General features: G+C 62.0%; 49 protein-coding genes and 2 pseudogenes (1 of these 51 cut by a window edge). 28 read left to right on the top strand and 23 right to left on the bottom strand.

Translation table 11 applies throughout. The features are described from left to right. The 12 genes from AC0IW7_RS23740 to nuoN all read left to right on the top strand — a co-directional run. On the top strand, positions 1-306 hold the end of the coding sequence (locus AC0IW7_RS23740; RefSeq protein WP_122498037.1) for an NADH-quinone oxidoreductase subunit B. The gene continues 369 nt to the left of window position 1, outside the view; the window shows 306 of its 675 coding nt (coding positions 370-675); its start codon lies beyond the left edge, outside the window; the stop codon is at positions 304-306. A 68-nt stretch (positions 307-374) separates the two neighbouring features. After that, entirely contained in the window at positions 375-2,156 is a 1,782-nt protein-coding gene (gene nuoC, locus AC0IW7_RS23735; protein WP_122498035.1) for an NADH-quinone oxidoreductase subunit C/D, read from the top strand. 2 nt (positions 2,157-2,158) lie between these two features. After that, on the top strand, positions 2,159-2,659 hold the full coding sequence (nuoE, locus tag AC0IW7_RS23730) for an NADH-quinone oxidoreductase subunit NuoE (protein WP_471821226.1): 501 nt from the start codon (positions 2,159-2,161) through the stop codon (positions 2,657-2,659). Next, positions 2,656-4,020: an NADH-quinone oxidoreductase subunit NuoF gene (nuoF, locus tag AC0IW7_RS23725; protein ID WP_471821225.1), complete on the top strand. Its 1,365-nt coding sequence runs from the start codon at positions 2,656-2,658 to the stop codon at positions 4,018-4,020. The genes nuoE and nuoF overlap by 4 nt, the downstream gene beginning before the upstream one ends. Positions 4,021-4,174: 154 nt before the next feature. Next, the gene (gene nuoG / locus AC0IW7_RS23720; RefSeq protein ID WP_471821223.1) at positions 4,175-6,892 is read left to right on the top strand and encodes an NADH-quinone oxidoreductase subunit NuoG; all 2,718 of its coding nucleotides are present in this window, start codon (positions 4,175-4,177) and stop codon (positions 6,890-6,892) included. Beyond that, positions 6,889-7,896, top strand: coding sequence for an NADH-quinone oxidoreductase subunit NuoH (nuoH, locus tag AC0IW7_RS23715; protein ID WP_122498029.1), 1,008 nt, complete (start codon positions 6,889-6,891; stop codon positions 7,894-7,896). The genes nuoG and nuoH overlap by 4 nt, the downstream gene beginning before the upstream one ends. 12 nt (positions 7,897-7,908) lie before the next feature. Continuing rightward, positions 7,909-8,457, top strand: a complete 549-nt coding sequence (gene nuoI / locus AC0IW7_RS23710) for an NADH-quinone oxidoreductase subunit NuoI (RefSeq protein ID WP_122498027.1) — start codon at positions 7,909-7,911, stop codon at positions 8,455-8,457. A 70-nt stretch (positions 8,458-8,527) separates the two neighbouring features. After that, on the top strand, positions 8,528-9,034 hold the full coding sequence (gene nuoJ / locus AC0IW7_RS23705; protein WP_122498025.1) for an NADH-quinone oxidoreductase subunit J: 507 nt from the start codon (positions 8,528-8,530) through the stop codon (positions 9,032-9,034). Then, positions 9,034-9,342 (top strand): NADH-quinone oxidoreductase subunit NuoK, encoded by a 309-nt coding sequence (gene nuoK / locus AC0IW7_RS23700; RefSeq protein ID WP_122453234.1) that lies wholly within the window; start codon positions 9,034-9,036, stop codon positions 9,340-9,342. Before nuoJ ends, nuoK begins: the two co-directional genes overlap by 1 nt. Further along, positions 9,339-11,189: an NADH-quinone oxidoreductase subunit L gene (gene nuoL / locus AC0IW7_RS23695; protein WP_471821221.1), complete on the top strand. Its 1,851-nt coding sequence runs from the start codon at positions 9,339-9,341 to the stop codon at positions 11,187-11,189. The genes nuoK and nuoL overlap by 4 nt, the downstream gene beginning before the upstream one ends. Positions 11,190-11,204: 15 nt before the next feature. Next, positions 11,205-12,734: an NADH-quinone oxidoreductase subunit M gene (nuoM, locus tag AC0IW7_RS23690; RefSeq protein WP_122498021.1), complete on the top strand. Its 1,530-nt coding sequence runs from the start codon at positions 11,205-11,207 to the stop codon at positions 12,732-12,734. Positions 12,735-12,755: 21 nt separating this feature from the next. After that, positions 12,756-14,225 carry an NADH-quinone oxidoreductase subunit NuoN gene (gene nuoN / locus AC0IW7_RS23685; protein ID WP_122498019.1) on the top strand — a complete coding sequence of 490 codons (1,470 nt, stop codon included), beginning with the start codon at positions 12,756-12,758 and terminating at the stop codon, positions 14,223-14,225. A 162-nt stretch (positions 14,226-14,387) separates the two neighbouring features. Here nuoN and AC0IW7_RS23680 read toward each other — a convergent pair whose 3' ends face one another. From AC0IW7_RS23680 to lpdA, 3 genes are all read right to left on the bottom strand, one after another. After that, complete coding sequence (locus tag AC0IW7_RS23680; protein WP_471821219.1) at positions 14,388-15,257, bottom strand: glycosyltransferase family 2 protein; 870 nt, start codon at positions 15,255-15,257, stop codon at positions 14,388-14,390. A gap of 290 nt (positions 15,258-15,547) precedes the next feature. Next, positions 15,548-16,612 carry an AI-2E family transporter gene (locus AC0IW7_RS23675; protein ID WP_471821218.1) on the bottom strand — a complete coding sequence of 355 codons (1,065 nt, stop codon included), beginning with the start codon at positions 16,610-16,612 and terminating at the stop codon, positions 15,548-15,550. Positions 16,613-16,707: 95 nt separating this feature from the next. Then, positions 16,708-18,108, bottom strand: a complete 1,401-nt coding sequence (gene lpdA / locus AC0IW7_RS23670) for a dihydrolipoyl dehydrogenase (protein ID WP_471821216.1) — start codon at positions 18,106-18,108, stop codon at positions 16,708-16,710. Between the two features lie 246 nt (positions 18,109-18,354). Between lpdA and AC0IW7_RS23665 the strand changes: the two genes are divergently transcribed. The 3 genes from AC0IW7_RS23665 to AC0IW7_RS23655 all read left to right on the top strand — a co-directional run bounded on the left by AC0IW7_RS23665 (position 18,355) and on the right by AC0IW7_RS23655 (position 20,686). Next, positions 18,355-18,891, top strand: a complete 537-nt coding sequence (locus AC0IW7_RS23665; protein WP_471821214.1) for a PaaI family thioesterase — start codon at positions 18,355-18,357, stop codon at positions 18,889-18,891. 23 nt (positions 18,892-18,914) lie between these two features. Beyond that, positions 18,915-20,045 (top strand): thiolase family protein, encoded by a 1,131-nt coding sequence (locus AC0IW7_RS23660; protein WP_471821212.1) that lies wholly within the window; start codon positions 18,915-18,917, stop codon positions 20,043-20,045. Between the two features lie 62 nt (positions 20,046-20,107). Continuing rightward, the gene (locus tag AC0IW7_RS23655; RefSeq protein ID WP_471821211.1) at positions 20,108-20,686 is read left to right on the top strand and encodes a TetR/AcrR family transcriptional regulator; all 579 of its coding nucleotides are present in this window, start codon (positions 20,108-20,110) and stop codon (positions 20,684-20,686) included. A gap of 2 nt (positions 20,687-20,688) precedes the next feature. On the opposite strand, the pseudogene ligD reads toward AC0IW7_RS23655, so the two are convergent. The 3 genes and pseudogenes from ligD to AC0IW7_RS23640 all read right to left on the bottom strand — a co-directional run. Continuing rightward, a pseudogene (gene ligD / locus AC0IW7_RS23650) lies at positions 20,689-21,567 on the bottom strand (non-homologous end-joining DNA ligase); the annotation flags it as partial. A gap of 159 nt (positions 21,568-21,726) precedes the next feature. Then, positions 21,727-22,677: a non-homologous end joining protein Ku gene (gene ku, locus AC0IW7_RS23645; RefSeq protein WP_471821209.1), complete on the bottom strand. Its 951-nt coding sequence runs from the start codon at positions 22,675-22,677 to the stop codon at positions 21,727-21,729. Positions 22,678-22,734: 57 nt separating this feature from the next. Next, positions 22,735-22,977, bottom strand: a complete 243-nt coding sequence (locus AC0IW7_RS23640) for a hypothetical protein (RefSeq protein WP_122498001.1) — start codon at positions 22,975-22,977, stop codon at positions 22,735-22,737. Between the two features lie 252 nt (positions 22,978-23,229). On the opposite strand from AC0IW7_RS23640, the gene AC0IW7_RS23635 reads away from it, so the two are divergent. Both AC0IW7_RS23635 and AC0IW7_RS23630 read left to right on the top strand, forming a co-directional pair. Then, positions 23,230-24,180 (top strand): GlxA family transcriptional regulator, encoded by a 951-nt coding sequence (locus AC0IW7_RS23635; protein ID WP_463382477.1) that lies wholly within the window; start codon positions 23,230-23,232, stop codon positions 24,178-24,180. Positions 24,181-24,305: 125 nt separating this feature from the next. Continuing rightward, complete coding sequence (locus AC0IW7_RS23630) at positions 24,306-24,725, top strand: helix-turn-helix domain-containing protein (protein WP_471821207.1); 420 nt, start codon at positions 24,306-24,308, stop codon at positions 24,723-24,725. Between the two features lie 41 nt (positions 24,726-24,766). Here AC0IW7_RS23630 and AC0IW7_RS23625 read toward each other — a convergent pair. Further along, positions 24,767-24,922: pseudogene (locus AC0IW7_RS23625) on the bottom strand (helix-turn-helix domain-containing protein); the annotation flags it as partial. A 277-nt stretch (positions 24,923-25,199) separates the two neighbouring features. On the opposite strand from AC0IW7_RS23625, the gene AC0IW7_RS23620 reads away from it, so the two are divergent. The 3 genes from AC0IW7_RS23620 (at position 25,200) to AC0IW7_RS23610 (ending at position 29,561) form a co-directional block, all read left to right on the top strand. Then, on the top strand, positions 25,200-27,074 hold the full coding sequence (locus tag AC0IW7_RS23620) for a di-heme-cytochrome C peroxidase (RefSeq protein ID WP_471821205.1): 1,875 nt from the start codon (positions 25,200-25,202) through the stop codon (positions 27,072-27,074). A gap of 36 nt (positions 27,075-27,110) precedes the next feature. Then, positions 27,111-28,247 (top strand): catalase family protein, encoded by a 1,137-nt coding sequence (locus tag AC0IW7_RS23615; RefSeq protein WP_471821203.1) that lies wholly within the window; start codon positions 27,111-27,113, stop codon positions 28,245-28,247. Between the two features lie 129 nt (positions 28,248-28,376). Next, positions 28,377-29,561, top strand: coding sequence for an MFS transporter (locus tag AC0IW7_RS23610; protein ID WP_471821202.1), 1,185 nt, complete (start codon positions 28,377-28,379; stop codon positions 29,559-29,561). A gap of 2 nt (positions 29,562-29,563) precedes the next feature. Here AC0IW7_RS23610 and AC0IW7_RS23605 read toward each other — a convergent pair whose 3' ends face one another. Both AC0IW7_RS23605 and AC0IW7_RS23600 read right to left on the bottom strand, forming a co-directional pair. Next, the gene (locus AC0IW7_RS23605; RefSeq protein WP_463384679.1) at positions 29,564-30,580 is read right to left on the bottom strand and encodes an alpha/beta hydrolase family protein; all 1,017 of its coding nucleotides are present in this window, start codon (positions 30,578-30,580) and stop codon (positions 29,564-29,566) included. Between the two features lie 185 nt (positions 30,581-30,765). Beyond that, positions 30,766-31,374, bottom strand: a complete 609-nt coding sequence (locus tag AC0IW7_RS23600) for an FMN-dependent NADH-azoreductase (protein ID WP_463382473.1) — start codon at positions 31,372-31,374, stop codon at positions 30,766-30,768. Positions 31,375-31,528: 154 nt separating this feature from the next. On the opposite strand from AC0IW7_RS23600, the gene AC0IW7_RS23595 reads away from it, so the two are divergent. Both AC0IW7_RS23595 and AC0IW7_RS23590 read left to right on the top strand, forming a co-directional pair. Continuing rightward, on the top strand, positions 31,529-32,437 hold the full coding sequence (locus tag AC0IW7_RS23595) for a LysR substrate-binding domain-containing protein (RefSeq protein ID WP_471821201.1): 909 nt from the start codon (positions 31,529-31,531) through the stop codon (positions 32,435-32,437). 25 nt (positions 32,438-32,462) lie between these two features. Next, the gene (locus tag AC0IW7_RS23590) at positions 32,463-32,810 is read left to right on the top strand and encodes an MmcQ/YjbR family DNA-binding protein (protein ID WP_471821199.1); all 348 of its coding nucleotides are present in this window, start codon (positions 32,463-32,465) and stop codon (positions 32,808-32,810) included. Here AC0IW7_RS23590 and AC0IW7_RS23585 read toward each other — a convergent pair. Both AC0IW7_RS23585 and AC0IW7_RS23580 read right to left on the bottom strand, forming a co-directional pair. Next, complete coding sequence (locus tag AC0IW7_RS23585) at positions 32,807-34,144, bottom strand: lysine N(6)-hydroxylase/L-ornithine N(5)-oxygenase family protein (protein WP_471821198.1); 1,338 nt, start codon at positions 34,142-34,144, stop codon at positions 32,807-32,809. The two genes, AC0IW7_RS23590 and AC0IW7_RS23585, sit on opposite strands and share 4 nt — an antisense overlap. A 158-nt stretch (positions 34,145-34,302) precedes the next feature. Next, positions 34,303-34,782: a sigma-70 family RNA polymerase sigma factor gene (locus AC0IW7_RS23580; RefSeq protein WP_471821197.1), complete on the bottom strand. Its 480-nt coding sequence runs from the start codon at positions 34,780-34,782 to the stop codon at positions 34,303-34,305. Between the two features lie 169 nt (positions 34,783-34,951). Here AC0IW7_RS23580 and AC0IW7_RS23575 point away from each other — a divergent pair, with 169 nt between their 5' ends. From AC0IW7_RS23575 to AC0IW7_RS23560, 4 genes are read left to right on the top strand one after another with little or no spacing between them, the layout of a single operon-like run. Then, on the top strand, positions 34,952-35,971 hold the full coding sequence (locus tag AC0IW7_RS23575; protein ID WP_471821195.1) for a FecR family protein: 1,020 nt from the start codon (positions 34,952-34,954) through the stop codon (positions 35,969-35,971). Between the two features lie 57 nt (positions 35,972-36,028). Beyond that, positions 36,029-37,195, top strand: a complete 1,167-nt coding sequence (locus AC0IW7_RS23570; protein WP_471821193.1) for an efflux RND transporter periplasmic adaptor subunit — start codon at positions 36,029-36,031, stop codon at positions 37,193-37,195. Next, complete coding sequence (locus AC0IW7_RS23565; protein ID WP_471821191.1) at positions 37,192-39,180, top strand: MacB family efflux pump subunit; 1,989 nt, start codon at positions 37,192-37,194, stop codon at positions 39,178-39,180. The genes AC0IW7_RS23570 and AC0IW7_RS23565 overlap by 4 nt, the downstream gene beginning before the upstream one ends. Continuing rightward, positions 39,177-40,571, top strand: a complete 1,395-nt coding sequence (locus AC0IW7_RS23560) for an efflux transporter outer membrane subunit (RefSeq protein ID WP_471821189.1) — start codon at positions 39,177-39,179, stop codon at positions 40,569-40,571. Before AC0IW7_RS23565 ends, AC0IW7_RS23560 begins: the two co-directional genes overlap by 4 nt. A gap of 156 nt (positions 40,572-40,727) precedes the next feature. Here AC0IW7_RS23560 and AC0IW7_RS23555 read toward each other — a convergent pair whose 3' ends face one another. The 12 genes from AC0IW7_RS23555 to AC0IW7_RS23500 all read right to left on the bottom strand — a co-directional run bounded on the left by AC0IW7_RS23555 (position 40,728) and on the right by AC0IW7_RS23500 (position 52,828). Next, the gene (locus AC0IW7_RS23555) at positions 40,728-41,462 is read right to left on the bottom strand and encodes a proteasome-type protease (RefSeq protein WP_471821188.1); all 735 of its coding nucleotides are present in this window, start codon (positions 41,460-41,462) and stop codon (positions 40,728-40,730) included. A gap of 84 nt (positions 41,463-41,546) precedes the next feature. Beyond that, the gene (locus AC0IW7_RS23550) at positions 41,547-42,341 is read right to left on the bottom strand and encodes a transglutaminase family protein (RefSeq protein ID WP_471821186.1); all 795 of its coding nucleotides are present in this window, start codon (positions 42,339-42,341) and stop codon (positions 41,547-41,549) included. Beyond that, positions 42,338-43,288, bottom strand: a complete 951-nt coding sequence (locus AC0IW7_RS23545; protein WP_122497968.1) for an alpha-E domain-containing protein — start codon at positions 43,286-43,288, stop codon at positions 42,338-42,340. The genes AC0IW7_RS23550 and AC0IW7_RS23545 overlap by 4 nt, the downstream gene beginning before the upstream one ends. A 2-nt stretch (positions 43,289-43,290) precedes the next feature. Next, the gene (locus AC0IW7_RS23540) at positions 43,291-44,700 is read right to left on the bottom strand and encodes a circularly permuted type 2 ATP-grasp protein (protein ID WP_471821184.1); all 1,410 of its coding nucleotides are present in this window, start codon (positions 44,698-44,700) and stop codon (positions 43,291-43,293) included. Between the two features lie 836 nt (positions 44,701-45,536). Then, positions 45,537-46,244, bottom strand: coding sequence for a type 1 glutamine amidotransferase (locus tag AC0IW7_RS23535; RefSeq protein ID WP_471821182.1), 708 nt, complete (start codon positions 46,242-46,244; stop codon positions 45,537-45,539). Between the two features lie 140 nt (positions 46,245-46,384). Beyond that, on the bottom strand, positions 46,385-46,726 hold the full coding sequence (locus tag AC0IW7_RS23530) for a ribonuclease E inhibitor RraB (protein WP_122453269.1): 342 nt from the start codon (positions 46,724-46,726) through the stop codon (positions 46,385-46,387). A gap of 209 nt (positions 46,727-46,935) precedes the next feature. Beyond that, positions 46,936-47,883, bottom strand: coding sequence for an alpha/beta hydrolase (locus AC0IW7_RS23525; protein WP_471821180.1), 948 nt, complete (start codon positions 47,881-47,883; stop codon positions 46,936-46,938). Further along, positions 47,867-49,342, bottom strand: coding sequence for a flavin-containing monooxygenase (locus AC0IW7_RS23520; protein ID WP_471821178.1), 1,476 nt, complete (start codon positions 49,340-49,342; stop codon positions 47,867-47,869). Before AC0IW7_RS23520 ends, AC0IW7_RS23525 begins: the two co-directional genes overlap by 17 nt. Positions 49,343-49,434: 92 nt before the next feature. After that, positions 49,435-50,265: an NADPH-dependent 7-cyano-7-deazaguanine reductase QueF gene (gene queF / locus AC0IW7_RS23515; protein ID WP_471821176.1), complete on the bottom strand. Its 831-nt coding sequence runs from the start codon at positions 50,263-50,265 to the stop codon at positions 49,435-49,437. 83 nt (positions 50,266-50,348) lie between these two features. Then, on the bottom strand, positions 50,349-51,128 hold the full coding sequence (locus AC0IW7_RS23510; RefSeq protein ID WP_471821228.1) for an ABC transporter permease: 780 nt from the start codon (positions 51,126-51,128) through the stop codon (positions 50,349-50,351). An 11-nt stretch (positions 51,129-51,139) separates the two neighbouring features. Continuing rightward, complete coding sequence (locus AC0IW7_RS23505) at positions 51,140-52,072, bottom strand: ABC transporter ATP-binding protein (RefSeq protein WP_471821174.1); 933 nt, start codon at positions 52,070-52,072, stop codon at positions 51,140-51,142. Between the two features lie 135 nt (positions 52,073-52,207). Continuing rightward, positions 52,208-52,828 carry a glutathione S-transferase family protein gene (locus AC0IW7_RS23500; protein ID WP_471821173.1) on the bottom strand — a complete coding sequence of 207 codons (621 nt, stop codon included), beginning with the start codon at positions 52,826-52,828 and terminating at the stop codon, positions 52,208-52,210. Between the two features lie 409 nt (positions 52,829-53,237). Between AC0IW7_RS23500 and AC0IW7_RS23495 the strand changes: the two genes are divergently transcribed. Next, positions 53,238-55,685 carry an acyl-CoA dehydrogenase gene (locus AC0IW7_RS23495; RefSeq protein WP_471821171.1) on the top strand — a complete coding sequence of 816 codons (2,448 nt, stop codon included), beginning with the start codon at positions 53,238-53,240 and terminating at the stop codon, positions 55,683-55,685. Positions 55,686-55,766: 81 nt separating this feature from the next. Then, the gene (locus AC0IW7_RS23490) at positions 55,767-56,177 is read left to right on the top strand and encodes a PA2817 family protein (RefSeq protein WP_122453276.1); all 411 of its coding nucleotides are present in this window, start codon (positions 55,767-55,769) and stop codon (positions 56,175-56,177) included. Positions 56,178-56,344: the final 167 nt, after the last annotated feature.

Raw genomic sequence — 56,344 nt, 5'->3', positions numbered from 1 at the left:
CCCAAATGGGTTATCTCCATGGGCGCCTGCGCGAATTCCGGCGGCATGTACGATATTTACTCTGTCGTTCAAGGGGTGGACAAATTCCTGCCCGTGGACGTTTACGTGCCCGGCTGCCCTCCTCGCCCTGAAGCATTCCTGCAAGCGCTGATGCTGCTGCAAGAATCGATTGGCCAGGAGCGTCGCCCACTTTCCTGGGTCGTTGGCGAACAAGGCGTTTACCGCGCCGATATGCCGTCGCAAAAGGAACAGCGCCGTGAACAGCGTATTCAGGTAACCAACCTGCGCAGCCCCGACGAAGTGTGATCTAGCTTTTTCTTACCCAGAAAGTCCGCCGGATTCACCCTTTACGTTGACTGATAGCGACCGAGACCATGACTGCAGACACCGCTCTGTACATCCCGCCTTACAAGGCAGACGACCAAGACGTCGTCACCGAATTGAACACGCGCTTTGGCGCAGATGCGTTTACCGCCCAGCAAACCCGCACCGGCATGCCAGTGTTGTGGGTGGCGCGTGAGCGGCTGATCGAGGTGCTGACCTTTCTGCGTCAGCTGCCCAAGCCCTACGTCATGCTCTACGACCTGCACGGCGTCGACGAACGCCTGCGCACTCAGCGTCGTGGTTTGCCAGGTTCGGACTTCACGGTGTTCTACCACCTGATGTCGATCGAGCGGAACAGCGACGTCATGCTCAAAGTCGCGCTGTCCGAAGGCGACCTGAACCTGCCGACCGTGACCAACATCTGGCCGAACGCCAACTGGTACGAGCGCGAAGTGTGGGACATGTACGGCGTGACCTTTGCCGGTCACCCGCACCTGACCCGCATCATGATGCCGCCGACCTGGCAGGGTCACCCGCTGCGCAAAGACTACCCAGCGCGCGCCACCGAGTTCGATCCGTTCAGCCTGTCGGTTGCCAAGCAGAACCTGGAAGAAGAAGCCGCGCGCTTCAACCCCGAAGACTGGGGCATGAAACGCGGCAACGAGAACGAGGACTACATGTTCCTCAACCTCGGCCCCAACCACCCTTCGGCCCACGGTGCGTTCCGTATCGTGCTGCAGCTGGACGGTGAAGAAATCGTCGACTGCGTACCGGAAGTGGGTTACCACCACCGTGGCGCCGAGAAGATGGCCGAGCGTCAGTCCTGGCACAGCTTTATTCCTTACACCGACCGTATCGACTACCTCGGCGGTGTGATGAACAACCTGCCGTACGTGCTTTCGGTCGAGAAGCTGGCTGGCATCAAGGTGCCGGAAAAGGTCGACGTCATCCGCATCATGATGGCCGAGTTCTTCCGCATCACCAGTCACCTCTTGTTCCTCGGTACGTACATTCAAGACGTCGGCGCCATGACCCCGGTTTTCTTCACCTTCACCGACCGTCAGCGCGCCTACACCGTGATCGAAGCCATCACCGGTTTCCGTCTGCACCCGGCCTGGTACCGCATCGGCGGCGTTGCGCACGACCTGCCGCGCGGCTGGGAAAAGCTGGTGAAAGACTTCGTTGAATGGCTGCCCAAGCGCCTCGACGAATACGAAAAAGCCGCCCTGAAAAACAGCATTCTGCGTGGCCGTACCATTGGCGTTGCCCAGTACAACACCAAGGAAGCGCTGGAATGGGGCGTCACCGGCGCCGGCCTGCGTTCCACCGGCCTGGACTTCGACCTGCGTAAAGCGCGCCCTTACTCGGGCTACGAAAACTTCGAGTTCGAAGTGCCGCTGGCAGTGAACGGCGATGCCTACGACCGCTGCATCGTGCGCGTGGAAGAAATGCGCCAGAGCGTGAAAATCATCGACCAGTGCCTGCGCAACATGCCGTCCGGCCCGTACAAAGCGGATCACCCACTGACTACGCCGCCGCCGAAAGAGCGCACCTTGCAGCACATCGAAACCTTGATCACGCACTTCCTGCAAGTTTCCTGGGGCCCGGTCATGCCGGCCAACGAAAGCTTCCAGATGATCGAAGCGACCAAGGGCATCAACAGTTATTACCTGACGAGCGACGGCGGCACCATGAGCTACCGCACCCGCATTCGTACGCCAAGCTTCCCGCACCTGCAGCAGATTCCTTCGGTAATCCGCGGCAGCATGGTCGCGGACTTGATCGCGTACCTGGGCAGTATCGACTTCGTTATGGCTGACGTGGACCGCTAACTATGACTACCACCACGCTGATTCAAACCGACCGTTTCACCCTCAGCGATGCCGAGCGCACGGCCATCGAACATGAGCTGCACCACTACGAAGATTCCCGCGCGGCCTCCATCGAAGCGCTGAAGATCGTTCAGAAAGCCCGTGGTTGGGTGCCAGATGGCGCCATCGCCGCCATCGGCGAGATCATCGGCATTCCGGCCAGCGACGTCGAAGGCGTTGCCACCTTCTATAGCCAGATTTTCCGCCAGCCCGTTGGCCGCCACATCATTCGCGTGTGCGACAGCATGGTCTGCTACATCGGCGGCCATGAATCGGTGGTCAGCAGCATCCAGCAACAGCTGGGCATCGGCCTCGGTGAAACCACTGCCGATGGCCGCTTCACTCTGCTGCCGGTGTGCTGCCTGGGCAACTGCGACAAGGCCCCGGCGCTGATGATCGACGACCACACCTTTGGCGACGTGCAACCAGACGGCGTGGCAGACCTGCTGGAGGCTTACGTATGACGTCCGCTTCGACCACCCGCCTGACCTCCTTCGGCCCGGCCAACAGCATCGCCCGCACTGCGGAAACTCACCCGCTGACCTGGCGTCTGCGTGACGACGCCCAGCCGCTCTGGCTTGAGGAATACCAGGCGAAAGACGGCTACGCCGCCGCGCGTAAAGCCTTCGCCGACCTGTCGCAAGACGACATCGTCCAGACCGTCAAAGACTCAGGCCTCAAAGGCCGAGGCGGTGCCGGCTTCCCCACGGGCGTGAAGTGGGGGCTGATGCCCAAAGACGAATCCATGAACATCCGCTACCTGCTGTGCAACGCGGACGAAATGGAACCCAACACCTGGAAAGACCGCATGCTCATGGAGCAGCTGCCGCACTTGCTGATCGAAGGCATGCTCATCAGTGCGCGCGCGCTCAAGGCCTATCGCGGCTACATCTTTCTGCGTGGCGAATACGTTGATGCGGCCACCAACCTCAACCGCGCCGTGGCTGAAGCCAAGGCTGCCGGCCTGTTGGGCAAGAACATTCTGGGCAGCGGTTTCGACTTCGAACTGTTCGTGCACACCGGTGCCGGTCGCTACATCTGCGGTGAAGAAACCGCGCTGATCAACTCGCTCGAAGGCCGTCGCGCCAACCCGCGCTCCAAGCCGCCCTTCCCCGCTGCCGTTGGCGTATGGGGCAAGCCGACGTGCGTGAACAACGTCGAGACCCTGTGCAACGTGCCGGCCATCGTTGGCAACGGCGTCGAGTGGTACAAGGGCCTCGCCCGTCCGGGCAGCGAAGACATGGGCACCAAGCTCATGGGCTTCTCCGGCAAGGTGAAAAACCCGGGCCTGTGGGAACTGCCGTTCGGCGTCACTGGCCGTGAGTTGTTTGAAGACTACGCCGGCGGCATGCGCGACGGCTTCACCCTGAAAGCCTGGCAACCCGGCGGTGCGGGCACCGGCTTCCTGTTGCCCGAACACCTGGATGCGCAAATGTACGCCGGCGGTATCGCCAAGGTCGGCACCCGTATGGGCACCGGCCTGGCCATGGCGGTGGACGACAAGGTCAACATGGTTGCCCTGCTGCGCAACATGGAAGAGTTCTTCGCCCGCGAGTCGTGCGGTTTCTGTACGCCGTGCCGCGATGGCCTGCCGTGGAGCGTGAAAGTGTTGCGCGCCATTGAAAAAGGTCATGGCCAGCCAGGCGATATCGAAACCCTCGAGGGCCTGGTCAACTTCCTCGGCCCAGGCAAGACGTTCTGTGCACACGCACCGGGCGCCGTGGAGCCGCTGGGTAGCGCAATCAAATATTTCCGACCGGAGTTCGAGGCGGGCATTTCCCGAATCAGCACACCGGTGGCGCCGACGCAGTTCGTCAGCGCCTAACGTTTCAACGACGGCGGCCAGAACGCCTACCCATGAGCTCTGGCCCCATCGAACCGTGATTCTATTAGCCAAGCCCGCCAGTTGAGCGTGGCGAAAACCGCAGCAAACGCGGCTTTCACCCCTGAACAAACGGGCCAACGAAGAAACTTGAACTATGGCCACTATCCACGTAGACGGCAAAGCGCTCGAAGTCGATGGAGCAGACAACCTGTTACAGGCCTGTCTGTCCCTCGGGCTCGACATTCCGTACTTCTGCTGGCACCCGGCGCTCGGTAGCGTCGGCGCCTGCCGCCAGTGCGCGGTGAAGCAGTACACCGACGAAAACGACACCCGTGGTCGCATCGTCATGTCCTGCATGACCCCCGCCACCGACAACACCTGGATTTCCATCGACGACGCTGAGTCCAAGGCCTTCCGCGCCAGCGTCGTTGAATGGCTGATGACCAACCACCCGCACGACTGCCCCGTGTGCGAGGAAGGCGGCCATTGCCACCTGCAAGACATGACTGTGATGACCGGCCACAACGAGCGCCGGTATCGCTTCACCAAACGCACCCACCAGAATCAGGAACTCGGCCCGTTCATTGCGCACGAAATGAACCGCTGCATCGCCTGCTACCGCTGCGTGCGTTACTACAAGGACTACGCCGGCGGCACCGACCTCGGCGTATTCGGCGCCCACGACAACGTGTACTTCGGTCGCGTTGAAGACGGCGTTCTGGAAAGCGAGTTTTCCGGCAACCTCACCGAGGTCTGCCCGACCGGTGTGTTCACCGACAAAACCCACTCGGAACGCTACAACCGCAAGTGGGACATGCAGTTTTCGCCGAGCATCTGCCACGGTTGCTCGAGCGGCTGCAACATCAGCCCCGGCGAGCGCTACGGCGAAATCCGCCGTATCGAAAACCGCTACAACGGCTCGGTGAACCAGTACTTCCTCTGCGACCGTGGTCGCTTTGGCTATGGCTACGTCAACCGCACCGACCGTCCGCGTCAGCCGCTGCTGGCCGCCAGCAATCAGAAGCTCAGCGTGGACGCAGCGCTGGACAACGCCGCCGACTTGCTGCGCGGTCGCAACATCGTTGGCATCGGCTCGCCGCGCGCCAGCCTGGAAAGCAACTTCGCCCTGCGCGAATTGGTCGGCGCCGAGCATTTCTACTCGGGCATCGGCGCTGTTGAGCTGGACAACCTGCGCCTGGTCTTGAGCGTGCTGCAAAACAGCCCGTTGCCGATTCCGACCTTGCGTGACATCGAAGACCACGACGCCGCATTCGTGCTCGGTGAAGACCTCACGCAAACCGCCGCCCGCCTAGCCCTGGCCTTGCGCCAGTCGGTGAAAGGCAAGGCCGAAGACATGGCCGAAGCCATGAAGATTCAGCCGTGGCTCAATGCCGCTGTGCAGAACATCGGCCAGCACGCGCTGAATCCGCTGTTTATTGCCAGCCTCGACGCCACCAAGCTCGACGACGTGGCCGAAGAGTGCGTGCACGCCGCGCCGGATGACCTGGCGCGCATCGGCTTTGCCGTCGCCCACGCCATCGACGCCAGCGCTCCGGCCGTTGCCGGTCTGGACGCCGAAGCCCTGGAACTGGCCCAGCGCATCGCCGACAGCCTGCTGGCAGCCAAGCGTCCGCTGGTAATTGCCGGCACCTCGCTGGGCAACAAAGCCTTGATCGAAGCCGCCGCCAACATCGCCAAGGCCCTCAAGCTGCGCGAGAAAAACGGCTCCCTCAGCCTGGTGGTCAGCGAAGCCAACAGCCTGGGCCTGGCCATGCTCGGCGGCGACTCTGCCGACGCCGCGCTGCAAGCTGTGGTCGACGGCAAAGCCGACGCCATCGTGGTGCTGGAAAACGATCTGTACACCCGCGCCGACAAAGCGTTGGTCGACGCCGCACTGAGCGCCGCCAAAGTCGTCATCGTTGCCGATCACCAGCAAACCGACACCACGGCCCGCGCCCATCTGGTGTTGCCAGCGGCGAGCTTCGCCGAAGGCGACGGTACGCTGGTCAGCCAGGAAGGCCGCGCCCAGCGCTTCTTCCAAGTGTTTGATCCGACCTACTACGACCCAAGCATTCTGGTTCACGAAGGCTGGCGCTGGTTGCATGCACTGCGCAGCACCCTGCTCGGCCAGAACGTCGATTGGACGCAGCTCGACCAAGTGACCGCCGCCACCGCTGCCAGCACGCCGCTGCTGGCCGGTATCGTCGATGCTGCACCGGGCGCCTCGTTCCGCATCAAAGGCCTGAAAATGGCCCGTGAGCCGCTGCGTTACAGCGGTCGCACCTCGATGCGCGCCAATATCAGCGTGCACGAACCGCGCGCCTCGCAAGACAAAGACACCGCCTTCGCCTTCTCCATGGAAGGCTACTCCGGCTCCGCCGAACCGCGTCAGCAAGTGCCGTTCGCCTGGTCGCCGGGCTGGAACTCGCCGCAAGCCTGGAACAAATTCCAGGACGAAGTCGGCGGTCACTTGCGTGCTGGCGACCCAGGCACGCGCCTGATCGAAAGCAAAGGCGATGGCCTCAGCTGGTTTGCCACTGCTCCGGGCGCATTCAACCCGGCGCCAGGCACCTGGCAGGTAGTGCCGGTTCATCACCTGTTCGGCAGCGAAGAAAATTCCTCGCGCGCCGCGCCGGTTCAGCAGCGTATTCCTGAAGCCTACGTCGCCGTCGCCGCTTCGGAAGCGGCCCGCTTGGGCGTGAACGAAGGCGCGCTGGTCAGCCTCAACGTAGCCGGCCAGACCTTGCGCCTGCCGCTGCGCGTCAGCGAAGAGCTGAGCGCGGGCATCGTTGCGTTGCCGGTTGGTTTGGCAGGCATCCCCGCCGCGATTGCTGGCAAAACCGCTGATTCGCTGCAGGAGGCCGCGCAATGAGTTGGTTCACGCCTGAAGTGATCGACGTGATCATCGCCGTGCTCAAGGCCATCGTCGTGCTGCTCGCCGTGGTGGTGTGCGGCGCGTTGCTGAGCTGGGTGGAACGTCGCCTGCTGGCCCTGTGGCAAGACCGTTACGGTCCGAACCGCGTGGGTCCGTTCGGTGCGTTCCAGATCGCCGCCGACATGATCAAAATGTTCTTTAAGGAAGACTGGACGCCGCCGTTCGCCGACAAGGTGATTTTCACCCTGGCGCCGGTGGTGGCCATGAGCTGCCTGCTGATCGCCTTCGCCGTCATCCCGATCACCCCGACCTGGGGCGTGGCGGACCTGAACATCGGCCTGCTGTTCTTCTTCGCCATGGCCGGTTTGTCGGTGTACGCGGTGCTGTTTGCCGGTTGGTCGAGTAACAACAAGTTCGCCCTGCTCGGCAGCCTGCGTGCCTCGGCACAAACCGTGTCGTACGAAGTGTTCATGGGCCTGTCGCTGATGGGCATCGTGGCGCAGGTGGGCTCGTTCAACATGCGCGACATCGTTGAATACCAGGCGCAAAACCTGTGGTTCATCATTCCGCAGTTCTTCGGCTTCTGTACGTTCTTCATCGCGGGCGTGGCCGTTACCCACCGTCACCCCTTCGACCAACCGGAAGCCGAGCAAGAGCTGGCCGACGGTTACCACATCGAATACGCCGGCATGAAATGGGGCATGTTCTTTGTCGGTGAGTACATCGGAATCGTGCTGATCTCGGCCCTGCTGGTCACGCTGTTCTTCGGCGGTTGGCACGGTCCGTTCGACATTCTGCCGTCGCTGTCATTCCTCTGGTTCGCGCTCAAAACCGGCTTCTTCATCATGCTGTTCATCCTGCTGCGCGCCTCGATTCCGCGCCCGCGCTATGACCAGGTGATGGACTTCAGCTGGAAGTTTTGCCTGCCGCTGACCCTGATCAATTTGCTGGTGACCGCTGCCGTGGTGTTGCTCAACACCCCGGCCGGCGTGGCTCAGTAACGGAGAATGACCATGCTTAAGTATGTGCTCCACGTTGTGCATGGCACCTATACCCAGCTTCGCAGCTTGGTGATGGTGTTCTCCCATGCCTTCCGCAAACGCGACACCTTGCAGTACCCCGAAGAGCCCGTGTACTTGCCGCCGCGCTACCGCGGCCGCATCGTGCTGACCCGCGACCCCGATGGTGAAGAGCGCTGCGTAGCGTGCAACCTGTGCGCCGTGGCCTGCCCGGTGGGCTGCATCGCCCTGCAGAAAGCCGAGACCGACGACGGTCGCTGGTACCCGGAATTCTTCCGCATCAACTTCTCGCGCTGCATTTTCTGCGGCCTGTGCGAAGAAGCCTGCCCGACCACCGCGATCCAGCTCACGCCGGATTTCGAAATGGCTGAGTTCAAGCGTCAGGACCTGGTGTACGAGAAGGAAGACCTGCTGATTTCCGGTCCCGGCAAAAACCCGGACTACAACTTCTACCGCGTGGCCGGTATGGCCATTGCTGGCAAGCCGAAGGGCGCGGCGCAAAACGAAGCCGAGCCGATCAACGTCAAGGGGTTGCTGCCGTAATGCGCGCTCAACTGACTCTGAATGTGGCGACCGGCCGTTGGCTGCCTGTATCCGTCGTGGGAATCTGACTATGGAATTCGCTTTCTACTTCGCGTCCGGCGTGGCGGTGGTGTCCACTCTTCGAGTGATCACCAACACCAACCCGGTTCACGCCCTGCTCTACCTGATCATCTCGTTGTTGGCTGTGTCGATGACGTTCTTCAGCCTCGGCGCGCCGTTTGCCGGTGCGCTGGAAATCATCGTGTATGCCGGCGCCATCATGGTGCTGTTCGTGTTCGTGGTGATGATGCTCAACCTCGGCCCCGTTGCCGCCGATCAGGAACGTGTCTGGCTCAAGCCCGGCATCTGGTTCGGCCCGGCATTGCTGGCGTTGTTGCTGCTGGCGGAATTGCTCTACGTGCTGTTCGGCAACCCGAGCGCCGGCGCCATCGGCCTGACCACCGTTGACGCCAAAGCCGTGGGCATCAGCCTGTTTGGCCCGTACCTGCTGGTTGTTGAGCTGGCCTCCATGCTGCTGTTGGCAGCGGTGGTCGCCGCGTTCCACCTCGGCCGTCAAGAGGCGAAGGAAATCCAATGATGAATTCGATCCCCCTGGAACACGGCCTCGCCGTAGCCGGTGTGCTGTTCTGTCTCGGCCTGGTAGGTCTGATGGTGCGCCGCAACATTCTGTTCGTGCTGATGAGCCTGGAAATCATGATGAACGCCGCCGGTTTGGCCTTCATCGTGGCGGGCAGCCGCTGGGCACAGCCTGACGGACAAGTGATGTTCATTCTGGTGCTGACCTTGGCTGCCGCCGAAGCCAGCATCGGCCTGGCCGTGTTGTTGCAGCTCTACCGCCGCTTCCACACCCTCGATATCGACGCTGCCAGCGAGATGCGCGGATGAACCTTTTATTCCTGACATTTACCTTCCCCCTTATCGGCTGGCTGCTGCTGTCGTTCTCGCGCGGCAAATGGTCGGAAAACCTCTCGGCGCTGATCGGCGTGGGCTCCGTTGGCCTGTCGGCCCTGACCACCGCCTTTCTGATCTACCAATTCAACGTCAACCCGCCAGAAGGCGGCGTGTACAGCCAAGTGCTGTGGCAATGGATGTCGGTAGACGGCTTCGCCCCAAGCTTCACCCTGTACCTGGACGGCTTGTCGCTGACCATGCTGGGCGTCGTGACGGGCGTCGGCTTTCTGATTCACCTGTTCGCCTCGTGGTACATGCGCGGTGAAGCCGGTTACTCGCGCTTCTTCTCGTACACCAACCTGTTTATCACCAGTATGTTGTTCCTGGTTCTGGGCGATAACTTGCTGTTCCTGTACTTCGGTTGGGAAGGCGTGGGCCTGTGCAGTTACCTGCTGATCGGCTTCTACTACAGCAACCGCAACAACGGTAATGCCGCACTCAAGGCCTTTATCGTCACTCGTATCGGCGACGTGTTCATGGCCATCGGCCTGTTCCTGCTGTTCCAGCACCTGGGCACCTTGAATATTCAAGAGCTGCTGGTTCTGGCGCCGCAAAAACTGCAGGCCGGCGATACCTGGATGTGGTGGGCGACCCTGATGCTGCTGGGTGGCGCCGTGGGTAAATCGGCCCAGCTGCCGCTGCAAACCTGGCTTGCCGATGCAATGGCCGGCCCGACGCCGGTTTCCGCGCTGATTCACGCGGCCACCATGGTGACCGCTGGCGTGTACCTGATTGCCCGCACCCATGGCCTGTTCCTGCTGGCGCCGGAAGTGCTGGAGCTGGTTGGCATCGTCGGCGGCGTGACCTTGGTGCTCGCCGGCTTTGCTGCGCTGGTACAGACCGACATCAAGCGCATCCTCGCTTACTCGACCATGAGCCAGATCGGCTACATGTTCCTGGCCCTGGGCGTTGGCGCCTGGGACGCAGCGATTTTCCACCTGATGACCCACGCCTTCTTCAAGGCCCTGCTGTTCCTCGCCTCCGGCTCGGTGATCGTCGCCTGCCACCACGAGCAGAACATCTTCAAGATGGGCGGCTTGTGGAAGAAGCTGCCGTTGGCCTACGCAAGTTTCATCGTCGGTGGCGCCGCCCTGGCCGCCCTGCCCTTCGTGACGGCTGGCTTCTATTCCAAGGATGAAATTCTTTGGGAAGCGTTCGCCAGTGGCCACACCGGTTTGCTCTACGCCGGGTTGGTCGGTGCGTTCATGACCTCGCTGTACACCTTCCGCCTGATCTTTATCGCCTTCCACGGCGAGGCGAAAACCGAAGCCCATGCCGGTCACGGCATCAGCCACTGGTTGCCGCTGTCGGTGCTGATTGTGCTGTCGACCTTTATCGGCGCGCTCATCAGCCCGCCGCTGGCTGGCGTGCTGCCGGAAAGCTTCGGCCACGCCGGTGGCGAAGCCAAACACAGCCTGGAGCTGTCGTCGGGCCTAATCGCCATTGCCGGTATCGCCCTGGCTGCGGTGCTGTTCCTCGGCAAGCGCCGTTTCGCCAGCGCAGTGGCCAACAGCGGCCCGGGCAAACTGCTCTCGGCCTGGTGGTTCGCTGCGTGGGGCTTCGACTGGATCTACGACAAGCTGTTCGTGCAGCCGTACCTGCTAATCACCCGCCTGCTGGGCAACGACCCCATCAACAGCAGCATCGGTGTGGTTCCGCGCTTGGTACGCCTGGGTAACAGCCTGATGAGCCGTACGGAAACCGGCAACCTGCGCTGGTACTCGGCCTCGGTGGCCGGCGGTGCCGTGCTGCTGCTCGCCCTTCTTCTGATTTTGAATTAAGGAAAACAGCCCGTCATGATTCTGCCTTGGCTAATCCTGATTCCCTTTATCGGCGGCCTGCTGTGCTGGCAGGCCGAACGGTTCGGCAACACCCTGCCGCGCTGGATCGCGCTACTGAGCATGGTGCTGCTGTTCGGCCTGAGCCTCTGGCTGTGGACCACTGGCAACTTCAGCCTGGCGCCCGCGCCAGGTGCGGAGCCGGTTTGGGCCCACGAGTTCAAGGTGCAATGGATCGAGCGCTTCGGCATCACCATTCACTTGGCCATGGACGGTTTGTCCGTGCTGATGATCGTGCTCACCGGTTTGCTCGGTGTGCTGTCTGTGCTCTGCTCGTGGAATGAAATCCAGAACCGCGTCGGCTTCTTCCACCTCAACCTGCTGTGGATTCTCGGCGGTGTGGTAGGCGTGTTCCTGGCCATCGACCTGTTCCTGTTTTTCTTCTTCTGGGAAATGATGCTGGTGCCGATGTACTTCCTCATCGCGCTCTGGGGTCACAGCGGCAGCAAAGGCAACACCCGCATCAATGCGGCTACCAAGTTCTTCATCTACACCCAGGCCAGCGGCCTGATCATGTTGGTGGCGATTCTTGGGCTGGTGTTCGTTAACTACAACGCCACCGGCGTGATCACCTTCAACTACGCCGACCTGCTGAAAACCAAGCTGTCCGAAGGCACCGAATACGTGCTGATGCTCGGTTTCTTCATTGCCTTTGCGGTGAAGTTTCCCGTGGTGCCCTTCCACTCCTGGCTGCCCGACGCCCACGCTCAAGCGCCGACCGCCGGCTCGGTCGACCTGGCCGGTATCCTGCTGAAAACCGCCGCCTATGGCCTGTTGCGCTTCGCCTTGCCGTTGTTCCCTAACGCTTCGGCCGAGTTCGCCCACATCGCCATGTACCTCGGCGTGTTCGCGATCATCTACGGTGCCCTGCTGTCGTTTGCTCAAACCGACATCAAGCGTCTGATCGCCTATTCCAGCGTGTCGCACATGGGCTTTGTGCTGATTGCCATCTACTCCGGCAGCCAGATCGCCTTGCAAGGCGCCGTCGTGCAGATGATTGCTCACGGTCTGTCGGCCTCGGCGCTGTTTATTCTCAGCGGCCAGTTGTATGAGCGCCTGCACACTCGCGACATGCGCGAAATGGGCGGTATCTGGGGACGCCTGCCGTACCTGCCGGCCATCAGCCTGTTCTTCGCTGCGGCGGCTCTGGGCTTGCCTGGCACCGGTAACTTCGTCGGCGAATTCCTGATTCTGGTAGGCGCGTTCAAAGCCTTCCCGTGGTTCACGATCGTGGCGGCAACCGGCCTGGTCTTCGGCTCGGTGTACTCGCTGATCATGATTCACCGTGCCTACTTTGGTCCGACCAAGTCTGACGATGTACTGCGAGGCATGAACGCCCGTGAGATGTTCATGGTGCTGGGCCTGGCGGTGTTGCTGATTCTGCTTGGGGTCTACCCGCAGCCGATTCTGGACACCTCGTCGGCCACTATGCAGGGCATCCAACACTGGCTGGGTACCGCTTCCACTCAACTCGCATCGGGCCGGTAGCCTGTAATGGAAAGCCGCGTTATGGAATTCACGACTCAACACCTGCTCGCCCTGCTCCCGCTGCTGGTGGTTTGCGCCACCATTGTGGTGGTGATGCTGGCCATCGCCTGGCGACGCAACCACAGCCAGACCTTCATTTTGTCGGGTCTGGGTTTGAACCTGGCCTTGCTGTCGATCATTCCCGCCGTCAAAGCCACGCCGCTGGCGGTCACCAGCTTGTTGCTGGTGGACAACTTCGCCAACTTCTACATCGGCCTGATTTTGGTTTCGACGCTGGCCTGCGTGACCTTGGTGCACGCCTACATGGGCGACGACAAGGTCGGCTTCCCAGGCAACCGCGACGAACTGTACCTGCTGATTCTGCTGGCCGCCGCCGGTGGCATCGTGCTGGTCTGCGCGCAGCACCTGGCCGGTTTGTTCATCGGTCTGGAGCTGCTGTCGGTGCCGGTCTACGGCATGGTCGCTTACGCATTCTTCAACAAGCGCTCGCTGGAAGCCGGCATCAAATACATGGTGCTGTCGGCCGCCGGTTCGGCGTTCCTCTTGTTCGGTATGGCCCTGCTCTATGCCGACGCCGGCACCCTGAGCTTCGCCGGTATCGGCGCCAAGCTGGCCGCCACTGGCGCGCAAAGCGCCATGGCGCAGTTGGGCATGGGCATGATGCTGGTTGGCCTGGCGTTCAAGCTGTCGCTGGTGCCGTTCCACCTGTGGACGCCCGACGTTTACGAAGGCGCGCCCGCACCCGTGGCCGCGTTCCTGGCTACTGCCAGCAAAGTGGCCGTGTTCGTGGTGATGGTTCGCTTGTTCCTGCTCTCCCCGGCCGCCAACGAAGGGCTGCTGACCACCGTGCTGTCGGTGATCGCCGTGGCTTCGATTCTGGTCGGCAACTTGCTCGCCCTGCTGCAGAACAACCTCAAGCGACTGCTGGGTTATTCCTCCATCGCCCACTTTGGCTATTTGATGATCGCGGTCATCGCCGGCAAAGGCTTGGCGGTTGAAGCGGTTGGCGTGTACCTGGCCACCTACGTGCTGACCAGCCTCGGCGCGTTTGGCGTGGTGACGCTGATGTCCACGCCCTTCAGTGGCCGCGATGCCGACGCCTTGTACGAATACCGCGGCCTGTTCTGGCGCCGTCCGTACCTGACCGCCGTGCTCACGGTGATGATGCTGTCGCTGGCGGGTATTCCGCTGACGTCCGGCTTTATCGGTAAGTTCGTGGTGGTCATGGTTGGCGTGCAAACCCAACAATGGTGGCTGCTGGGCGCCCTGGTGCTGGGCAGTGCGATTGGGGTGTTCTACTACCTGCGCGTGATGGTCACCTTGTTCCTGGTGGAACCGAACCTGCATCGCCACGATGCACCGTTCAACTGGGGTCAGCGGACCGGCGGCATCATGCTGCTGGCCGTGGCGCTGCTGGCCTTCGTGCTCGGCGTGTACCCACAACCGCTGCTGGAACTGGTGCAACACTCGACGATGGTGCTGACGCCGTAAGCGCAGCGCCCCGTGAAAAGGCCCGGCTCGATGCCGGGCTTTTTTATGCCCGAGCATCTGCAAAAAAACCGCGAACGCGTGGTGGCTATGGGGTGCGCAGGCAGTGATAGAACGTGCTGAGGTGTGGAAGACGACTGTCGGGCGTCGGGGCCAGATCCCGCATTAGCGCCACGCCATGCGCAGCAACTTACTCACATAGCTGGGCTGAAGCGCCTGCCAACACGACAGGGTTACGGCCTGCCGATAAAAGCGTCGCGCCGAGCAATCATCCCCGGCCAGCAGCGCCGCGCGAAAGAGCGAGAGGTAACGCTGGGCCGCATAGCGCTGACGCAAGCGCTGGCACTCCTGTGGCAGGCGAGCGAACACCTCGTGCAGCATGCCTTGGGCCACTGACTCTTCGTGCGCTCGGCAGTGGCGCAGACTGTCGGTGTGTTTATAAGCCCGCACCAAGGGCTGGCAGACGGTCACCGCTGGGCCGCTGACCAACACATAGGCGAACACCGCCACATCTTCGCCGCTGCGCAGCGTTTCCGGGTACGGCCGTTGCAGCAGTAAGTCGCGGCGAAACAGGCAGCGGCTGTGGGAAATGGAGATACGCTTTTCCAGCAAATACCGGCGGCAGCGCTGCACGGTCGTGCCCGTTATGGGCGTGGGCAGCCTCAACCGCTGACTGCCATCGGCATACACCGAAACCTGGGCGCCCAGCACCATGGCCGCCGATGGCTCTGCGCTCAACGCCTCGCGCAGGGCGCGGAAGGCGTCTGGTAACAACTCATCATCGGCATCCAGCATCAGCACGTAAGCGCCTCGCGCCGCCCGAACGCCGCGATTGCGCGCCGCCGCCACGCCGGCATTGGCTTGGCGATACACCTGCAGCTGGCCGGGATAGCGCTTGGCGTAGCGTTGCAGCACGTGGGGCGTGTCATCCTGAGAGCCGTCGTCGATAACCAGCAACTCGATATCGTCGTGCCATTGGCTCAACACCGAATCCAGCGCTCTGGGCAGCAAGTGGGCGTAGTTGTAAGTGGGCACCACAACGCTTATGAGGACGTGCGGCGCGCAAATCGTGGCCGCCTGCGCAGGTGCAACGGGTACAAGCGGAAGTCGCGCTGCCGCGAAGCGGGTTCGTAACAGTCGCCAGAAAGGTCGCTTGGTGGGCTGATGAAGCGGGTCGGTGTGCGGTTTTGAAAGGATGAACGTCATGGCGACCCTGCCTCAAAAAAGGGGTCGCCAGCTTGCAGACAGCCCGGCGCGGTTAATGCCGGACCGACAGGTGCGCTCGGTAGGCAATTACCGAAAGAAAGGACGCCGTTTAAACGGTTTTAAGAAGGCAGGCGCACTTTCTGATGGGTGCTGGTGAAAATGCCCCAGCAAGAAAGGAACAGCGCAGCAATCAACGGGCCGATCACAAAGCCGTTCAAGCCGAAGATTGTGAGCCCGCCCAGGGTCGATAGCAGAATCATGTAGTCCGGCATGCGCGTGTCGCGGCCCACCAAAATCGGGCGCAGCACGTTGTCGACCATACCGATCACCAACACCCCCCAGACGCTGAGCGCCACACCCTGCCAGATGGCGCCGGTGGCGAGGAAATACACGGCCACCGGCACCCAGACAATGCCACCGCCCACCGCTGGCAGCAGCGACAAGAAGGCCATCAACACCGCCCATAGCAGCGGGCTGGTGATGCCCAGAAACCAGAACGCCAAACCGCCCAGGGCGCCCTGCGTCACCGCCACCAGCACGTTGCCTTTTACGGTCGCCCGCACCACGCGGGTGAAGCGCAGTTGCAGGCGGCGCTTTTGCCCCTCGTTCAGCGGAATGGCGCTACGGATGCGCCGCACCAGTTCCTGACCGTCGCGCAGAAAGAAGAACAGCAGGTACAGCATGATCGCGAAGCTGACCAGAAACTCGAAGGTGTTCTGTCCCAGGGTGAACGCCTGGCTGGCGACGGCTTGGCTGCCTTGCATGGCGCCGCTGATGGCTTTGTCTTTGAGGCCGTTGAGGCTGCCCATGCCGAAACGGTCCATCTGCCCCTGCACGTAAGTGGGCAGGTGACGTTTGATTTCGAAAATGTAGGCGCCGATGTCCAGCTCGCCGCTTTCGATACGTTTGTAGAGTTCGCCGGCTTCCTGCACCAGCAAGGCGGTGGTGAACACCACGGGCAAAATGGCGATACACAGGCACACCAGCAACGTCGCCAAGGCGGTCAGGTTGCGCGAGCCTTGGTGGCGACGGGCGAGGTGGCGCTGCAGCGGGTTAAACAAAATGGCCAGGATCACCGCCCAGAACACGGCGCCGTAGTACGGCAGCAAAATCCAGCCGAAGGCGAGCGTTACTGCGGTCAGCAGGACGAGGAAGAGTTTGTTTTCAATTGCGGGGTCGGCCATGGCTGCTCGCGGTTTGTGAAAGGCTGATGTGCCATTAGTCCGCGAGCAGCCTGGCAAGTGCAGGTTTTATCCGTGCTGCGCTTGAGGTGCCTGGTTCAGGCCTGCATGGCCCAACCATCGACGTTCATGGCCGCTTGGCGCAGCGCCTCGGAACGTGTCGGGTGCGGGTGGCAGGTCAGGGCGATATCTTCAGCCGAGGCAGCGAATTCCATGGCCACGCAATACTCGCCAATCATCTCGCTGACGCTGGGTCCAATGAGATGCACGCCGAGAATTTCGTCGCTGCGCTCATCGGCCAGCACTTTTACAAAGCCCTCGCTTTCGTGGTTGATTTTCGCCCGGCTGTTGCCGGCGAATGGAAACTTGCCGACCTTGTAGGCCCGCCCTTCGGCCTTGAGCTGCTCCTCGGTTTTGCCGACCGTCGCCACTTCCGGCTTGGTGTAGATCACGTTTGGAATCAGCGCGTAGTTGACCTCACCGGCTTTGCCGACGATTTGCTCGATGCAGGCAATCGCCTCGTCTTCGGCCTTGTGCGCCAACATCAGGCCAGAGGTCACGTCGCCAATGATCCAGATGCCTGGCACGCCTGAGCGGTGTTTCTGGTTTTCCAACATGCCGCGTTTGTCTGGGGTGATGCCCACGGTTTCCAGGCCCAGGCCTTGGGTGAACGGGCGGCGGCCGATGGCGACCAGCACATAATCGGCTTCCAACGTTTGTTTTTCGCCGCCGGCCGCCGGTTCGATTTCCACGGTCACACCGGTGGCCGTGGCGGTGGCGCTGCTGACTTTGCTGCCGAGCTTGAATGAAAAGCCTTGCTTGGCCAGGGAACGCTGGAAGGTTTTGCCGGTTTCCAGATCCAGCCCCGGGCAGATGCGGTCGAGGTATTCGACCACCGTCACTTCACTGCCGAGCCGGCGCCACACCGAGCCAAGTTCCAAGCCAATCACCCCGGCGCCAACAATCACCAGGTGCTTGGGCACTTCGGGCAGCGACAGCGCGCCGGTGGAGTCCAGAATGCGCTGGTTATCAATGGTCACGCCTGGCAGCGGCGTAGGCTCGGAGCCGGTGGCGATGACGATGTCTTTGGCCGTCAGCACTTGCTCGCTGCCATCGGCGGCTTTGACCACCACCCTGCCCGGCCCATCGATGCGGCCCCAGCCTTTAATCCATTCGGCTTTGTTCTTGCGAAAGAGGAATTCGATGCCCTTGGTCAGCGTGGTCACGCTTTCGTCCTTCTGCTTCATCATCTGCGCCAGGTTGAGCGTGGGTTTGACCTCAATGCCCAGCTTGGCGAATTCCGGGCCTACGGCCGCCTCGTATAACTCGGACGCGTGCAGCAGCGCTTTCGATGGCATGCAACCGACGTTAAGGCAGGTGCCGCCCAAGGTGTCGCGCCCTTCCACACAGGCGACCTTCAGGCCCAACTGGCCGGCACGAATCGCCGCGTTGTAGCCGCCTGGGCCGCCGCCAATTACCACTACGTCGTAGTTGCTCATGCTGGTTCTCCGGTTGGGAAATTTCTTAGCAGTAAAGACTGCAATTGAGTCGTTGGTGCACGGAAACGCATCGCGGCTGAAGCCGCTCCTACAGGTTTTTTAAGTTGGTCATGGCGTTTATGCCACTAAGCTTGGCACTTATATTACGGCCTTCATATTGTTTTACATGACGAGTGTAATTTAGGCTGTAAGCGTGATGCCAGTGCGGCTTGATACTTTTAGTTCGTTAACGCTTGAGAGGTCTTTATGAGCATATCCCGCGAGGAAAAAATCCAGGCTTGGCTGGCAGCTGCCGACGATTTGCGTGCGCGTTTGGCGGCACCCGACACCATGACCCTGAAGCAAGTGGCCGGCATGAGCCCGCAGGAATTTTTCGAGGGCATCGGCAGCGGCCAACTGCCCTCGCCGCCCATCAACGAGCCCATGGCGATGGTGCCGATGGAATGGTCCAGCGGCCATTTCATCTTCCAAGGCCACCCCGCGCTTATGCACTACAACCCGCTGGGCAGCGTGCACGGCGGCTACATCGCCACCATGCTCGATTCGGCCATGGGCTGCGCCATTCACACCATGCTCAGCAAAGGCCAGGGCTACACCACCACGGATTTACGCATCAGCTACGTGCGCGCCGTTACCACCGCTGTCGGCCCGATTCGCGCTGAAGGGCGAATCATCCACGTTGGTCGCTCCACCGCGCTCGCCGAAGGCCGCCTGTACGACGTAGACGACAAGCTCTACGCCACCGGCTCCACCACGTGTTTGATCATGAACATGCACGGCTAACGCCACGTCGCAGGAGAAACACCATGGAAAATATCGTAATCGCCGGTTATGCCCGCTCGCCGTTTCACTTCGCGCGCAAAGGCGGTCTGATCAACGTGCGCCCCGATGACCTCGCCGCCCAAGTGGTGAAAGAACTGGTTGGCCGCCTCGACATCGACCCACGGGAAATCGAAGACCTGATCATGGGCTGCGCCTACCCCGAAGCCGAGCAAGGCATGAACATCGCGCGCATCACCAGTTTTCTCGCTGGCCTGCCCGACACCTTGGGCGGCGCGACCGTCAACCGCTTCTGCGGCTCGTCCATGACCGGTGTTCACTTTGCGGCTGGGCAAATCTTGCTCGGCGCTGGCGAGGCCTTTATTTGCGCGGGCGTGGAATCGATGACCCGCGTGCCCATGGGCGGCTTCAATATTTCGCCCAACCCGACACTGCTTGAGAGTTTCCCCCAGGCGTATATGTCGATGGGTCAGACGGCCGAGAACGTCGCCAACCTCTACGGCATCAGCCGCGAAGAGCAAGAGCTGATGGCCGTCGACTCCCACGCCAAGGCCGCCAAGGCGCGCGAACTCGGTTATTTCACCGACGAAATCGTGCCCATCGCAACGCCGGAAGGCGTGGTCAGCGAAGACGGGTGCATTCGCCCGGGCACCAATGCCGACGCACTGGCCACGCTCAAGCCGGCATTCGGCGGCAGCGTCACCGCCGGCACCGCCTCGCCATTAACCGACGGCGCCGCAGCGGTGTTCGTCTGCACCGAAGCCTTTGCCAAACGCTGGAACCTCGATGTGCTGGCCCGCGTACGCGCCGTGGCGGTGGCCGGCTGCGCGCCGGAAATCATGGGCATGGGCCCGCTGCACGCCACGCGCAAGCTGCTGCAACGTGAAGGGCTGAGCATCAACGACATCGACCTGGTGGAAATCAACGAAGCCTTCTCCAGCCAATCCATTGCCTGCGTACGCGAGCTGGGCCTGGATATGGCCAAGGTCAACCTCGACGGCGGCGCGCTGGCCATGGGTCATCCGCTCGGCGCCACCGGTGCACGTATTACCGGCAAGGCGGCCTCGCTGCTAAAACGCACTGGCGGCCGTTTCGCCATCGCCACCCAATGCATCGCTGGCGGCCAGGGCGTAGCGACGTTGTTAGAAGCGGTGTGATGCTCATTTGCCGGCTGGTTTAGAATGATAGCCGGCATTTCACGTCAATTGGAGCTGTTGCCATGCGTTACTCCGAAAACCACAAGGCACAAACCCATCAGCGCATCGTTGACGAAGCGTCGGAGCGTTTTCGCCGCGACGGCATCGGCGCCACTGGCCTGCAACCGCTGATGAAAGCGCTGGGCCTGACCCACGGCGGCTTTTACGCGCATTTCAAATCCAAGGATGACCTGGTTGAGCAAGCGCTCAGCGCGGCCGCGGCAAAACTGGCCGACGGCGTCGAGAAAACCTTTTCTGAAGCGCAGCCCCTGCAGAATTTTATCCGCTACTACCTGAGCAACACTCACCGCACCCACCCCGGCAAAGGCTGCCCACTGACGACGATGTGCGCCGAACTCGGCCAGCGCGGCCAAGCCAGCCCCACAACTGACGCCGTGGTGCAAAGCCGCTTCAGCAAACTGGCAGAACACCTGGAAGGGCCAGATGCCGATGAGCAAGCCATCGCCCTGCTCTCAACGCTCGTGGGCGCTTTGGTGCTGTCGCGCAGCGTGGCCGATCCGCAATTGTCCGAGCGCATTTTGCAAGGCGCCAAGCAGCAGTTGTTTAAGCAAGTGGAACAAGAAGCAGCGAGCGACGCCTAGCCTCACACGGGCTCAAGGCCCAACTGGCTCCATTGCGCGCGGGTGAGCCGCTGGCGGTTGTGGTAGTCGTGCCACGGGTCGCGCTGCAAGGTGTCGAGGCGCTTGTGCAGATTGCCGACGGTCCATTGTGCGGCGCTTTCCAACGTGGCTAATTCGTCCCGTTGAATCGGCACCGACACCGGCAATCCTGGCCGCGCACGCACCGAGTAAGCGCTGGCCGTGCTGGCGCCGCGCTGATTGCGCAGGTAGTCGATAAAGATTTTCCCCACCCGATTCTGCGGTCCCATTTTGTCCGTGAAGCGAGCCGGGTCTTGGCTGGCCATGTGCTGCGCTAGCGCCTTGGCAAAGGCTTTCACGGTGTCCCAACCGGCGAGTTGTTGCAGCGGCAGCACAATGTGCATGCCTTTACCGCCGCTGGTTTTGAGCCACGCCTCAAAGCCCAGATCATCCAATAGCGCGAGTGTCGCCTGGGTTGCCTCGACCATGGCGCTCCACGGCAGCTCAGGGTCGGGGTCCAGGTCGAGAATCAACCGGTCGGGCGTTTCCACCGCCGCGCTGGTGGCGCCCCAGGTGTGCAGCTCGATACAGCCCATCTGGACCGCGCCAATCAATGCCGGCAAGCTGTCGATCTGCATCAACTGCGGATGCGCCGGGTCGAGTGCTTGGTCCAAATGGGTGATGTGCGGAATCGCCAGGTGCGGGGCGTGCTTCTGGAAAAAATGCTCGCCTTCAACACCGTCGGGCGCGCGCAGTAACGACAACGGGCGGCCCTTGAGGTGGGGAAGAATCCACTCGCCGATGCCGTGATAAAACTGCGCCAAGGCAAACTTTTGCGTGCCGCTCTGCGCATCGATAACCCGCTCGGGATGGCTGATCGACACCTCATCAAGCAGTTGCCGGCCTTTGCCGGCTGCGCCGTGCGACTGGTTCGCCGCTTCACCCGCGTGGATGTTCTTGCGCGCCGATGGGGCCGCCGCATCAGCTACGGAATCGGAGGTGTGCGCGCGTTTACGTTCGCTCATGGCCAGGACCTCGGCGCGTTAACTCGCCTTGCTGGTTTTGGTGGATTTGCGCGCAGGCGCTTTGGTTTTCGACGCGGTGCTTTTGCTCGCACTGCTGCGTGAGCTTTTTGCTCTTGGCGCGGGCGCCTCGTCTCCTTCCGACTCCTTGCTTGATGCCCCCGCGCCCTTCTTCGCCGACGGCTTTCCGCCCAGGCTGCGCTTGAGCAGTTCGGTAAGGTCGATAACGTCGGCGGTGCGCCGCCCTTCTTCGCCCGGCGGCTGCTCCACCGCTTCGATCTTGCCCTGCTGCGCCTTCTGCTCTACGAGCTGCATGATCTTGTCGGTGAAGCTGTCTTGGTAATCGTCCGGGGACCATTCGCCGCTCATGTCCTCTACCAGGCGCTTGGCCATTTCCAGCTCACCCTTGGCCAGCTTGGCATTACTCACCGAGGCCGGCAGCTCCAGGCTCGCCAGGCTGCGCACTTCGCTGGGCCAGCGCAGCATCACCAAAACCATGGCGTCTTCGATGGGCATCAGCGCCGCCAGGTGCTGCTTGGTATGTAAAACCACCAGCGCCAGCGCCACCTTTTTGGTGCTGGCCAGGGTTTCGCGCAACAAGGCATACACCTTCTCGCCGCGCTTGTCGGGACTGAGGTAATACGGCGTGTCGATGTGCTGCAGGGGAATTTGCGCGCTGTCGACGAACGAGAAAATGTCGATGGTTTGCGTGGACGCCGGGTGCGCTTCGCGAATTTCCTCCTCGCTCAGCACCACGTACTGACCCTTCTCGTACTCCACGCCTTTAACGATGTTCTCGCGGTCGATTTCTTTGCCGGTGACCTTGTTCACGCGCTTATAGCCCACGGGCTCCATGCTGCGTTTGTCCAGCCAATCGAAGTCGACGCCCTGGGAGGCGGTGGCGGAGTTAAGCGCCACGGGGATGTGCACCAAGCCAAAACTGATGGCGCCTTTCCAGATGGCTCGTGCCATGACCGGCGTTCCTCGCTCAATTCTTCAGTAAGTGTTCAGGCCCTGTCGGAAACCGCGCTACAGCGTCACGCCGTCGCTGTAGGTCACGCGGTCCAGCTGCGTGATGTCGCTGATCTCGCGCAGCATGTTGTCGGCAGCGGTTTCCGCCTCGTTCTCACACACGCAGCCCGGCACGATCACCCACAGCACGCGCACTTCGGCACCCATGCGTTTGGGTTGGTATTCGATCAGGCCCACGTAGTTGTGGCCTTCCTTCATGGCATCGGTCCAGGCGATGCAGGTATCGAAATCACGAAACATGCTTGCTTTCCCCCTACAGGGCCTCGTATGGCTCACAGAAGTTGGGACCGGCCGGGTTAAAAAAGAGTTGCAGTTTTGTTTGTCACGCTACCCTGCCCTCAAGTGGCGCAGCAGAGCGGCTGACGCCTCAAAACCGTGCCATCAAGACGCCACGCTCGTCGCAAATATCCTTTAAAAACAACAAGGTTCGTGCCTTGTGCGCCGCTTCGCTGTAAGTTTCTTCCTACATTCAGCAAGCCGCGAGTTACGCCCATGAAAACGGTTGCGATGGTGCTGTTTCCCAACTTTTTGCTGCTCGACATGGCCGGTCCGTTCGAAGTCTTCTCCGTCGCGAACCGGTTTTTGCCGGAGCAGGACTGCTACAAGCTACTGACCATCGGCACCGAGCAACGCCAGGTGCCGGCTTCCAACGGCGTGACGGTGCAGACCAATCTGACCCTCGCCGACGGCTGCGAGCCCTACGACCTGCTGTTGGTGCCCGGCGGCCCCGGCGCTTACAACGAGCGGTTTCCCGAGGTGTCGGCCTGGCTGCACGTCGCGGTTCAGCGCTGCAAAATGTACGGCTCGATCTGCACCGGCGCATTCATTCTCGGCGAGGCTTGTTTGCTTGATGATCACCAGGTCACGACGCACTGGAACTACACCGACCGCCTGATTAAACGGTTCCCCAGAGCGCGCGTGGGCACCGACCAGATTTACGTGAAAGACCGCCGCTTGCTCACCTCCGGCGGCGTCACGGCGGGCATCGACATGGCGTTGGCGGTGGTGGCTGAAGACCACGGCAAGAAGGTGGCGGTGGATGTCGCCAAGGTGCTGTTGGTGGCCATGAAGCGCCAAGGCGGCCAGGCACAGTTCAGCCCAATGTTGGCCGCGCTGGCCGAACAGGATTCGCCCATCAACCAGGTGCAAACCTATGTGCTGGCCCACCTTGACGAAGACTTTTCCGTGGAGCGCATGGCCAGCCTGGCCGGCATGAGCGCACGCCACTTCGCCCGCGTGTTCAGCCGCGAAGTAAACATGACGCCTATGGAATTTCTGCAACACGCCCGTATCGACCGTGCTCGCAGCCTGCTGGAGAGCACCGATTTGCCGCTGAAAACCGTGGCCTATCGGGCCGGCCTGGGCAGCACGCGGCACATGCGTTTTCTCTTCAGCGAGAAGCTTGGCCTAACACCCGTTCAGTACCGCCAGCAATTTGGTTGAAACCATCGTGCTAGAGGTGTCCGTATTGCGCACCTCGTTGGCCGGAACCGGCCTTCCTTGAACCTTGTTCGCCGTGCAGCACCTGCCCACACTCAGGTCAGGTTTTCATGCACAAAGGAAGGACCATGGCCAGTATCCATTGGACGTCGCGCCGCTCGCTCACACCCAGCGACGAGAAGGACGGCGAAACGCTGGTAACCGGAGGTCTCACGCGCTGGCGTGAACAGCTGGTTAAGACGCTCATTCACAGCCTGCTCAGCGAGAAAATCACCGTGCCGCAACTGGCACAAGCTTGCGCGCTGTCACGCAGCCACTTCTCCCGCGCCTTCAAGCGCAGCACCGGCATGTCGCCGCAAGACTGGATTCACCAGCAGCGCATCAACCAGGCCAAGCGCCTGATTCAAGAATCCGACATGACCCTCACGCAGATCAGCGCCGAATGCGGCTTCTGCGACCAAGCCCACTTCTGCCGCACCTTCACCCGAACCGAAGGGGTGAACCCGATGGCCTGGCGCAGCCGAACGGTTGCGAACAATGCGTCGTAGGTTGGCTTAAGCCCGCCGCATCGCGCCGCCCGCCAAGGCCGTCAGCGCAGCCGGTGTTTGTGCAACAGGCGATAAAACGTCGGCCTGGAAATGCCGAGCATGCGCGCGGCCACACTCATGTTGTCGCCGTAACGGGCCAAGGCGTCGCAAAGCGCCTGGCGTTCGGCGTTGCTTTTGTAGACATCGAGCGTGGCGAGCGTTGGCGAGGTGTCTCTGTCGAGCATATCGAGCATGGCGTTCTGCTCCCTGGCATCCGTTTTAATTTTCTGAGTTAAAACAATCCTTTTCCTGCCCTGTTTTCAACCGTAGCAAGTTTTTTGACGCGCTTAGGACGGATTTCTTCTAAGCGACGCCGCCTCGCTGCATGAATGGTTCCCGAAAGCCATAAGAACAATAGGTGATTAGCGTCTTGCCAAGCCTGTAATTGCTTGGCATAAACGCTCAGCCAATAACAATGCACAAGGACCGTCACCCATGAAGGTTGTGAAGCGGATTTTGCTTCTCGTCGTACTCGCCGTCTTGGCGGTTCTGGCTGTTGCCCTCTACTACATTGCCAACCCGAATTTGCCGGCTTACCAAGCCCCCACGCAGCTGCATTATCTGGAGCAGTGGACGCCCGAGGCGCGCCAAACCTATTACTACACGCCCCAGGGCACGGAAGTGAAAGGCCTGCGCTATGACTGGTTTACCGCGCTGGAGCTGCCCTTCTCCGAAGACAAATTCGCCACGCCGGATTACCTCGCCCGCTTTGGCTTTCTCACCGAACCGAACCAACAACCCACGTCGTTGAACCCTGGCAATTTGCCGGTCGGTTTTGCCCGTCATCTGGAAGAAGAGACCGGCGCGCAATTGCTCGATATCACCTGCGCCGCGTGCCACACCGGCGAGCTGCGTTTCAAAGGCAACTCGGTGCGCATCGATGGCGGCGCCGCCTTGCACTCGCTGGCCTCCACCGTACCGACGCTAAAAGGTGGCAGCTTCGGGCAGGCGCTCGGCATGAGCCTGGCCTTCACCTATTACAACCCGCTGAAATTCACCCGCTTCGCCAAGAACGTGTTGGGCGACAAGTACCCGGAAGGCCGCGACCAATTGCGCACCGACCTCAAGGTCACGCTCAACCGTATCCTGTCGCAAGCGTGGAACGACACCCATCGCGGCCTTTACCCCACCGAAGAAGGCTTCGGCCGCACCGACGCCTTTGGCCGCATCGCCAACAGCGTGTTCGGCGACGCCATCGACCCCAGCAACTACCGCGTCGGCAATGCCCCGGTGAGCTACCCGCAGCTGTGGGATATCTGGAAATTCGACTGGGTGCAGTGGAACGGTTCGGCTATGCAACCGATGGCGCGCAATATCGGCGAAGCCTTGGGCGTGGGCGCCACCGTCCGACTGTTTGAAGACAACCAAGGCCGCGTGCCCGTGGCCGAACGCTACGCCTCCAGCGTGCGGGTGCGTGATCTTTACACCCTGGAAGAAACCCTGAAACAGCTGAAACCACCGACCTGGCCCGAGCCCGTGCTGGGCAAGGTCAATTTGGAAATGGCCAGCCAGGGCCGCGCGCTGTACCAGGAGAACTGCGCCTACTGCCACGCGCCGGACCCAAAAGCGCCGGACAAACGCCTGGCCCCCACCCGCGACCCTGAATGGCGGATGCGCATCGTGCCGGTCAGCATAGTCGGCACCGACCCGACGACCGCCGACAACATCGCCGACCACCGCTTCAACATCAGCAAGCTGGGCTGGAGCAAAGAGCAGCTCAGCACGCTGGGCGTGAAGCTGTTCGACGGCAAATTGGAAGACCTGAATTTCCGCAGCATTTCCAGCGCCAAGGGCCTGGCCTACATCACCGCCTACGTGGAAAACCGCGCGTATCAGGACGCCGGCATCAGCGGTGAAGAGCGCTGGAAAATGGACGGCTACGGCCTGCCCATCGGCGTTCAGGAAAAGCGCGGCTACAAAGCGCGGCCCTTGGACGGCATCTGGGCCACCCCGCCGTTCCTGCACAACGGCTCGGTGCCCACGCTGTTTGAACTGCTGTCGCCGGTGTATGAGCGGCGGGCTGAATTCTGGGTCGGCAACCACGAGTACGACCCCGAGCGCGCCGGCTACCGCAGCGAGAAATTCGACGGCGGTTTCCTGTTCAAAACCAGCGTCACCGGCAACGGCAACCAAGGCCATGAGTTCCGCGACGGCTGCCGTCAGCAAGGCGTGATTGGCCGAGGCCTTAGCCCGAACGAGCGGCTGGCGTTGATCGAATACCTCAAGGTGCTTGGCAATGCGCCGGTGGAAAGTCAGCTGCAACCGGTTACACCCGCCGCCTGGACGCCAGGCCCAAGCTGCCAGGGATGATCCCTACCGTGGGACACATACATAAGGACGCGCTTCATGCTTAAACGCTTTTGGCTCTGGCTGGGCCGTGTGCTCGGCAAATTGCTGTTGATTGTGGCGGTGGTCGGCCTCGGTGGCTGGGCCATCGCCGAGCTGTACTACGCCTGGAAATTCTCCGGCCCGGTGGCGGCCGAGGAGCAGATTCCGCCCGGCGAAGCGGCCATGACGCGCGGCATCATCGAAGATGCCATTCGCGTGGTCGAGCAGCACAAAGACCAGACCCGTGTACTGCGCGACGCCCACGCCAAAGCCCATGGCTGCGTAAAGGCCGAAGTGACCGTGTTGCCCGAACTCAACGATGAGCTGCGCCAAGGCGTATTCAGCGAACCGGGCAAAACCTGGCAAGCGCTGATGCGCCTGTCCAACGGCAACGCCTACCCGCAATTTGACCGCGTTCGCGATGCGCGCGGCATGGCCATCAAGCTGTTCGACGTGCCGGGCGCCAAGCTGATGACCTCCCCGGCGGTGGCCGGTGAGCAAGACTTTGTGATGTTCAACCACCCCTCGTTCTTTGTCAGCGACGTGGCTGAATACCAGAGCAACTTCAAAGCCCAGGCCGATGGCAAAACCGTGTTGGCGTTTTTCCCCAGCCTGGATCCGCGCACCTGGCAGATCCGCCACCTGACCATCGCCCTGAAAACCCTCGCCCCCGCGCCCGACAGCCCGGTGGCCACCACCTACGACTCGGTCGCGCCGTTCAAATTTGGCCCGCATAACATCAAGTACCGCGTGGTGCCCGCGCCGCAGCGCTGCCCGGCGTACACCTTGCCGGCGGTGAACACCGACATGCCGAATTTCCTCCACGACGCGCTGTACCAGCAGCTGTCGCTGGACCGCATGCCGGCCTGTTTCGAGCTGCAAGTGCAACGGCAGAACCCGGCGTTCTACATGCCGCTGGAAGACACCAGCATCGAATGGAGCGAGAAGGTTTCGCCGTTCGAAACCGTGGCCACCATCAAAGTACCGGCGCAGGATTTCGACAGCACCGAACAAACCCTGGCCTGCGATAACCAGTCGTTCAACCCCTGGCATGCGCTGCCAGAACACCGACCATTGGGCGGCATCAACCGTCTGCGCAAAGCGGTGTACGAGGCGGTGAGCGCGTACCGGCACGAACGCAATAACCCGAAGTAAACCCGCGCCCACCGTTCTCAGGCGTCCATCGGCCTGAGAACGGTGGGCCGGAATAACCGTTAGCTACCTTCCCTTCTCGCCGATCACTGGCCATCATTGCCCTACGTTTTCCGGCGAAGTTTTTTCAGCATGCACACCCAAACGCCCAGCTCTCTGGCCATCACGGGGCAAATTGTTTCCGTGGTGTTTTTTACCTTTCTCGGTTTTCTCTGCATCGGCATTCCCATTGCCGTGGTGCCGGGGTTTGTCCATGACCAGTTGGGTTACGGCGCGGTCATCGCCGGGCTGACCATCGCTTCGCAATACCTCGCCACCCTGCTCAGTCGCCCGCTGGCCGGCCGCCTGGCCGACAGCCTCGGCACCAAGCCGGCGCTGGTGTACGGCCTGTGCGGAATCGCCGTCAGCGGCCTGCTTACCCTGTTGTCCACGCAACTCAGCGCTTACCCGCTGGTCAGCCTGTCGATCATGCTGGCGGCGCGTTTGTTGTTGGGCGTGACGCAAGGGTTGCTGGGCGTGAGCACCATTAGCTGGGGCATCAACCGGGTGGGCGTGGAATACACCGCGCGGGTGATTTCCTGGAACGGTATCGCCGCGTATGGCGCCATCGCCATCGGCGCGCCGGCCGGCGTGCTGATGGTCGACGCGTGGGGTTACTGGACCCTGGGCGCCGCGCTGATGGCGATAGCGGCGCTGGGGTTGCTGCTGATCTGGAAACGCCCGTCAGCGCCCGTGCTCAAGGGCGAGCGCCTGCCCTTCAGCACGGTGCTGGGCCGAATTGCGCCCTATGGCGTCGGCCTGGCGCTGGGTTCAATCGGTTACGGCACGCTGACCACCTTTGTCACCCTGTATTTCGCCAGCAAAAGTTGGAGCGGCGCGGCGTATAGCTTGTCGGCCTTTGGCGTGGCGTTTATCGGCGCTCGGGTGCTGTTGATCGACGCGATCAAGCGCTACGGCGGCTACAACGTGGCGATCAGTTGCATGGCCATCGAAACCCTGGGGTTGCTGCTGTTGTGGTACGCGCCCACGCCGGCCTGGGCGATGGCCGGCGCGGCATTGACCGGCTGTGGGTTGTCGTTGGTGTATCCGGCGCTGGGCGTCGAGGCCATCAAGCGCGTGCCGGACAGCAGCCGCAGCGCCGGCTTCAGCGCCTATGCGGTGTTCTTTGATTTGGCCCTGGCGATTGCGGGGCCGCTGATGGGCGCGGTGGCGTATGGCGTTGGCTATAACGGCATTTTCCTCGCCGCCGCCCTGCTCGCCGTGGCTGGCCTAAGCCTGAGTCTGTGGCTGGCGCGACGGGCGCATTCACCGCAATAGCGTCAATGCAACGAAGCCTGGTGGTCGCGCAAATCCGGCCCCAGCACGGTGCTGAAAAACTCCACCGCTTCGGCATTCATGCGCCGATGAATGCGCTGGCGGTCGACGCCGTCGGCGTCTTTGCACAGCATCGGCATCATCTGTTCCTGCTCGGGCGAGCATGGCGACATGAAGATGAAGTGCCCGGCGCCATCGAGCAGTCGGTAATTCGGCCGTTGCGGCAGGCTGCGGCTCAGGGCCAGGGCGTTGGTTTCCACGGAGAGCAACTGGTCGTTATCACCGGCATACATCAACACCGGCAGCTGCACGCCTTGCAGCTCTTCCTTGCCGAACATCAGCCCCAGCGGCGCCAGCAATAACAGCGCTTTCACCCGAGGATCGCTCTCGGCCACCAGATCATCGCGGTCGACCACCAACTCGCCGTGGCTGCGGCAGGCGTCTTCGTCCGCTGGATGCGCCTGGCAATAATCGCGCAGCAACTGCTGCTGTGGCTGCGCGCCGCCGACGATCAGCGCCGTTTCGCCCCCGGCGGAATAGCCGATCATGCCGATGCGCTGCTCATCCACAAACGGTTCAAGCCAGGGGTCTTGCAGGGCGTCGGTGATGGCCTGCGACACCTGCATCGGTCGGCCATACAAATTGCTCAGCGTGCCGAGACGGCTTTGGTCGGCGTAGTTGTCGCCGGGGTGAATCACCGCCAGCACGACGAAACCATGTTTGGCCAGATACGTCGCGAGGTCGTGTTGAGCGAGGGGGCTGCCGCTGTTGCCGTGGCTCAGCACCAGCATCGGATAGTGGCCGGGCGCGACCGGCGCGTCTTCGCCAGCGGCGATGTGATAGGGGCCAATCTGGCTGACCGTCGTGCGGGCATAGGCCGGGTAGAACGCGACGGCCTGCATGGGTTGTTGGTCGAGGGGATCTTGCAGGGTCATGCGGTGAAAGCCGACGGTCAGGCGCGAACCCACCGTGCCGGCCGAAGCCGGCAACGCGCCGGCCATTAAACCGAGCACTACCACCATCACACGCGCAAAAAAGGTGCTCACGCCCACCTCCTCAAAACCATCGCCGCCCACTTTCGCCTGCCGCAGCGCCGAGCATGAACCCGCAGCGGCCGCTTCGCAAACACAGTGAGATGACAAAAGCATGTGGCGTGCCAAAAAAAATCCCCGCCGAAGCGGGGATTTTTCTCAGTGCCGTTCAGCCGTTACGCGGCTACAAACAGACCCGCCACTTGCTCGTTGGCGGCGGCCAGTGCTTTGGCGCGCGGTTCTTCACCGTAAGCCAGGCCTTCTGCGCGCACCACTTCGATGTCAGTGATGCCGAGGAAGCGCAACAGCAGCTGCAAGTAGTCTTCGTGGGCGATGCCGCTGGCTTGACCGGCATGGATGCCACCTGCGGTCGAAACGATGATCACCTTTTTACCGCCGGCCAGGCCTTTCGGGCCGTTCTCGTCGTAGGCGAAGGTTTTGCCAGCGACGGAGATGCGGTCGATCCAGGCTTTCAACTGGCTTGGAACGGAGAAGTTGTACATCGGCGCACCGATAACGATGGCGTCGGCGGCCAGGAATTCGTTCAGCGTCGCTTCGCCGAGTTCCGCTTCGTGTTTTTGCGCCGCATCACGCAGCTCGGCAGGCGTACCGCCGGCAACCAGGGTGGCAGCGGAGAAGTGGCTGTAAGCATCGGCGGCCAGGTCGCGGTAGCTCACCTGAACGCTGGAGTCGGCCGCTTTCCAGGCGTCGACCACGGCTTTGCTCAGGTGGCGCGAGGCCGAGTTGTCGCCGAGGATGCTGGAGTCAAGGTGCAGAAGTTTCATGGTGGTTCTCCGAATCAAGGGGGCCGTAGCGGCGTTAAAAGTGGGTTGAAATTCGATGGAGCTAAGCCTACCGATGATTCCAATAGCGCATTAGTCAGCAAAAATGTGATAGTTCGTCCCACCTATAGGACGATGACGACAGCCAGAACCCGCTATGCAAGATCTCAACGACCTGTTCTATTTCGCCAAAGTGGTGGAAGCCGGCGGTTTCGCCGCGGCCGGCCGCCTGCTCGGCGTGCCGAAGTCGCGCTTGTCGCGGCGCGTTGCCGAGCTGGAAGATCGCCTGGGCGCACGCCTGTTGCAGCGCAGCACGCGCACGTTGGCGCTGACTGAAATCGGCGAACACTACTTTCGGCACTGCCAGACCATGATCATCGCCGCCGACATGGCCGACGAAGCCGTGGCCACGCACTCCAGCGAACCGCGCGGCCGGGTGCGGGTGTCATGCCCCACGGCGTTGGCCGAGTCGTACCTGCCGCCGATCATCAACGACTTCCTCAGCAGTTACCCGCAGGTGCAACTGGAAGTAGTGCTGGTGAACCGCCGCGTCGACGTGCTGGCCGAAGGTTTCGATGTGGCGCTGCGGGTGCGCGATGAAGGCGACGAAGACCCCAACCTGATCGCGCGCAAGCTGCGCCCCGCCGTCGCCGTGCTGGTGGCCTCCCCTGCGCTGCTGGCGGGTCGGCAGATCAACGAACTGAACGACTTGCGCGAACTGCCGGTGCTTGGCGCCGTGGATACCGACCGCAAGGTGCGTTATCGCCTGGTGGACGGTGACGGCAACAAGCGCGAAATCGCGTTTGAACCGCGCCTGGCCATTGAGGATTTTTCCGTGCGCAAAAACGCAGCGCTGGCCGGCCTGGGCTTTTCCATGCTGCCGTTGATGAACTGCCACGAAGAGCTGGCCGACGGCCGCCTGGTGCAGCTGTTGCCGCAATGGAAATTACCCGGTGGATTCCTGCAGGCCGTGTACCCGCACCGCCGTGGCATGCTGCCCGCCGTGCGCGCCTGGCTCGACCACGTAACCGAACACTTTCGCGGCGACTGGCCGCACCCGGTTTAACGCCCTCTCGGCAAAGGAGATGAACATGAACGCCAGCCAAACCGCCGACTTCCTGCTGCAACTGCCGGGCGTGCGCGAAGATCTGAAATGGGGCGACAACCGCGTCTTTTCGGTGGCGCAAAACAAGATGGTGGCGGTGATCAACTTTATCGGTCGCGGCATCGCCTTCAAGGTCGATAGCGACCTGTTTCTTGGCTACGTCGACCGCCCAGGCTTCAGCCCGGCGCCTTATCTGGCGCGGGCTCACTGGGTTCGGTTGGACAGCACGGAGTCGATCAGCACCGCCGAACTGCAAGACCTGCTGACACGCTCGCACCAACTGGTGGTGCGCAAGTTGCCGAAGATTCGTCAGGTCGGGTTGCTGCTGGATTAACTCGCCGTGGCAAACAACGGCGCGCGCTGCACATCGCTCAAGGACTGATGCCCGAGGTAGCCGTACAACGAACTGGCGATGTCGTTGGCGCGGATCGGCAGCACCGACAGTAAGGTGTCGCTCAGCCCATGGCTGGCCTGGCAGAAGCCCTGCATGTAAACCGCCGCCTGGCAGCGCTCGTCGGTGACGATGCGGTAGTCGCGGTCCACTTCGAAATCGCCCAGGTACGGCGCCAGCGGCTCCAGCAGTTGTCGGTGGCTTTGCCGTTCGTAGCCCGTGGCGAGCACCACGGCGTCGTAACGGTGCACGTCCAATTCGCCGCTGGCGCTATGACGCAGGGCCAATTCGATGCCGTCGGCATGGACGGTGGCGCGTTCCACGGTGCGCAAATGGTGAAACGCGTGGCGTTGAATGCCCGAGACTTTCTGCCGGTAGAAAATGCCGTAGATGCGCTCGATCAAATCGATGTCCACCACCGAATAATTGGTGTTGTGGTACTCGCGGATAAACCGCTCGCGCTCGGCGCCGGTCTGGCTGAAGACCAGGTCGGTAAATTCGGGAGAAAACACTTCGTTCACGAACGGGCTGTCGTCCGCCGGTTTTAGCGCCGAGCCGCGCAAAATCATGTCGACCTTCACCGATGGGAAACTGTCGTTCAGGTCGATAAACGCCTCCGCCGCGCTCTGCCCGCCGCCGATAATCGCCACGCGCATCGGCTTGCCGCCCACACACGGCTGCTGCGCCATGTGCTCCAGATAATGAGCGTGATGGAACACCCGGGGTTCGCCTTTGAGGCTGCGAAACGCTTCGGGAATACGCGGCGTGCCGCCGGCGCTGACCACCACGGCGCGGGTCTGGCGCACAAAGGTTTCGCCCTGGCTGTCACGCGACACCACGCGCAGCGACTCGACCCGGTTGTGATGCAGCAGCGGCTCGATTGCCAGCACCTCTTCGCCATACCGGCTCTGCTCACTGAACTGCGCGGCGACCCAACGCAGGTAGTCGTTGTACTCCATGCGGCACGGGTAAAAGGTGCCAAGGTTGATGAAGTCCACCAGGCGGTCGTGGGCGTGCAGGTAGTTCACGAACGAATACGGGCTGCTGGGATTGCGCAGCGTGACCAGGTCTTTAAGAAAGGAAATCTGCAACTCGCTCTGCGTCACCAGCGTATTGCCGTGCCAGCGGTAGTCGGCCTGCTTATCCAGAAACAACACATCCAGCGCGCCTTGATGCTGAGCGCGCTCACGCAGGGCAATGGCCAACGCCAGGTTGGACGGGCCAAACCCAATGCCGATCAGGTCGTGAATGGCGGCAGGTGCAACGGATGCAGTCATGGTCCAGTGTCCTCTGGAAAAGCCACGCACAGCGGGTGGCGAGCGAATCGGGTGGCGAGCAGAGATCGCCTGTTGTGTAGGAACGAGGACAAGGGAATTAAATTTAAAGGCGCGTGGTTGAAAGCTGTGGGCTGGGGGGTTGGCGGACGGCAGGCGGCTTACTCGGCGTCCCACTCGCGCATGCGCACGCGGCAGTGCTTCATGGCGTTGACGATATGTTTTTCCACCAGGCTCTGGGAAATGCTCAAGCGCTCAGCAATCTCGTCGTGGCTAAGGCCTTCAAGTTTGCGCAGCAAAAACGCGTCGCGGCACAGGCTGGGCAATTCGTCGAGGGCACGTTGCAGCAGTTGCAGGCGCTGGTCGTGGGCCAGGGAACGGTGTGGCGAGGGCGTGAAAAACTCTTCTTCCTGATCGAGCACGTCGAGGGTTTCGGTGCGTCGCAGGGCGTTTCGGCGGTGTTCGTCGATGACCAGGTTAAGCGCGGTGCGATACAAAAACGCGCGCGGCGACTCGATTTGCGCTTGACCGGCCCGCTCCATCACACGCAGGTACGCGTCGTGGGCAACGTCGGCCGCCACGTGTCGGTCCCCCAGCTTGGCGCTCAAAAAGCGCACCAGCTCCCGGTAATAAATCTCCAAAACGACTCCCGGCCACAGACGTGACGGCGAACATTGCGATAAGGTTGACCACCCCTGACCGTCATACTGGCAGTATGGAATTATTCATTTTATAATAATTCTCATCAAGCATCTAATCTCATCTGCCAGCGATTTCACCTTTTCAGTACCCGGTAACCGGTATTCCCTGATGAACAACGCGCCTTCCCCTGCCAACGACGACCCTCTGGTTGAGGTGGCTGCACATTGGTGTATGCGCATGCATGCGCCCGATTGCACGGAAGAAGAACGCGAGCAGTTCAAGCGCTGGCTCGACGCGCACCCCAGCCACGCCATCGAATATGTCGCCATGCTGGAAATCTGGGACCTCAGCGAACAGCTTCCGGCCAGCGCTACCGTTACCGCCCCACGCCCTTCCCTGCCTACGTCCGCAAGCGCCGCGAACCGCCCCACCCATGCGCGCCGTCGCGGTTGGCGTCCGCAAGCCCGGGCCATCGCCCTGGCCATTGTGGCGCTGCCGTTGGCGGCTTACGGCGGCTGGATGATGGGCTGGCTGCCCGATTCCTATGAGCAGTTCGACACGGCGCAAAACATCAGCCGCATCACCTTGAGCGATGGCAGCGAAGTCGAACTGAACAGCAACTCAAACCTCAGCTTCAGCAACTACCGCGACCAGCGCCGCGTGCGGCTGAGCAGCGGCGAGGCGTATTTCCACGTCACCCACGACAGCGAGCATCCCTTTGTGGTGACCGCTGGCGAAGGCTCGATCACCGTCACCGGCACGCGCTTCAACGTGTGGAAATACCAGAACAGCGTGGTGGTCACCGTCACCGAAGGCTCCGTGCGCGTGCAAAGCGACCGCCAAGGCAACGACAGCACGCTCACGCCGGGCCTGCAGGCCAGCTTCAAGCCGGGCGACCTCAAGCCCACGGTGAAATCGGTCGACACCGCAACCGCCCTCGCCTGGCGCGACGGCAAGCTGATCCTCAACGACATCACCCTTGGCGAAGCCGTGCCGCTGCTCAATCGTTACCTCGACGAGCCGCTGTTACTCGCCGACCAGAGCACCGCCGACATCCGCATCGGCGGCATCTACAGCACCCGCGACGTCGCCAGCCTGGTGAAAGCGTTGCCCAAAGTGCTGCCGATCAAACTGGAGGCACAAGCCGACGGCACCACCCTTATTCGCAACCGCACCGCCCCGCTCTAACGGCTAAATTTCCCGCGCGTTCACTCGTTCATTTGGCAGACCCTCACGAGCCTGCCAATGAGCGCCCTGATTACCCCTCGCCGCCTTGTTCTCACCCTACTCTGCCTGACGCCGCTGATGGCCGTTGCCACTTGGCAGGCATTGCCGTTGCGCGGTGACCAACTGCCTAGCGTGCCGGTAGCGCGCGGCAGTATCGAAAGCAGCGTGAGCGCCCTGGGCACCTTGCAACCACGGCGTTATGTGGATGTCGGCGCGCAGGCCTCCGGGCAAATTCTGAAACTGCATGCCGAGCCCGGTGAGCATGTGGACGAAGGCCAATTGCTGGTGGAAATCGACCCCTCGACCCAGCAAGCCAAGGTCGACGCCAGCCGCTATTCGATCGACCAACTAAAAGCCGAACTGGCCGAACAGCGCGCCCAGAACGAACTGGCCAACCAGCAGCTCAGCCGCCAGCAACACCTCGCCCGAGGCGGCGCCACGCGCACCGAAGACGTGCAAATTGCCACCGCGCAAGTGCGCGCCAGCCAGGCCCGCATCGCCATGTTCCAGGCGCGTATTCGCCAGGCCGAAGCCAGCTTGCGCAGCGACGAAGCCGAGCTGGGCTATACGCGCATCTACGCGCCCATGGCCGGCACCGTGGTGGCCGTGGATGCGCGCGTAGGCCAAACCCTTAACGCCCAACAACAAACGCCGCTGATCATGCGCATTGCCAAGCTGTCGCCGATGACGGTGTGGGCGCAGGTCTCCGAGGCCGATATCAGCCGCATTAAACCCGGCATGCACGCCTGGTTCACCACCCTCAGCGGCGACGGCCGGCGCTGGAACGGCACGGTGCGCCAAGTGCTGCCGCTGCCGCCCACACCGCTGGACCAGGCCAACCAGGGCGGCGGCAGTCCCAATGCCGACGGCGGCGGCCGAGTGGTGCTTTACACCGTGCTGCTCGACGTCGATAACGCCGACGGCGCGCTGATGGCGGAAATGACCGCGCAAGTGTTCTTCGTGGCTGGCAAGGCCGATAACGTGCTGACCATTCCCGTGGCCGCGCTGCAAGATGCCACCGCCACGCCGGACACTTACCAAGCGCTGGTCCTCAACGACAAAGGCCGGATCGAACCGCGCGAGGTGCGCACCGGGCTGCGTGATCGCATGTCGGTGCAAATTCTGGCCGGCCTGGAAGAAGGCGAACGCCTGCTGATCGGCCCGCCCGCCGGGGCCAACGAATGAACGCGCAGGCTCTGGAAAGCCCGCACGCCACGGCCCTGATCGCCCTCACCGATATCCGCAAGCAATACGGCGGCCATGGCGCGCCGGTGGTCGAGGTGCTGCGCGGCGTGTCGCTGGCGATTTATCCGGGTGAATTCGTCGCCATCGTTGGCGCTTCCGGCTCAGGCAAATCGACGCTGATGAACATCATCGGCTGCCTCGACCGTCCCACTTCGGGCAGTTACCAATTCAGTGGCATCGATGTGGCCCATATGCCCGCCGACGAGCTGGCCTGGCTGCGGCGCGAGGCCTTCGGTTTTGTGTTCCAGGGTTACCACCTGATTCCCTCGGCCAGCGCCCAGGAAAACGTGGAAATGCCGGCCATTTACGCCGGCCTCAACCACAGCGAACGCCAGCGCCGGGCGGCCGCGCTGCTGGAGCGTCTGGGCCTGGGCAGCCGGCGGCAGAATCGCCCGCACCAGTTATCTGGCGGCCAGCAGCAGCGCGTGTCGATTGCCCGGGCGTTGATCAACGGTGGCCATATCATTCTCGCCGACGAGCCCACCGGCGCCCTCGACAGCCACAGTGGCGCACAAGTCATGGCGCTGCTCGACGAGCTGGCCGAACAGGGGCATGCCGTGGTGCTGATTACCCACGACCGCGACGTCGCCGCCCGCGCCCGCCGCGTGATTGAGGTGCGCGACGGCGTGATCATCAGCGACAGCACCAGCAGCACCGCGCCTGCCGCGCAAGGACAAGCGCAAATCGAACAGCTGCAACGGCGCCTGCGCGAACCGAGCACCAGCAGCGCCTCGTGGAGCGGCGAAGTGGTCGACGCGTTAAAGGCAGCGTGGCGGGTGATGTGGGTGAACCGCTTTCGCACCGCGCTGACCTTGCTCGGCATCGTCATTGGCGTGGCGTCGGTGGTGGTGATGCTGGCCGTTGGCGAGGGCAGCAAACGGCAGGTGATGGCGCAGATGGGCGCGTTCGGCTCGAACATCATCTACCTCTCCGGCATCGCGCCCATGCCACGGGCGCCGGAAGGTGTGGTCAGCCTCGACGATCTGGCTGCCGTCAGCACCCTGCCGCAGGTGCGGCAGATCATGCCGGTAAACGGCGGCGACACCGTGGTGCGCTACGGCAATATCGACTACTACGCCTACACCCGCGGCAACGGCGTGGCCTTCCCGAGCATCCTTAACTGGCCGGTGGCGCAAGGCAGTTTCTTTACCCAGGCCGACGAAGACCGCGCGGCCACCGTCGCGGTTATTGGCCAGAAAGTGCGCGACGCCTTGTTCGCTGGCGTCGCCAACCCGATTGGCCGCTACATCCTCATTCAGAACGTGCCGTTTCAAGTCATCGGCATTCTCAGTGCCAAAGGCGCCAGCTCCGGCGATGACGACAGCGACAAGCAAATTGTGGTGCCCTACTCCACCGCCAGCATTCGCCTATTCGGCAAACACAATCCGGAGTTCGTGGTGATCGCCGCCGCCGATGCCAAACGGGTGCACGACGCCGAGCGGGCCATCGACCGCCTGATGCTGCGCCTGCACCGTGGCGTGCGCGATTTTCAGCTGACCAACAACGCCGCCATGATCCAGGCCGAAGCGCGCACGCAAAACAGCCTGTCGCTGATGCTCGGCGCCATCGCCGCCATTTCCCTGCTGGTGGGCGGAATCGGCGTGATGAACATCATGTTGATGACCGTGCGCGAACGCACCCGCGAGATTGGTATTCGCATGGCCACCGGGGCGCGGCAGCGCGACATCCTTCGCCAATTTCTCACCGAAGCGGTGTTGCTCTCGGTGGTGGGCGGCATTGCCGGAATCGCCTTGGCGTTGCTGGTCGGCGGCGTGCTGCACCTGAGCCAGATTGCGGTGGTGTTTTCCCTGCTAGCCATGGCTGGAGCGTTTTTCTGCGCCCTGATTACCGGCGTGGTGTTCGGCTTTATGCCGGCGCGCAAAGCCGCTCAGCTCGACCCGGTCACGGCGCTGACCAGCCCATGAACAACCTATCGCTTGCCCTGCTCCCCGTGTGCCTGGCGCTCAGCGCCTGCAACACCGCACCTGCCGATACCCAACCGCCCGCCGCGCCCTCGCAATGGGCCTCGCCGCACACCGTGGCAGCTGGCGAGGGCGTGCAGCGCGACTGGTGGCGCGCCTTTGGCAGCCCGCAATTGGCCGAGCTGATCGCCCAGGCCGAACGCAGCAGCCACGACCTGGCCGCCGCCGAAGCCCGCGTTCGCCAGGCCCGCGCCAGCAGCACCATTGCCGGCGCGGCGCTGCTGCCGGACGTAAAAGGCGGGTTCGATGCGGCGCGCGAAGAACTGCTCGGCGGCGACGGCTACAGCCAGCGCGACACCGACCGCGACGACCGCCGCCTCGACACCTACACCGCCAGCCTCAGCGCCAGCTATGAAGTGGACTTTTGGGGAGGCCGCGCCGCTGCCCGCGACAGCGCGCGGCAAATCCAGCGCGCCAGCGAATATGAACGGGACACCGTGCGCCTGACGCTGCTCAGCAGCGTCGCCAGCAGCTACCTCAGCGGCCTGGCGCTGGCCGAACAGCTGCGCATCGCCGAACAGAATCTGGCTAACGCGCAGCAGGTGCTCACGCTTATCGACCAACGCTTCGAGGCCGGCGCCGCCACTCAACTGGAGCTGGCGCAACAACGCAGCCTGGTCGCCGCGCAACACCGGCAATTGCCGCTGCTACGCCAGCAGGCCATGGAAGCGCGGATTGGTCTGGCGTTGCTATTGGGCCAGCCCGTGCAGCAACTAGCCACGAGCGGCGAACGCTTCACCGAGCTGCAATGGCCGAGCATCGCCGCAGGCGTGCCGAGCCAACTGCTCACCCGACGCCCCGACATCGCCACTGCCGAAGCGCGTCTGGCCGCCGCCCATGCCGACCTGCAAGTGGCACGCGCCGCCCTGCTGCCGAGCCTGACCCTCACCGCCAGCCTCGGCACGGGCGCCGATGCATTCAAGAATGTGTTGGAAAACCCGTTCTACACCGTTGCCGCCGGGCTCACCGCACCGATCTTCAACGCCGGCAAACTGGCCGCCGGCCGCGACCTGAGCCAGGCGCGTCAGGAAGAACTGCTACACGCCTACCGAGCCGCCATTGACGCAGGGTTTGCCGACGTCGAAAAAGCCCTCACCGCGATTGCCGGGCTGGACCAGCAACGCACCTGGCAAGACCAGGAACGCCAACACGCCCAGCGTGCGTTTGAGCTGGCGCAGAACCGCTACCAATCGGGCGCCGAAACGTTGCTGAGCGTGCTGGAAACCCAACGCGTGTTGTTTCAGGCCGAAGAAGGTGGCGTGCAGCTAAGGTTGGCGCGGATGCAGGCGGCGATTGCGTTGTACAAGGCGTTGGGGGGTGGATGGCGGTCGTAGCAATCGCGTCTGCCGCTGCCCTCACCCCCGGCCCCTCTCCCGCAAGCGGGCGAGGGGTGACTTTGGCCGAACTGACGATGTGAGGCCGATACGCCGCAAAAAGCCCCCTCTCCCGCTTGCGGGAGAGGGCTGGGGTGAGGGGCCGTGCTGTTGGCGCTACGCCGAATACTCCGGCGGCAACGGCGGCAGCTCATCCAGCAACTGGCTCAAACCCACCGACCACTGCTGGCGAACCCCTTCAAAATACGGGTCACTTTCCAGCACGCGGAAACCGGCTGGCACTTGCAGGCTGTCGGCTTTGTAGACGACCACGTCCAACGGGAAGCCGACCGACAAGTTACTGCGAATGGTCGAGTCGAACGACACCAGCGCGCAGCGCAGGGCTTTGTCGAGGTCGGTGTGGTAGTTCAGGGCGCGGTCGAGGATCGGTTTGCCGTATTTGCTTTCGCCAATCTGGAAGAACGGCGTGTCGTCGGAGGCCGAGATGAAATTGCCCAACGGGTAGATGTTGTAAAGCTCCGCCGGCTGGCCGCTGATTTGTCCGCCGACCAGAAACGAGCAGCTCAGATCAACCCCCGCCGCCATCGGTGAGTTGGCGTCGCGCGCCATGACTTCGCGCATGGTGTCGCCCACCAGCGTGGTGGCGCCGTACAGGTTGACCACGTTATGGAGGTGCACGCCGTCGTGGTTCAGGCGCGTGCGCAGCAGATTGATCACCGCTTGCGAGGTGGCCAGGTTGCCAGCGGTTTGCAGCACGATCAGGCGCTCGCCAGGTACGGCGAACACATGCAGTTTGCGAAACGTGGCGATATGGTCGACACCGGCATTGGTGCGCGAGTCGGAGACAAACACCAGGCCTTCGGCCAGGTTCAGAGCAACGCAATAAGTCATCAGAGTCCACACAGGCAAGGACGCCCGAGCGGCGAAACCGCGTCGGGCGTTAGGAGTTAACCGCTTATTGCGCGGCTTATGAGGTTATTGCTGCTGCACCCGCACAGGCGACACTTCCACATGCGCGTGCATTTGCTCCACCCCGCCGCCACGGCGCATGCCGCGTACCGGGCAAGCGTCGAGATAATCCAGGCCGACCGCCAACTTCAGATGACGCTCGGGTTTGGCCAGGCAATTGGTCACGTCGAAGCTGTACCACGCGCCATCCAGCCAGGCTTCGGCCCAGGCGTGGCTGGACAGGTGGTCGTCGCGATCGGTGAATAGATAACCCGACACATACCGCGCCGGAACGCCCAGGCTGCGGGCGCAGGCGATAAACGCATGGGCCTGGTCCTGGCACACCCCTTTGCCGCCAGCAAAGGCTTCGGCGGCGCTGGTTTGCACGTCGGTGACGTCTGGCTGGTAGCGGATGCGGGCGTTGAGGCCGTGCATCAAATCGATCATGCAGGAACGGTCGCGACGGCTGTTGCATTGCACCAGCGCGAACTCGCGCAAGGCCTGGTCGGCCTCGGTCAATCGGGTGGTGCGCAAAAATGGCAGCGGCGACTGCTCTTCGTGTTCGCACTCGCTCGACTCGTCGATTTCCACCTGGCCACGGGCGCCGAGCAGAATGCTTTCGTGGGGCTCGTCGAGGGTCAGCACGTGAAGAATATTGCCGTACGGATCGACCTGCGCGCGCACCGGGCGCGGCAGGTTCAGTTCCCAGCTGATCACCTGCTGACGCTCGCTGTCGTGCGGGGTCATGCGCAGGTATTGAATGCTGTTACGCACCTGATCTTCGTAGTGATAGGTGGTGTCATGGCTGATTGAGAGTCTCATGCGACCTCCAGGTAAGACGTTTGAATGGCCTGGCCTAGCTTGCGCACCAGCAGGATGAAATCGGTGAGCCAGCCGTGCAGGCCTTCGTCGAGCACTTCATTGATGCTGGTGTAGCGCAGGCGCGCTTCCAGCTCCGCGGCCAGACGCTGTGCCGGCCGACCGTTTTCACCGGGCAGGCTGGCGAGCATCAGGTGCAGTTCGTCCATGCACGAGCGCAAGGAACGCGGTACATCGGGGCGCAGCAACAGCAGCTCGGCCACCTTGCGGGTGCCGGGCGAGCCACGGTAGATCTCGGCAAATGCCTCGAAGGAGGACAGCGCCCGCAGCAAGGCGGTCCACTGGTAATAACTGCGCGCCGGGCGGCCATCGTTTTCGTCGATGTCTTCGCCGAGCATTTCGTAGCGGGCATCGAGCAGGCGCAGGGTGTTGTCCGCGCGCTCGATGAATGTACCCAGGCGAATAAAGCGGTACGGGTCGCCGCGCATGATGGTGCCGAAGGTGGCGCCCCGGAACAGGTGCGAACGTTCCTTGGCCCACTCGCAGAAACGGCTGATGCCGTAACGGCCCAGGCCCTGTTCAGCGATGCCACGAATCTCCAGCCAAGTGGCGTTGATGTTTTCCCACATGTCGGCGGTGATGCGACCGCGCACGGCATGGGCGTTGGTGCGCGCCGCTTGCAGGCAGCAGTAAATGCTGGCCGGGTTTTCCGAATCCAAGGCGAAGAAGTGCAACATGCGCTCGGCGTGCAACGGGCCGTGGCGTTCCAGGTACTCGTCCAGGGTGCCGGTGATCAGCAGCGGCAGTGCCAGTTCTTCCAGGCCGTTGCCACGACCGTCTTGCGGCATCAGCGACAGCGAGTAACTCACTTCCAACATGCGCGCCAGGTTCTCGGCACGCTCCAGGTAACGGGACATCCAGTACAGGTCAGAGGCAGTGCGGCTCAGCATAATTAGTCCTCCACCACCCAGGTGTCTTTGGTGCCACCGCCTTGCGACGAGTTCACCACCAGCGACCCTTCTCGCAACGCCACGCGGGTCAGGCCGCCTGGCACTACACGGGTGTCTTTGCCGGACAGCACGAAGGGGCGCAAATCGATATGGCGGGGGGCGATGCCGTTTTCGACAAAGGTCGGGCACGTTGAGAGGCACAGCGTCGGTTGCGCGATGTACGCCTCGGGGCGCGCGATCAACCGCGCGCGGAAGGTTTCGATTTCTGCCCTGCTGGCGGCCGGCCCGACCAACATGCCGTAGCCGCCGGAGCCTTGGGTTTCCTTGACCACCAAGTGTTCCAGATTGGTCAGCACGTGCTGCAACTCCACCGGCTTGCGGCACTGGAAGGTCGGCACGTTTTTCAGAATCGGTTCTTCGTCGAGGTAGAAGCGGATCATTTCGCCGACAAAGGGGTAAATCGATTTGTCATCCGCCACGCCCGTGCCGATGGCGTTAGCCAGCACCACATTGCCGCTGCGGTACGTCGACAGCAGACCCGGCACACCGAGCATGGAGTCGGGGTTGAATGCCAATGGGTCGAGGAAGGCGTCGTCCAGACGGCGGTAGATCACATCCACCTGCTTGGCGCCGGCGGTGGTGCGCATAAAGACTTTGTCGTCGCGCACGAACAAGTCGGCGCCTTCAACCAGCTCCACGCCCATTTCGCGGGCCAGAAACGCGTGTTCGAAGTACGCACTGTTAAAGCGCCCTGGCGTCAGCACCACCACGTTGGGGTTATCCAGCGGGCTGGAGCTCTTCAACGTGTCGAGAAGCAAATTGGGGTAGTGATCGATGGGCAGCACGCGCTGGGCGGCGAACAGCTCGGGGAACAGGCGCATCATCATTTTGCGGTCTTCGAGCATGTAGCTCACGCCGCTGGGGGTGCGCAGGTTGTCTTCGAGCACGTAGTACGTGCCGTCGCCGTCGCGCACCAAGTCGACGCCCGAGATATGCGCGTACAGATCGCGGTGCAGATTCAGCCCCTGCATCGCCAGTTGGTAACCCTCGTTGGCCAGCACCTGCTCGGCCGGAATGATGCCGGCCTTGATGATGCGTTGGTCGTGGTAAAGGTCGGCGAGAAACATATTCAATGCCTGCACCCGCTGGATGCAGCCGCGCTCGACAATGCGCCACTCACTGGCCGGAATGCTGCGCGGAATGATGTCGAAGGGAATAAGCCGCTCGGTGCCTTGGTCGTCGCCGTACAAGGTGAACGTGATGCCAGCGCGGTGAAACAGCAGATCAGCTTCGCGGCGGCGCTGCGCCAGCAACTCATCCGGGGTGTCGGCCAACCAGCGCGCGAACTCCCGGTAATGCGGACGGCATTCGCCGTTCGCCAAGTACATCTCGTCATAAAAGGTGCGGGTCATGCCGTACTCCTTGTCACCCGGACGTGCATAGGTATTGCAAAGCCCGAGCCATCCGTCTTATTCGTTAAGTATCAATGACTTGAAAATAAGACACTCACCCTGCGCACCAGAATCGCGCATTCCTTGACTCACCGTGCGTGGCCACGCCCCGTTGGGCGGCACCCGTGAAGATAGCCGCTTCGCTTGGGTGTTTCCCTATGACCAGCGTAGTCGGGGTTGATTGCAACTAAATATGGGGGGGCTCTGAAGATCGGCGCGGTCGACGGTTGGGAATCCAGGCTCAGTCACGTAATGGTGCTCGCCATGCAAGCCTGGATCCCGAATCGTCGGACCGCCGCCTTCGCGAGGATGACGGTGGTTTTGAGGGATGGCCGTGTGTCAACTGACGCATTGCAGGTGTACAGAAATTCCAAACTAAACCTCCGTCATTCCCGCGAAAGCGGGAATCCAGTATTTCGGAAGGATCGCCTTTCCCTGAACGACTCTGGATCCCCGCGTTCGCGAGGATGACGGAGGTTTTGAGGGATGGCCGTGTGTCAACTGACGCATTGCAGGTGTACAGAAATTCCAAACTAGACCTCCGTCATCCTCGCGAAAGCGGGGATCCAGTATTTCGGAAGAATCGCCTTTCCCTGAACGACTCTGGATCCCCGCGTTCGCGAGGATGACGGAGGTTTTTAGTGCTGGCGGTGTTCTTGATGACGATTCGCAGGAGTACAAAAATTCCAAACAAAACACCCGTCATCCTCGCGAAGGCGGCGGTCCGACGATTCGGGATCCAGTATTTCGGAGGAATCGCATTTCCCTAAACGAATGTGGATCCTCGCCCGCCCCACCTAACCAAACGCCAACCCCAACCACCGCCGATAAAACCCCTCCGCCACCGCATTCAGCGCCGCCACCTTCTGCGGCAAATCCTCAAGCATTTTGCGTTTCGACTGCTGACTCGGCTGGGTCTCATCCAACAGATGCTCAAAGTCGGTCAGCCACAGGCGCACCAGTTCTTCGGTCATTTCCGGGTGCCCTTGCAGGGCGAAAACCTTGTCGCCCCAGGCAAACGCCTGGTTGGGGCACCACGGGCTGGAAAGTAGTCGCTGGGCGCCAGGTGGCAGGTCGAAGGTGTCGCCATGCCATTGGTAGATCGGGAATTCGTCCGGAAGGTGTTCCAGCCACGGGCTGGGCTCGGTTTGGATGGCCTGCCACAGCGGCTGCCAGCCGATTTCCCGGTATGGCATGCGGTGCACTTGCGCGCCCAGCGCCCTGGCCAGCAGTTGGCCGCCGAGGCAATGACCGATCAGGGGAATGTCGCGGGCTATAAACCGTTGCAACGCTGCAATCTCTACGTTCAGCCACGGCAAGGGATCATTGACGCTCATGGGGCCGCCCATGATGGCCACGGCTTTGGGCCGCTCCAGGTCGTAACCGTCAAGCTCGTCAAGGTCGGCACGCAGCACGGAAAAATCCAGCTGACGCTCGTCGAGCACCCGCGCTAGGTAGCCCGGCGGGCAGTAGTCGACGTGGGTAAGAATCAGAATGTCGCTCATCGCTGAACCGCCTCTTTTTTCCACCTGATCAGGCAAACCTCGTGCCGAGGCAGAGTCAGCGTTTCAGAAAAGTGTCGCCGGGCACCGACCCGCTTGTGGCCGGCCGGTGCATTCGCGGTGTGGCGCCAGTTAGTGGCGGGTCAGACGCGCAACCCTTTGAGTTCCTGCGTAACACCCCAGCCGTCGAGTACGCCACCCAACGGGGCGACCATCGACTCCAAGTCATGTTCGAACGCACCAATGCCGTCATAGGTGGCGTACATGACTTTGCTGATCAACACGTGCCAGGCGCCGTCATCACGCTCGCTCACCTGGGCATTGAGTACTTCACTGCGGAATTTTTTCGCCACCATGCGGGCCCGCTCCTCGTCGGGAAAAATGGCGTAGAACTCGATTGGGTGGATGCGGGCAAAGTCGAAGCCGCCCTCTTTCATCCGGCGCAACACATTGCTGCTGATGTCGTTATGGCTTGCTGTGCTCATGATGCGACCCCCTCACATGCGATGGATGGTTTGACCGCTTTCCCATTGCTGCTGCCAGCTGACTGCGCTGACGTCGCGACAGATCCGAAAGACCCATCACCCGAGGCTTGTTGCATTTGCGTACTGCGGCGTAGAGCGTGTGCTAGCGGGCGCCCAGCAAGGACGCCCTCTTCCAGCGTAGTGCCTTTCCCGCATTTGTGCAGCGTGGGTTACGCACCTTTTTGCGCCGCCACAGCCGCAAAGCGCGTCTGGATAAAGCTGCCCACCCGCGCCATGGCCACGTCGGCGATGTCCAGCAAGCCGGCGTGAGCCTGAAATACATGCCAGCAGCCTGGATAGCGTTGCAGGTGAACATCCACGCCGGCTGCGCTCGCGCGCTCGGCAAGGCGCAGGCTGTCGTTGAGCAGCACTTCGTCTTCGCCGACCTGAATAAGCAGCGGCGGCAAACCGCTGAGATCGGCGTATACCGGCGACAGAAACGGGTCGCGACGGTCTACACCCGGCGGGCAAAACAGCGAACCGGCCTGGTGGATCCAGGCCAGGCTCAGCAATGGATCGCCCGCGGGCGGCTGGTGCAACTGGGTAAGGCTGGCGTCGGTCAGCGGCGAGAAACACACCAGCGCCGCCGGCATTGGCAGCCCGTTTTGCTTGATGCGCAAGGCCAGGCCGAGCGCCAGATTGCCGCCAGCCGAATCGCCACCAAGCATGATCTGCTCGCCGCCGTAGCCTTGAGCCAACAGCGCCTGATAGGCCGCCAGGCCATCGTCGAGCCCGGCGGGAAAGGGGTGCTCGGGCGCCAGGCGGTAGTCCAGCGCACACACTGCCAATTGGCCGCGCTTGGCCAAATGGCCGGTGATGGCGCGGTGGGTGGCGGGCGAACCGATCAGGTAAGCGCCGCCATGGAAATACAGCATTACCCGCTCGCTGTGCTCAGCCGGCCGCTGCCACTCGCATTGCAACCCGGCCAGCATTTCGGCGCTACGGCGAGTGCCACGGGGCGCGACGGTGGAAACGGTCAAGGCACGCAGAATCGCGCGCTGGGCGGCGATGGGCATCGGTGGGCGGATCAGCCCGCGAAACAGCGCCTTCAAACTGGTGCGCAACACAGCGGCCAACAGGCGCTGGCTCAAGCGCGGCGGTTCAACGAATGCAGTCATAGTTCGCAAGCTCCGGGCGACGGGTGTGATGGCGGTAGGTAAAGGTGAAACCGGGCCAGTTGTTGGTGTTTTTGCCGCTGGCGGTTTTGTACCAACTGTCGCAACCCTGCTGCCAAATGGAGCGGTCGATGGCCTTGTGCAGCGACTGGTTGAACTGAGCCTGCACCGTGGGCTTGAGGTCCATGTAGCGCAGTTGATGCTGCTGCAACTGTTGCAGGCAGCCGAGCACATAGCTGAACTGGCTTTCCAGCATGTAAATGATTGAGTTGTGGCCCAGGTTAGTGTTGGGGCCATAGAGGATGAACAGGTTGGGAAAGCCGCTCACGCTAATGCCCAGATAGGCCTCGGCGCCCTCCTTCCAGGCGGCGTTAAGGTCGCGACCGTTGAGCCCGGTGATGTGCATGGGCGCGAGGAAATCGGTGGCGGCGAAGCCGGTGCCGTAGATGATCGCGTCCACCTCGCGCTCGCGGCCGTCGGCGGTGCGTATGCCGGTGGCGGTCACCGCTTCGATCTGATCGCCCACCACCTCGACGTTGGCCCGCGCCAGGGCCGGAAAGTAGTCGTTGGAGATAAGGATGCGCTTGCAACCCATGGGGTAATCAGGTGACAGGCGCTGACGAAAAGCATGATCGGCAATGCTGCGGTTCAGATGCAGGCGAAAGCGCAGCTGCATGGGTTTCATCAGCTTGGGCACCACGGTAAACGCCAGCACCCGCGCCTCGTGCTGGATGTATTTGAGGCCGCGGTCGAGGGTTTGCAGCCACGGCAGGCGGCGCATTAGCGCGCTTTCCCAGGGCCGATAGGCGCGATCTGGCTTGTGCAGCACATACGCCGGCGAGCGCTGGAACACGTGAAGCTGCGTCACCTGCGGGGCAATTTGCGGAATGAATTGAATGGCGCTGGCGCCGGTGCCGATCACCGCTACGCGTTTGCCGCTAAGGTCGTAGTCCGCGTTCCAGCGGGCCGAGTGGAAGGTTTCGCCGGTGAACTGCTCCAACCCGGCGATACGCGGCAGCAACGGACGATTCAGTTGGCCGCACGCGCTCACCAGTGCCTGAGCGCTGAACGTCTCGCCATCGGTGCAAGTGACTTGCCATAAGCCGGCTTCGGCGTCGAACACGGCACTGGCCACCTCGCGGTTGAAGCGTATGTGCGGGCGAACCTGGTACTTGTCGGCGCAGTGCTGCTGGTAGGCGAAAATTTCCGTCTGCGGCGCAAACTTGCGCGTCCAGTCGGTTTTGGGCTCGAAAGAAAAGGAATACAGATGGGAAGGCACATCGCAGGCGGCGCCGGGGTAGCGGTTGTCCCGCCAGGTGCCGCCCAGGTCGCCGGCTTTTTCCAGCAAAACGAAATCGCCGATGCCGGCGCGCTTGAGGGTAATTGCCAAGCCGATGCCAGCGAAGCCGGCACCGATAATCAGCACGCGCAAGGGCGCGGCTGACGGGGACGTTTTAGTCATTGTTGTTATCCCGATGGTCGTCGGAGCTAAGACTAAAGCGTGCGCATGGGCAGAAACAACGGGTACGTCCGTACTAGCTCGAAACGCACCGGTTATTGGCGGACTAGGCGTCGATTGTCCGGCGAAATGGCGCCGAGGCTGCGGTACGGGTTGATGTCCAGGCCACCCCGACGCACATAGCGGGCGTAAACGGTCAGGCTTTCGGGCTGCAGCAGGCGTTGCAGATCAAGAAAAATGCGCTCCACGCACTGCTCGTGGAAGTCGGCGTGCTGGCGAAAGCTCACCAGATACGCCAGCAGACTGGCCGCATCCAGCGCCGGCCCACGGTAGCTGACCACCACAGTGCCCCAGTCCGGCTGGCCGGTAACCGGGCAGTTGGACTTGAGCAAATGGCTATGCAGGCTCTCCTCCACCACGCGGCCGGTATCGCAACGCAGCAGCTCGGGCTGCGGCTGGGCGTAGTTGCTGATGGTCACATCCAGCTCATCAATGCAGCGCCCGGGCAACGCCGTCACGCCCTCGGCCTCGACCTCGGCCAGACTGCGCACCCGCACGCCGACCGGCTTGCCGGCGGCGGCGCCGAGGTCTTTTTCCAGCACCGCCTGCAACTCGCCCGCCGTGGCAAATACGCTCTGGTTCAGGGAGTTGAGATACAGCTTGAAGGACTTGGATTCGATGATATTGGGCGAGTCGGCAGGAATCGCAAACTCACCAATCGCCACCACCGGCTTGCCCGAGGGCAGCAGCCACGACAGCTCGAAGCAATTCCAGAAATCGACGCCCTGATACGGCAGGGTTTCAGCCGTAAGGCCCAACTCGGCCCATTTTGGCGCGCGGGGAATGGGGTACAGCAGCGACGGCGTGTAGGTAGCGATGTATTCGCTGGCCTTGCCTAACGGAGAGTGTTCGACGGCGGGATGCATGGCGGCGACCTGAGGGTAAAAAAAACGCGGCAATTGTATACAAATTGCCGCGTCTTGGGACGTACGTTGGGGTAGACAGGCGATTACTGGCGCATGCCTCGCCCACTCTTCAGCAACTGCACACAGGCGATGTAAAGCACCGTAGTCGCCACGACCATAAAGCCGATGGCAATGCTGATGCGAATATCCGACACGCCCAAGATTCCGTAACGGAAGGCGTTAACCATGTGCAGCACCGGGTTGGCCAGCGACACGGTTTGCCAGAACGGCGGCAGCAGGCTGATCGAGTAAAACACCCCGCCCAGGTACGTCAGCGGCGTCAGCACGAAGGTCGGAATAATCGAGATGTCGTCAAAGTTGCGCGCAAACACGGCGTTGATAAACCCGCACAGCGAAAACACCGTGGCGGTCAGCAGCACCACCAGCACGGTAATGCCTAGGTGGTGCACTTGCAGCTTGGTGAAGAACAGCGACAGGATGGTGACGATCACGCCCACTGCCAGACCGCGCAGCACGCCGCCGATGACGTAGCCGATAAGGATGGTGTGCGGCGACACCGGCGCCACCATCAGCTCTTCTACCGAGCGCTGGAATTTGCTGCCGAAGAAGCTCGACACCACGTTGCCGTATGCGTTGGTGATCACCGACATCATGATCAGGCCGGGCACGATGTACTGCATGTAGGTGAAGCCGCCCATGTCGCCGATCTGCCGGCCGATCAGGTTGCCGAAGATGACGAAGTACAAAACCATGGTGATCGCTGGCGGCAGCAGCGTTTGCGGCCAGATCCGCATGAAGCGGCGAACTTCGCGGTAAACGATGGTGTTCAAGGCAACCCAGTTGGCTTGCAGCTCGCTGTTCAGATAATCGTGTTTCATACCGCCACCTTCGCCAGGTTTTTTTCCACCAAGGACACGAACAGCTCCTCCAGGCGATTGGTTTTGTTGCGCATGCTCAGCACCTGAATGTTCTGCGCGGCCAGTTGGCGGAACAGCTCGCTGATGCCCAGGCTTTTTTCCACTTGTACTTGCAGCGTGTGGTCGTCGATCAACTGCGCGGGATAACCGGGCAAGTTGGGCAGCACGGTGAGCGAGTCTTTCAGGTCAAGCAGGAAGGTTTCCACGTGCAGCTTTTTCAGCAGGCTGCGCATGCTGGTGTTTTCGACGATGCGGCCGTGGTCGATGATGCCGATGTTGCGGCACAGCTGTTCGGCTTCTTCGAGGTAGTGAGTGGTGAGAATAATGCTGATGCCCTGCTCGTTCAGCTCGGTGAGGAAGGTCCACATCGAGCGGCGCAATTCGATGTCCACGCCAGCGGTGGGTTCATCGAGGATCAGCAAGCGCGGTTGGTGAATCAGCGCGCGGGCGATCATTAGTCGACGTTTCATGCCGCCGGATAATTCACGCGAGGCCGAGTTGCGTTTGTCCCACAGGCCGAGTTGGGTGAGGTATTGCTCGGCGCGCTCTTTGGCGATGCGCTGGGGAATGCCGTAGTAGCCGGCCTGGGTCACGACGATGTCGAAGACTTTTTCGAACTGGTTGAAGTTGAATTCTTGCGGCACCACGCCCAGGCAACGCTTGAGCTGCGACGGCTCGCGGTCCAGGTCATGGCCGAACACGTTGACCGTGCCGCTGGATTTGGTCACCAGGGTCGAAAGAATGCCGATGGTGGTCGATTTACCGGCGCCGTTGGGGCCGAGCAAGGCGAAGAAGTCGCCTTCGGCTACATCCAGATCGATGCCGTGCAGCGCTTGAAAGCCGTTGCCGTACGTCTTGGTCAGGCCACGGATAGACAGGGCAGAACTCATAGGAAATACACACTTGTATAAGAAAAATTGGAGCGGGAAGCGCGGCCGCCGCGCTCTCAGGCGTTACGGCGGGCTGCGCAGTTTAGCGTCACCGCAGTAGACGGCTAAGCGGTTCCCAGGTTGTTTTTTTATCGGTCAGGTCAGCGCCGTCATCACCGCTGTCTGGTACGCGGGCCGCTGTTTCAGGCGCTCGTACCACGCCTGCAGATGGGGCAGATCGGGGCGTTGAATAGGCATTTCAAACCAGGCGTAGATGCCGGCGCCGAGCGGGATGTCGCCCATGCCGAACTGCTCACCGGATAAATAGGGCTGGCTGGCCAAGGCCTCATTCGGCATTGCCAGCAGTTCACCGCAGCGCTGCAAGGCGGCAGCGATACGCGCTTCGTCGCGCTGCTCGGGCGGGGTGCGCACCGTACCCCAGAACAGATCGCGGAACGCACCGGCGAACACTGAGGTGGACCAGTCCATCCACTTGTCGCCAATGGCGCGCTGGGCTGGGTCTTGCGCATACAACACACCGTCGCCGTATTGCGCCGCCAGGTAACGAACGATGGCGTTGGACTCCCACAGCACCAGGTCGCCGTCTTCGATCACCGGCACCAGACCATTGGGGTTCATGGCGCGGTAGTGCGGTTCGTTCACCACACCGAAAGCGCCACCTGCATCGCGTCGTTCGTAGGGCACCCCTACTTCTTCGGCGGCCCACAACGCTTTGCGCACGTTGCCGGAATTCTTGCGTCCCCAGATCGTCAGCATCGGTTTGTTACCTTCTATTTCGCTTTTTTGGCTCAGGCATCCTACCTGCCTGAGCCAAAGAAAACAGACTTGGAAATTGATGTTAGCTATCGAGGCGCTTCATGGTTCCGAGGTTTCGGCCCGGCTCGTCAGTTGCACCCGCTTAGCAGCAGTAAAGACTGACTGCACAGTCACGCCAATCGAGGCACGCGGGACGATTATCCAGTGCGAACTGAACAACGCGAGGGTGGTCACTATCACTGAAGCGGCCGGGGCAAGGTGTTCACTCACCTGGGTTCCTGGGGGTGCCGAGTTCAATTCGATGACGCCAAGCCTGGCTTGGCGCCCTTCTCGCCAGTCCCTCTCTCGCCACACCTACTAAGCTCGACACGGTCGGCATTCAGCCGGTCCGTTCCAAGGAGGACGTTGCATGCTTGCTGTCTGGTTAGTTGTTCTGGTGCTGGGCGTGGCCTTTCTGGCCCACCGTCGCCTCTCGCCGTTGCCTGCCATTGGCATCGTCGCCGTCTACCTGGTGCTCATGGGCATTTATGGCCATGCACCGACCTGGCTGATGGCCATTCTCTGGCTGACGCTGATCGCCATCACCGTGCCGTTGGTACTGCCAGACCTGCGCCGCAAGCTGTTCACCGCGCCGCTGTTCGCCTGGTTCCAGAAAACCTTGCCGCCGATGTCGGAAACCGAGAAAGACGCCATCGAAGCCGGCACCGTCTGGTGGGACGGCGAGCTGTTCAGCGGTCGCCCGGATTGGAACACCCTGCTCGCCTACCCCAAGGCGACGCTTACGGACGAGGAACAAGCGTTTCTCGACGGCCCAACCGAAGAACTGTGCGCGATGGTCACTGACTGGGACATCGGCCAGCACATGGATTTGCCCGAAGCCGCGTGGCAACACATTAAAGAGCACGGCTTCTTTGCCCTGATCATTCCCAAGGAGTACGGCGGTAAAGGCTTCTCGGCCTATGCCCACTCGCAAGTGGCGATGAAACTGGCGACCCGCAGCGGCGACCTGGCCTCCACCGTGATGGTGCCCAACTCCCTCGGCCCGGCTGAATTGCTGCTGCACTACGGCACCGACGAACAGCGCCAGCATTACCTGCCGCGCCTGGCCCGTGGCGACGACATTCCGTGCTTCGCCCTCACCGGCCCGCTGGCCGGCTCCGATGCCGGGGCAATGCCTGACGTCGGCATCATTTGCAAAGGCCAGTGGAACGGCGAGGAAGTGATTGGCCTGCGTCTGACGTGGGAAAAACGCTATATCACCCTCGGCCCTGTGGCGACGCTGCTCGGTCTGGCGTTCAAGGCCTACGACCCGGAACACTTGCTCGGCGACGAAGAAGACCTGGGCATCAGCCTGGCGCTGATTCCGACTGACACCCCCGGGGTGGAAATCGGCCGTCGCCACTTGCCGCTGGGCGCCGCGTTTATGAATGGTCCCAACTCGGGTAAAGACGTTTTCGTGCCGCTGGACTACCTCATCGGCGGTCAGCCGATGTTGGGCAAAGGCTGGATGATGCTGATGAACTGCCTGTCGGTCGGCCGTTCGATTTCGCTGCCCGCGGTGGGCACCGGTGCGGCCAAATACACCAGTCTGGTCACCGGCCAGTACACCCAGGTGCGTGAGCAATTCAACGTGCCGCTGGCGGCTTTCGAAGGTATTCAGGAAGCGCTGGCGCGGATCGGCGGCAACGCCTGGATGATGGACGCCGCGCGCATTCTTACGGCCAACGCGGTCGATCTGGGCGAAAAACCCTCGGTGCTTTCGGCGATTCTCAAGTACCACCTCACCGAGCGCGGCCGCGAGTGCATCAGCCACGCGATGGACGTGCACGGCGGCAAGGGCATCATCATGGGCCCAAACAACTACTTGGGCCGTTCGTGGCAAGGCGCACCGATTTTCATCACCGTGGAAGGCGCGAACATTCTCTCGCGCAACTTGATGATCTTCGGCCAGGGCGCTATTCGCTGCCATCCGTACGTGCTTAAAGAAATGGCCTTGGCCGGTCGCGAAGACCGCGACCGTGCGCTGGTGGAATTCGATGAACTGCTGATGCAGCACATTGGTTTCGCCATCAGCAACGCCGCCAACAGCCTGATTCTGAGCCTGACCTTCGGCAAAATCGGGCGGGTGCCGGGCGACAGTTTCAGCCAGCCCTACTTCCGCGCACTGAACCGCCTGGCGGCTGGTTTCGCCATGTTGGCGGACTTCAGCATGATGCTGCTCGGTGGCGAGCTGAAACGCCGCGAACGCTTGTCGGCACGCCTAGGCGATGTGCTCAGCAACCTGTACCTGGCCTCGGCGGCGCTCAAGCGTTACCACGACCTCGATTACCCGGAGCACTTGCGTGCGTCGGTGAGCTGGGCGATGGAAGAAAGCCTGGGCAACGCCGAACAGGCGCTGGCCGACTTGCTGGAAAACTTCCCCAACCGCTTCTTTGGCTGCGCGCTGAGCTTGCTGGTGTTTCCGTTCGGCCGTCGCCACAAGGGTCCATCGGATGCGCTGGATGCCGAGATTGCTGGCATTCTCACCCGCCCTGCCGGCGACCCGGCGCTGGAAGCCGTGCTGGCCGGCTGCTTCCGCCCAACCGACCCGACCGATGCCGTGGGCGCGCTGCAACATGCAGTGAACCTGCTTGGCGCCAGCCATGGGCTGCATAAAAAGCTGCATGTGGCAGTGAAAGAAGGTCGTCTCACGCCGCAGCCAGGCGAAAGCCTGATCGACGCGGCATTGGCGGCCGGGGTGCTGCAAGCCGACGAAGCGCAGAACTTGCGTGATGCGGAAGCGGCGCGGCGCCGGGTGATCGACGTCGACGATTACGCCAAAGAAGAACTGACGCTGGGCGAAGGCAAGATCCGCTAACGTCCACGCCAGGCGGCAACACGACAACGGGCGCGAAGGCTTCTATACTTCGCGCCCGTTTTTGTTCCTGAGGAGTCGCCCATGTCCAGCCCCTATCTCGACCATCACTTGGCGCTGCTGACCCACCTGCGCGGCATTCTGGTTGCGCTGGGCGAAGCCGAACAGGTTCCGGAAGAAAGCCACGCGCTGTTTCTGGAACGCTTCGACGAATTGCTCACCCTGCTGCCGCAGGAGCCTGAGCAAAGCCTTTATTTGGGCCAGGACTTGATGTGCCAGGTCATCCACCGCTACCCGCAAATCGCCCATCTGGTGCCGCGCGACTTGCTGTGGTTCTTCGGTGGCGACTGCCTGCACTTTATGCCGGACGAAGAAATCACCCTGTTCCAGGCGCTCGATGAGCGTCGCTACGAAGCGGAACAGAACGACGAGCCGTTCGACTGGGAGCGTGAGAAGCAATTTTTGGCGATTCCCCGCGAAGGCAGCACGCACTGAGGCAAACGCTCCCACAGAAAACCGACTGGGCTTTTCGGCCACAAATCGCGCACAAACAAAAACGCCACTCAATGAGCGGCGTTTTTGTGTATTTGGAGCGGGAAACGAGACTCGAACTCGCGACCCCGACCTTGGCAAGGTCGTGCTCTACCAACTGAGCTATTCCC

It is taken from the genome of Pseudomonas sp. AC229 (assembly GCF_979254655.1).
Note: the sequence above shows the minus strand (reverse complement) of the source record. Positions and strands in the feature narration are given on the sequence as shown.

Bases quoted from the DNA above. Each gene is read 5' to 3' on its own strand.
- nuoC (WP_122498035.1), top strand. From the start codon at position 375: ATGACTGCAGACACCGCTCTGTACATCCCGCCTTACAAGGCAGACGAC.
- nuoE (WP_471821226.1), top strand. From the start codon at position 2,159: ATGACTACCACCACGCTGATTCAAACCGACCGTTTCACCCTCAGCGAT.
- nuoF (WP_471821225.1), top strand. From the start codon at position 2,656: ATGACGTCCGCTTCGACCACCCGCCTGACCTCCTTCGGCCCGGCCAAC.
- nuoG (WP_471821223.1), top strand. From the start codon at position 4,175: ATGGCCACTATCCACGTAGACGGCAAAGCGCTCGAAGTCGATGGAGCA.
- nuoH (WP_122498029.1), top strand. From the start codon at position 6,889: ATGAGTTGGTTCACGCCTGAAGTGATCGACGTGATCATCGCCGTGCTC.
- nuoI (WP_122498027.1), top strand. From the start codon at position 7,909: ATGCTTAAGTATGTGCTCCACGTTGTGCATGGCACCTATACCCAGCTT.
- nuoJ (WP_122498025.1), top strand. From the start codon at position 8,528: ATGGAATTCGCTTTCTACTTCGCGTCCGGCGTGGCGGTGGTGTCCACT.
- nuoK (WP_122453234.1), top strand. From the start codon at position 9,034: ATGAATTCGATCCCCCTGGAACACGGCCTCGCCGTAGCCGGTGTGCTG.
- nuoL (WP_471821221.1), top strand. From the start codon at position 9,339: ATGAACCTTTTATTCCTGACATTTACCTTCCCCCTTATCGGCTGGCTG.
- nuoM (WP_122498021.1), top strand. From the start codon at position 11,205: ATGATTCTGCCTTGGCTAATCCTGATTCCCTTTATCGGCGGCCTGCTG.
- nuoN (WP_122498019.1), top strand. From the start codon at position 12,756: ATGGAATTCACGACTCAACACCTGCTCGCCCTGCTCCCGCTGCTGGTG.
- AC0IW7_RS23675 (WP_471821218.1), bottom strand. From the start codon at position 16,612: ATGGCCGACCCCGCAATTGAAAACAAACTCTTCCTCGTCCTGCTGACC.
- lpdA (WP_471821216.1), bottom strand. From the start codon at position 18,108: ATGAGCAACTACGACGTAGTGGTAATTGGCGGCGGCCCAGGCGGCTAC.
- AC0IW7_RS23665 (WP_471821214.1), top strand. From the start codon at position 18,355: ATGAGCATATCCCGCGAGGAAAAAATCCAGGCTTGGCTGGCAGCTGCC.
- AC0IW7_RS23660 (WP_471821212.1), top strand. From the start codon at position 18,915: ATGGAAAATATCGTAATCGCCGGTTATGCCCGCTCGCCGTTTCACTTC.
- AC0IW7_RS23655 (WP_471821211.1), top strand. From the start codon at position 20,108: ATGCGTTACTCCGAAAACCACAAGGCACAAACCCATCAGCGCATCGTT.
- ku (WP_471821209.1), bottom strand. From the start codon at position 22,677: ATGGCACGAGCCATCTGGAAAGGCGCCATCAGTTTTGGCTTGGTGCAC.
- AC0IW7_RS23640 (WP_122498001.1), bottom strand. From the start codon at position 22,977: ATGTTTCGTGATTTCGATACCTGCATCGCCTGGACCGATGCCATGAAG.
- AC0IW7_RS23635 (WP_463382477.1), top strand. From the start codon at position 23,230: ATGAAAACGGTTGCGATGGTGCTGTTTCCCAACTTTTTGCTGCTCGAC.
- AC0IW7_RS23630 (WP_471821207.1), top strand. From the start codon at position 24,306: ATGGCCAGTATCCATTGGACGTCGCGCCGCTCGCTCACACCCAGCGAC.
- AC0IW7_RS23620 (WP_471821205.1), top strand. From the start codon at position 25,200: ATGAAGGTTGTGAAGCGGATTTTGCTTCTCGTCGTACTCGCCGTCTTG.
- AC0IW7_RS23615 (WP_471821203.1), top strand. From the start codon at position 27,111: ATGCTTAAACGCTTTTGGCTCTGGCTGGGCCGTGTGCTCGGCAAATTG.
- AC0IW7_RS23610 (WP_471821202.1), top strand. From the start codon at position 28,377: ATGCACACCCAAACGCCCAGCTCTCTGGCCATCACGGGGCAAATTGTT.
- AC0IW7_RS23605 (WP_463384679.1), bottom strand. From the start codon at position 30,580: ATGGTGGTAGTGCTCGGTTTAATGGCCGGCGCGTTGCCGGCTTCGGCC.
- AC0IW7_RS23600 (WP_463382473.1), bottom strand. From the start codon at position 31,374: ATGAAACTTCTGCACCTTGACTCCAGCATCCTCGGCGACAACTCGGCC.
- AC0IW7_RS23595 (WP_471821201.1), top strand. From the start codon at position 31,529: ATGCAAGATCTCAACGACCTGTTCTATTTCGCCAAAGTGGTGGAAGCC.
- AC0IW7_RS23590 (WP_471821199.1), top strand. From the start codon at position 32,463: ATGAACGCCAGCCAAACCGCCGACTTCCTGCTGCAACTGCCGGGCGTG.
- AC0IW7_RS23585 (WP_471821198.1), bottom strand. From the start codon at position 34,144: ATGACTGCATCCGTTGCACCTGCCGCCATTCACGACCTGATCGGCATT.
- AC0IW7_RS23575 (WP_471821195.1), top strand. From the start codon at position 34,952: ATGAACAACGCGCCTTCCCCTGCCAACGACGACCCTCTGGTTGAGGTG.
- AC0IW7_RS23570 (WP_471821193.1), top strand. From the start codon at position 36,029: ATGAGCGCCCTGATTACCCCTCGCCGCCTTGTTCTCACCCTACTCTGC.
- AC0IW7_RS23565 (WP_471821191.1), top strand. From the start codon at position 37,192: ATGAACGCGCAGGCTCTGGAAAGCCCGCACGCCACGGCCCTGATCGCC.
- AC0IW7_RS23560 (WP_471821189.1), top strand. From the start codon at position 39,177: ATGAACAACCTATCGCTTGCCCTGCTCCCCGTGTGCCTGGCGCTCAGC.
- AC0IW7_RS23555 (WP_471821188.1), bottom strand. From the start codon at position 41,462: ATGACTTATTGCGTTGCTCTGAACCTGGCCGAAGGCCTGGTGTTTGTC.
- AC0IW7_RS23550 (WP_471821186.1), bottom strand. From the start codon at position 42,341: ATGAGACTCTCAATCAGCCATGACACCACCTATCACTACGAAGATCAG.
- AC0IW7_RS23545 (WP_122497968.1), bottom strand. From the start codon at position 43,288: ATGCTGAGCCGCACTGCCTCTGACCTGTACTGGATGTCCCGTTACCTG.
- AC0IW7_RS23540 (WP_471821184.1), bottom strand. From the start codon at position 44,700: ATGACCCGCACCTTTTATGACGAGATGTACTTGGCGAACGGCGAATGC.
- AC0IW7_RS23535 (WP_471821182.1), bottom strand. From the start codon at position 46,244: ATGAGCGACATTCTGATTCTTACCCACGTCGACTACTGCCCGCCGGGC.
- AC0IW7_RS23530 (WP_122453269.1), bottom strand. From the start codon at position 46,726: ATGAGCACAGCAAGCCATAACGACATCAGCAGCAATGTGTTGCGCCGG.
- AC0IW7_RS23525 (WP_471821180.1), bottom strand. From the start codon at position 47,883: ATGACTGCATTCGTTGAACCGCCGCGCTTGAGCCAGCGCCTGTTGGCC.
- AC0IW7_RS23520 (WP_471821178.1), bottom strand. From the start codon at position 49,342: ATGACTAAAACGTCCCCGTCAGCCGCGCCCTTGCGCGTGCTGATTATC.
- queF (WP_471821176.1), bottom strand. From the start codon at position 50,265: ATGCATCCCGCCGTCGAACACTCTCCGTTAGGCAAGGCCAGCGAATAC.
- AC0IW7_RS23505 (WP_471821174.1), bottom strand. From the start codon at position 52,072: ATGAGTTCTGCCCTGTCTATCCGTGGCCTGACCAAGACGTACGGCAAC.
- AC0IW7_RS23500 (WP_471821173.1), bottom strand. From the start codon at position 52,828: ATGCTGACGATCTGGGGACGCAAGAATTCCGGCAACGTGCGCAAAGCG.
- AC0IW7_RS23495 (WP_471821171.1), top strand. From the start codon at position 53,238: ATGCTTGCTGTCTGGTTAGTTGTTCTGGTGCTGGGCGTGGCCTTTCTG.
- AC0IW7_RS23490 (WP_122453276.1), top strand. From the start codon at position 55,767: ATGTCCAGCCCCTATCTCGACCATCACTTGGCGCTGCTGACCCACCTG.